At 71.1% G+C, this 57238-nt stretch carries 50 protein-coding genes (1 of these 50 cut by a window edge); 16 read left to right on the top strand and 34 right to left on the bottom strand.

Annotation, left to right across the window (positions count from 1 at the left end):
• A protein-coding gene (locus AC1DWJ_RS16330; RefSeq protein ID WP_477621357.1) for a HAMP domain-containing sensor histidine kinase crosses the window boundary here: on the top strand, positions 1–1115 show its 3' portion. It extends 241 nt beyond the left edge of the window; only the last 1115 of its 1356 coding nucleotides appear in the window; its start codon lies off the left edge, out of view; it ends in the stop codon at positions 1113–1115.
• Positions 1116–1153: 38 nt separating this feature from the next.
• On the opposite strand, the gene AC1DWJ_RS16325 is transcribed toward AC1DWJ_RS16330, so the two are convergent.
• The 4 genes from AC1DWJ_RS16325 to AC1DWJ_RS16310 all read right to left on the bottom strand — a co-directional run bounded on the left by AC1DWJ_RS16325 (position 1154) and on the right by AC1DWJ_RS16310 (position 3713).
• Positions 1154–1723, bottom strand: coding sequence for a GNAT family N-acetyltransferase (locus AC1DWJ_RS16325; RefSeq protein ID WP_477621356.1), 570 nt, complete (start codon positions 1721–1723; stop codon positions 1154–1156).
• Positions 1724–1725: 2 nt separating this feature from the next.
• Positions 1726–2562 (bottom strand): uracil-DNA glycosylase, encoded by an 837-nt coding sequence (locus AC1DWJ_RS16320; protein ID WP_457252682.1) that lies wholly within the window; start codon positions 2560–2562, stop codon positions 1726–1728.
• 18 nt (positions 2563–2580) lie between these two features.
• Positions 2581–3021 (bottom strand): hypothetical protein, encoded by a 441-nt coding sequence (locus AC1DWJ_RS16315; RefSeq protein ID WP_477621355.1) that lies wholly within the window; start codon positions 3019–3021, stop codon positions 2581–2583.
• A gap of 131 nt (positions 3022–3152) precedes the next feature.
• Positions 3153–3713, bottom strand: coding sequence for a GNAT family N-acetyltransferase (locus AC1DWJ_RS16310; protein WP_477621354.1), 561 nt, complete (start codon positions 3711–3713; stop codon positions 3153–3155).
• 79 nt (positions 3714–3792) lie between these two features.
• Here AC1DWJ_RS16310 and pcrA point away from each other — a divergent pair, with 79 nt between their 5' ends.
• Complete coding sequence (gene pcrA / locus AC1DWJ_RS16305) at positions 3793–6252, top strand: DNA helicase PcrA (RefSeq protein ID WP_477621353.1); 2460 nt, start codon at positions 3793–3795, stop codon at positions 6250–6252.
• Positions 6253–6321: 69 nt separating this feature from the next.
• Here the strand turns inward: pcrA and AC1DWJ_RS16300 are convergent, their stop codons facing one another.
• Both AC1DWJ_RS16300 and AC1DWJ_RS16295 read right to left on the bottom strand, forming a co-directional pair.
• A complete protein-coding gene (locus tag AC1DWJ_RS16300; protein WP_477621352.1) occupies positions 6322–7101 on the bottom strand; it encodes a M23 family metallopeptidase in 780 nt (259 codons plus the stop codon).
• A gap of 124 nt (positions 7102–7225) precedes the next feature.
• Entirely contained in the window at positions 7226–8209 is a 984-nt protein-coding gene (locus AC1DWJ_RS16295; protein ID WP_477621351.1) for an alpha/beta fold hydrolase, read from the bottom strand.
• A 123-nt stretch (positions 8210–8332) separates the two neighbouring features.
• Between AC1DWJ_RS16295 and AC1DWJ_RS16290 the strand changes: the two genes are divergently transcribed.
• The gene (locus tag AC1DWJ_RS16290; RefSeq protein WP_457252676.1) at positions 8333–8734 is read left to right on the top strand and encodes a cobalamin B12-binding domain-containing protein; all 402 of its coding nucleotides are present in this window, start codon (positions 8333–8335) and stop codon (positions 8732–8734) included.
• An 83-nt stretch (positions 8735–8817) separates the two neighbouring features.
• On the opposite strand, the gene AC1DWJ_RS16285 is transcribed toward AC1DWJ_RS16290, so the two are convergent.
• Positions 8818–9402, bottom strand: coding sequence for a hypothetical protein (locus tag AC1DWJ_RS16285; protein ID WP_477621350.1), 585 nt, complete (start codon positions 9400–9402; stop codon positions 8818–8820).
• A gap of 153 nt (positions 9403–9555) precedes the next feature.
• Here AC1DWJ_RS16285 and AC1DWJ_RS16280 point away from each other — a divergent pair, with 153 nt between their 5' ends.
• Positions 9556–9927: a helix-turn-helix domain-containing protein gene (locus tag AC1DWJ_RS16280; RefSeq protein ID WP_457252674.1), complete on the top strand. Its 372-nt coding sequence runs from the start codon at positions 9556–9558 to the stop codon at positions 9925–9927.
• Here the strand turns inward: AC1DWJ_RS16280 and AC1DWJ_RS16275 are convergent.
• The 3 genes from AC1DWJ_RS16275 to AC1DWJ_RS16265 form a co-directional block, all read right to left on the bottom strand.
• Positions 9924–10526 (bottom strand): ClpP family protease, encoded by a 603-nt coding sequence (locus tag AC1DWJ_RS16275; RefSeq protein ID WP_457252673.1) that lies wholly within the window; start codon positions 10524–10526, stop codon positions 9924–9926. The genes AC1DWJ_RS16280 and AC1DWJ_RS16275 overlap by 4 nt on opposite strands.
• Positions 10523–11140, bottom strand: coding sequence for a ClpP family protease (locus tag AC1DWJ_RS16270; RefSeq protein WP_457252672.1), 618 nt, complete (start codon positions 11138–11140; stop codon positions 10523–10525). The genes AC1DWJ_RS16275 and AC1DWJ_RS16270 overlap by 4 nt, the downstream gene beginning before the upstream one ends.
• 85 nt (positions 11141–11225) lie before the next feature.
• Entirely contained in the window at positions 11226–13133 is a 1908-nt protein-coding gene (locus tag AC1DWJ_RS16265; RefSeq protein WP_477621349.1) for a CocE/NonD family hydrolase, read from the bottom strand.
• 384 nt (positions 13134–13517) lie between these two features.
• Here AC1DWJ_RS16265 and AC1DWJ_RS16260 point away from each other — a divergent pair, with 384 nt between their 5' ends.
• Positions 13518–15581: a M4 family metallopeptidase gene (locus AC1DWJ_RS16260; RefSeq protein ID WP_477621348.1), complete on the top strand. Its 2064-nt coding sequence runs from the start codon at positions 13518–13520 to the stop codon at positions 15579–15581.
• Positions 15582–15772: 191 nt separating this feature from the next.
• Positions 15773–17323, top strand: coding sequence for a M4 family metallopeptidase (locus tag AC1DWJ_RS16255; protein ID WP_477621347.1), 1551 nt, complete (start codon positions 15773–15775; stop codon positions 17321–17323).
• Positions 17324–17332: 9 nt separating this feature from the next.
• Here AC1DWJ_RS16255 and AC1DWJ_RS16250 read toward each other — a convergent pair whose 3' ends face one another.
• The gene (locus AC1DWJ_RS16250) at positions 17333–17695 is read right to left on the bottom strand and encodes a hypothetical protein (protein ID WP_477621346.1); all 363 of its coding nucleotides are present in this window, start codon (positions 17693–17695) and stop codon (positions 17333–17335) included.
• 225 nt (positions 17696–17920) lie between these two features.
• On the opposite strand from AC1DWJ_RS16250, the gene AC1DWJ_RS16245 reads away from it, so the two are divergent.
• From AC1DWJ_RS16245 to sucD, 4 genes are all read left to right on the top strand, one after another.
• Complete coding sequence (locus AC1DWJ_RS16245) at positions 17921–18892, top strand: threonine dehydratase (protein ID WP_477621345.1); 972 nt, start codon at positions 17921–17923, stop codon at positions 18890–18892.
• 60 nt (positions 18893–18952) lie between these two features.
• Positions 18953–19957: a DUF3048 domain-containing protein gene (locus AC1DWJ_RS16240; protein ID WP_477621344.1), complete on the top strand. Its 1005-nt coding sequence runs from the start codon at positions 18953–18955 to the stop codon at positions 19955–19957.
• Positions 19958–20083: 126 nt separating this feature from the next.
• A complete protein-coding gene (sucC, locus tag AC1DWJ_RS16235) occupies positions 20084–21271 on the top strand; it encodes an ADP-forming succinate--CoA ligase subunit beta (protein WP_457252665.1) in 1188 nt (395 codons plus the stop codon).
• A gap of 19 nt (positions 21272–21290) precedes the next feature.
• Positions 21291–22181 (top strand): succinate--CoA ligase subunit alpha, encoded by an 891-nt coding sequence (gene sucD / locus AC1DWJ_RS16230; RefSeq protein ID WP_477621343.1) that lies wholly within the window; start codon positions 21291–21293, stop codon positions 22179–22181.
• Between the two features lie 78 nt (positions 22182–22259).
• Here the strand turns inward: sucD and AC1DWJ_RS16225 are convergent, their stop codons facing one another.
• Together AC1DWJ_RS16225 and AC1DWJ_RS16220 are read right to left on the bottom strand one after the other, a co-directional pair.
• Positions 22260–23663, bottom strand: coding sequence for a hypothetical protein (locus AC1DWJ_RS16225; protein ID WP_477621342.1), 1404 nt, complete (start codon positions 23661–23663; stop codon positions 22260–22262).
• The gene (locus AC1DWJ_RS16220) at positions 23656–24156 is read right to left on the bottom strand and encodes a SigE family RNA polymerase sigma factor (RefSeq protein WP_457252662.1); all 501 of its coding nucleotides are present in this window, start codon (positions 24154–24156) and stop codon (positions 23656–23658) included. Before AC1DWJ_RS16220 ends, AC1DWJ_RS16225 begins: the two co-directional genes overlap by 8 nt.
• Before the next feature lie 168 nt (positions 24157–24324).
• On the opposite strand from AC1DWJ_RS16220, the gene AC1DWJ_RS16215 reads away from it, so the two are divergent.
• The 4 genes from AC1DWJ_RS16215 (at position 24325) to AC1DWJ_RS16200 (ending at position 28255) form a co-directional block, all read left to right on the top strand.
• Positions 24325–25560 (top strand): cell division protein PerM, encoded by a 1236-nt coding sequence (locus tag AC1DWJ_RS16215; RefSeq protein ID WP_477621341.1) that lies wholly within the window; start codon positions 24325–24327, stop codon positions 25558–25560.
• A 172-nt stretch (positions 25561–25732) separates the two neighbouring features.
• On the top strand, positions 25733–26344 hold the full coding sequence (gene purN / locus AC1DWJ_RS16210; protein WP_457252660.1) for a phosphoribosylglycinamide formyltransferase: 612 nt from the start codon (positions 25733–25735) through the stop codon (positions 26342–26344).
• Complete coding sequence (gene purH / locus AC1DWJ_RS16205) at positions 26341–27984, top strand: bifunctional phosphoribosylaminoimidazolecarboxamide formyltransferase/IMP cyclohydrolase (RefSeq protein WP_477621340.1); 1644 nt, start codon at positions 26341–26343, stop codon at positions 27982–27984. Before purN ends, purH begins: the two co-directional genes overlap by 4 nt.
• Before the next feature lie 97 nt (positions 27985–28081).
• Positions 28082–28255 carry a hypothetical protein gene (locus AC1DWJ_RS16200; RefSeq protein ID WP_477621339.1) on the top strand — a complete coding sequence of 58 codons (174 nt, stop codon included), beginning with the start codon at positions 28082–28084 and terminating at the stop codon, positions 28253–28255.
• A 49-nt stretch (positions 28256–28304) separates the two neighbouring features.
• Here AC1DWJ_RS16200 and bar read toward each other — a convergent pair whose 3' ends face one another.
• The 3 genes from bar to AC1DWJ_RS16185 form a co-directional block, all read right to left on the bottom strand.
• Positions 28305–29447, bottom strand: coding sequence for a barbiturase (gene bar, locus AC1DWJ_RS16195; RefSeq protein ID WP_477621338.1), 1143 nt, complete (start codon positions 29445–29447; stop codon positions 28305–28307).
• Positions 29448–29452: 5 nt separating this feature from the next.
• On the bottom strand, positions 29453–30472 hold the full coding sequence (locus AC1DWJ_RS16190) for a carbamate kinase (RefSeq protein ID WP_457252656.1): 1020 nt from the start codon (positions 30470–30472) through the stop codon (positions 29453–29455).
• Between the two features lie 140 nt (positions 30473–30612).
• Entirely contained in the window at positions 30613–31923 is a 1311-nt protein-coding gene (locus AC1DWJ_RS16185) for a PucR family transcriptional regulator (RefSeq protein WP_477621337.1), read from the bottom strand.
• 84 nt (positions 31924–32007) lie between these two features.
• Here AC1DWJ_RS16185 and AC1DWJ_RS16180 point away from each other — a divergent pair, with 84 nt between their 5' ends.
• On the top strand, positions 32008–33117 hold the full coding sequence (locus AC1DWJ_RS16180; RefSeq protein WP_477621336.1) for a ferredoxin reductase: 1110 nt from the start codon (positions 32008–32010) through the stop codon (positions 33115–33117).
• Positions 33118–33126: 9 nt separating this feature from the next.
• Entirely contained in the window at positions 33127–34431 is a 1305-nt protein-coding gene (locus AC1DWJ_RS16175; protein WP_457252653.1) for a fatty acid desaturase family protein, read from the top strand.
• A 21-nt stretch (positions 34432–34452) separates the two neighbouring features.
• Here AC1DWJ_RS16175 and AC1DWJ_RS16170 read toward each other — a convergent pair whose 3' ends face one another.
• The 18 genes from AC1DWJ_RS16170 to AC1DWJ_RS16085 form a co-directional block, all read right to left on the bottom strand.
• On the bottom strand, positions 34453–34614 hold the full coding sequence (locus AC1DWJ_RS16170; protein ID WP_477621335.1) for a hypothetical protein: 162 nt from the start codon (positions 34612–34614) through the stop codon (positions 34453–34455).
• Complete coding sequence (locus AC1DWJ_RS16165) at positions 34611–35801, bottom strand: CaiB/BaiF CoA transferase family protein (RefSeq protein ID WP_477621334.1); 1191 nt, start codon at positions 35799–35801, stop codon at positions 34611–34613. The genes AC1DWJ_RS16170 and AC1DWJ_RS16165 overlap by 4 nt, the downstream gene beginning before the upstream one ends.
• 72 nt (positions 35802–35873) lie before the next feature.
• Positions 35874–38036 (bottom strand): acyltransferase family protein, encoded by a 2163-nt coding sequence (locus AC1DWJ_RS16160; protein ID WP_477621333.1) that lies wholly within the window; start codon positions 38034–38036, stop codon positions 35874–35876.
• Between the two features lie 196 nt (positions 38037–38232).
• Positions 38233–40161: a hydantoinase B/oxoprolinase family protein gene (locus tag AC1DWJ_RS16155; protein WP_457252650.1), complete on the bottom strand. Its 1929-nt coding sequence runs from the start codon at positions 40159–40161 to the stop codon at positions 38233–38235.
• Complete coding sequence (locus AC1DWJ_RS16150) at positions 40158–42269, bottom strand: hydantoinase/oxoprolinase family protein (RefSeq protein WP_477621332.1); 2112 nt, start codon at positions 42267–42269, stop codon at positions 40158–40160. Before AC1DWJ_RS16150 ends, AC1DWJ_RS16155 begins: the two co-directional genes overlap by 4 nt.
• Before the next feature lie 75 nt (positions 42270–42344).
• Positions 42345–43619: an ABC transporter permease gene (locus AC1DWJ_RS16145; protein WP_477621331.1), complete on the bottom strand. Its 1275-nt coding sequence runs from the start codon at positions 43617–43619 to the stop codon at positions 42345–42347.
• Positions 43616–44377 (bottom strand): ABC transporter ATP-binding protein, encoded by a 762-nt coding sequence (locus AC1DWJ_RS16140; protein WP_457252647.1) that lies wholly within the window; start codon positions 44375–44377, stop codon positions 43616–43618. The genes AC1DWJ_RS16145 and AC1DWJ_RS16140 overlap by 4 nt, the downstream gene beginning before the upstream one ends.
• Positions 44378–44395: 18 nt before the next feature.
• Positions 44396–45250: an efflux RND transporter periplasmic adaptor subunit gene (locus tag AC1DWJ_RS16135; protein ID WP_477621330.1), complete on the bottom strand. Its 855-nt coding sequence runs from the start codon at positions 45248–45250 to the stop codon at positions 44396–44398.
• Between the two features lie 131 nt (positions 45251–45381).
• Positions 45382–45861, bottom strand: coding sequence for a hypothetical protein (locus AC1DWJ_RS16130; protein ID WP_457252645.1), 480 nt, complete (start codon positions 45859–45861; stop codon positions 45382–45384).
• 55 nt (positions 45862–45916) lie between these two features.
• Positions 45917–46315 carry a hypothetical protein gene (locus AC1DWJ_RS16125; RefSeq protein WP_477621329.1) on the bottom strand — a complete coding sequence of 133 codons (399 nt, stop codon included), beginning with the start codon at positions 46313–46315 and terminating at the stop codon, positions 45917–45919.
• A gap of 128 nt (positions 46316–46443) precedes the next feature.
• Positions 46444–47922, bottom strand: a complete 1479-nt coding sequence (locus tag AC1DWJ_RS16120; protein WP_477621328.1) for a serine hydrolase domain-containing protein — start codon at positions 47920–47922, stop codon at positions 46444–46446.
• Positions 47923–48032: 110 nt separating this feature from the next.
• The gene (locus AC1DWJ_RS16115) at positions 48033–48929 is read right to left on the bottom strand and encodes a carbon-nitrogen hydrolase family protein (RefSeq protein ID WP_477621327.1); all 897 of its coding nucleotides are present in this window, start codon (positions 48927–48929) and stop codon (positions 48033–48035) included.
• Positions 48929–49564 (bottom strand): SRPBCC family protein, encoded by a 636-nt coding sequence (locus AC1DWJ_RS16110; protein WP_457252641.1) that lies wholly within the window; start codon positions 49562–49564, stop codon positions 48929–48931. The genes AC1DWJ_RS16115 and AC1DWJ_RS16110 overlap by 1 nt, the downstream gene beginning before the upstream one ends.
• Positions 49561–52035, bottom strand: coding sequence for an aerobic carbon-monoxide dehydrogenase large subunit (gene cutA / locus AC1DWJ_RS16105; RefSeq protein WP_457252640.1), 2475 nt, complete (start codon positions 52033–52035; stop codon positions 49561–49563). The genes AC1DWJ_RS16110 and cutA overlap by 4 nt, the downstream gene beginning before the upstream one ends.
• Positions 52032–52664 (bottom strand): (2Fe-2S)-binding protein, encoded by a 633-nt coding sequence (locus AC1DWJ_RS16100; protein ID WP_477621326.1) that lies wholly within the window; start codon positions 52662–52664, stop codon positions 52032–52034. The genes cutA and AC1DWJ_RS16100 overlap by 4 nt, the downstream gene beginning before the upstream one ends.
• Positions 52661–53611 (bottom strand): FAD binding domain-containing protein, encoded by a 951-nt coding sequence (locus AC1DWJ_RS16095; RefSeq protein WP_477621325.1) that lies wholly within the window; start codon positions 53609–53611, stop codon positions 52661–52663. The genes AC1DWJ_RS16100 and AC1DWJ_RS16095 overlap by 4 nt, the downstream gene beginning before the upstream one ends.
• 115 nt (positions 53612–53726) lie before the next feature.
• The gene (locus AC1DWJ_RS16090) at positions 53727–55205 is read right to left on the bottom strand and encodes a uracil-xanthine permease family protein (protein ID WP_457252637.1); all 1479 of its coding nucleotides are present in this window, start codon (positions 55203–55205) and stop codon (positions 53727–53729) included.
• 257 nt (positions 55206–55462) lie between these two features.
• A complete protein-coding gene (locus AC1DWJ_RS16085) occupies positions 55463–57166 on the bottom strand; it encodes a PucR family transcriptional regulator (RefSeq protein WP_477621324.1) in 1704 nt (567 codons plus the stop codon).
• Positions 57167–57238: the final 72 nt, after the last annotated feature.

The raw sequence follows: 57238 nt of genomic DNA, 5'->3' as shown, positions 1-57238 counted from the left end.
GGGAAGGCCCCGGCGGGCGGCTGGCTGGAGACGCGCTGGCCCGCGCGGCATACACCCAGCTGCCGCAGGCGCAGCGGAGGCTCAGCGGGTCGCACACCCTGCGCATCGACGGCCGGCAGGTGCTCGTGGAGGTGCGGCCGTTGTCCACCGGCGCGACGGTGGTGTTCGCCCAACGGGGCAGCCTCGCCACGGGCCAGAGCCTCCAGCTGCTCAACCGCGTGCTGCTGGCGCTGGTGATCGGGCTGGTGCTCGCGGTCCTGGCGTCGGTCCTCTTCGCACGGCGGCTGGCCGCCCCGCTGCGCAGCACTGCGGCTGCGGCCCACCGCATGGCGTCGGGGGAACGGTCGGTGCGCGTGGTGCCCGAGGGGCCTGCCGAGGTCGCCGAGACCGGGGAGTCGCTGAACGCGCTCGCCGAAGCCCTCGAACACAGCGAACGCCGGCAGCGCGAGTTCCTCCTGTCGGTCTCGCACGAGCTGCGCACGCCGCTGGGGGCGGTCAAGGGGTTCGCCGAGGGACTGCAGGACGGTGTCATCACCGGTGCCGCCGTGCCCGCCGCAGGTCGCACGATCGTGGCCGAGTCGGCCCGGCTGGAGCGGCTCGTGGCCGACCTGCTCGACCTCGCGAGGCTGGGGGCGGACGACTTCCGGTTCGACGCGGTGCCACTCGACCTGCGCGACGTCGTCGACCAGGCCGCCGAGGTGTGGGACGAGCGCTGTCGTCGCGAGGGCGTCCGGTTCGTCCTCGAGCGCCCGACTGGTCCCGTGCCGGTCCGCACCGACCCGGTGCGGGTCCGCCAGGTGATCGACGGGCTGGCCGAGAACGCCCTGCGGGTGACCGAGACCGGGGCGCCGCTGGTGATCGCGCTGCGGACCGAGGGAGACCGCGCCGTGCTCGAGGTGCGCGACGGAGGTCCGGGGCTGACGGCTGACGACATGGCGGTCGCCTTCGAGCGGTCCGCGCTCTACCAGCGCTATCGCGGGGTGCGCCGCGTCGGCACCGGTCTCGGGCTCGCCCTCGTCAAGGCACTCGTCGACGGGCTCGGTGGCACGGTCGCGGTGCAGGAAGCGGCGGCCGAGGGCGGCACCTGCTTCCGGGTCGAGCTGCCGCTCGGGTGAGCCGGTGTCGGCGGGACGGGGTCTCTCGTCCTGACGGGTCAGGCCCCGGTGGTGATCCAGTAGCGCCGCTTGCCGCGCAGCTCCCCCTCGAACTCCCCGCCGTTCGCTTCGATGGTTCGTGCTGACGCCACGTTGTCGAGGTCGCAGGTCACCAGCAACCTCGGTATGCCGCGTGCGGCGGCCAGCGGGATGACCTGCCGCAGCGCGTCGCCGGCGAAACCCCGGCGACGGGCGCTGGGGCGAACGCCGTAGCCGATGTGCCCTCCCACGCTCGCGAGCATCGGGTGGTCGATGCTGTGGCGCAGCGAGATCGCACCGACGAACTCGTCCGGCTGGTGCGGGTCCGCCATCCACCAGTGCGTGGCAGGGGTCCAGCCCGGCGGACGCTGGCCGCTCTCCTCGGCGTCGCCGACCCGGTTGGCGACCAGGCGGGCGAACTCCGCGGAGTCCGCCAAGCCTTCGCGGGTGAAGACCACCCCCGGGAAGTCGCCTTCGGCCGGCCAGTTCACGATGCCGTCGTGCACCTCCTGGCCGGCGGCCCGGAACTCGTCGGCCGCGGCGAGGAAGGACCGGTGGAACCGCACGTGCGGAGTGGCCAGCAGCACCACGCTCAGTCCTGACCCAGCCGCGCGACAGCGGTGTCGAGCATCGCCTCGGTGAGCTTGCCGGTGAAGGTGTTCTGCTGGCTGACGTGGTAGCTGCCGACGAGCCGGACCGTGCGTCCCTCAGGAGTGGTCAGCACGGCCTCCGCTGCATGCCCGAACCGGGGCTTGGGCCGCGGGACGTCCCAGCCGAGCCGTCGCGCGCTGCCGAGGGCTGCGTCCCAGGCGATCGACCCGAGCGCCAGCATCGACCGCAACCGTGGTGCCGCGAGCTCGAGGTCGCGGTCGAGCCAGTGCGCGCAGGTGGCCTTCTCGACGGTCGTGGGCTTGTTGGCGGGTGGCGCGCAGCGGACCGCCGCGATGATCCGCATCCCTCGGAGCGTCAGTCCGTCGCCGCTGGCGATGGACTGCGGCTGGCTGGCGTACCCGGCACGGTGCAACGCGGCATACAGCCAGTCACCCGAGCGGTCGCCGGTGAACATGCGGCCGGTGCGGTTGGTGCCGTTGGCGGCCGGCGCGAGCCCGACCACGAGCACCTCCGCCTCGGGGTCGCCGAAGCCCGGGCCCGGCCTGCCCCAGTAGGGCTGGTCGGCAAAGGCAGCCCGGCGCCCTTGTGTCGCAACGGTTTCGCGCCACTCGACGAGGCGCGGACACGCGCGGCAGACGGTGATCCGTGCATCGAGCTCGGCGGTGTCGGGTGCCGTGCAGGCCAGCGCATCGACCTGAGCGGCGGTGCGGGCCATCGGGGTGGCCGCCGATGCCGGGTCGCCCGGCCAGCCGCTCCCCGGCGGCACGGGCGACTCGAACCGCTCACCGGTGACGGGGTGCGGGTCGACGTCCGACATCAGCGCGGCACGACGGTCTCAGGCGTTCTCGGTCTTGGGCGCGGCGGCGAGGGCGGCGTTGAGCGCGTCGGCCTGACCGCGGAGCATCAGGCCGAAGGTCAGGGCGAGCCCGTCTCCCTCGACCGACCAGATGGTGAGGGTCGACATGACGCCGCGCTTGTAGTCCACGCGGTCGATGTCCTGGCGCGAGATCGCCGCGGTCACGGTGGACGTGGGTCGCATCGCCTTGTTCTTGCCGAGGCACAGGAAGCGGTCGGACGTCAGGACCGCGAAGCCCTCGGACCGGGCGGCGGCGCGGGCGTTGACCCGCTGGTTCAGCTCCCGGGCTGCTCCGGCGATCCGCCCCTGCTCGGCCGGGACCCCCGTGATGATGGCCTGGACGGCGAGCTGGATCTGCTCGCCCTCGCCCAGCGTGCTCCCGATGGCGTCCTCGACTCGTGCGACCTGCTTGTCACGCATGACACTCCCCTTTGACTGCTTCGATTGTGGCGGGTCAGCGGGGCTCGGCCCCGGTGATCCCGGCAGAGGGTATCGGGACAACACCCCGAAAAGGGGCGAAACGCCACGTCCGGACCTCGGTGGGGGCCAGCTCAGGTCGGCACCCAGTAGCGCCGCGTGCCGTTGCGGGAGTCCTCGTACACGCCGCCGTTGGACTCGATGGCCCGACGGGACCCTTCGTTGGACTCGAGGCAGGTCACCAGGACGCGGTCGAGCCCGAGGTCCTGCCGCGCCACGGGGAGGGCCAGCCGCAACGCCGCGGTGGCGTGGCCGCGCCGTCGCGCGGACGGGCGGATGCTGTAGCCGATGTGGCCGCCCTCGCGCAGCAGGAACGGGGTCAGCTCGTGACGCAGGGCCAGCGAGCCGACGTAGTCGTCCTCGTCGTCGACGACCCAGAAGAAGTGGCACGCCGTCCACGCCGACCTGCGGGGTGTGTCCTCGTCGCGGGCTGCGACCCGCTGCGCCACGAACCTGGCGAACTCGGCGGGGTCGGCCAGGCCCGCGCGGGTGAACGCGTAGCCGGCGTATCCCGGCTCGGCCGGCTGCTCGAGGTCGCCATCACCGTCGCGCTGCTCCCCGGACCGGGCCCACTCGTCCGACGCGGCCAGGTAGCCGGCCTGGTAGCGGACGTGGGGGTCGACGAGCCGGGTCATGCCCTGACGCTAGCCCGGGTGCCCACCGCCCTCCACGGGATATGGGGCTGTCGCCCGCGGCACGTAGGCTGGGACCAACATGAGCACGCTCTTCGACGACCTTGCGCCCTTCGACAAGCACCGTCCCTCTGATCCGAGTTCCGGCCCACGGCCGAGCGCTGCGGCGGCTCGCGCGACCGCCGTCGACGACCGTGGGGTGCCCACGTGGGCCCAGGCGGCAGCGGAGGGGCGCGGCCCCGATGACGGCGACTCGCACAGGGCCGACCCGGAGACCCTGCTCGAGGGACTCAACCCGCAGCAGCGCGAGGCGGTCCTGCACGAAGGCGGCCCGCTCCTCATCGTCGCCGGAGCCGGCTCGGGCAAGACCCGCGTCCTCACCAACCGGATCGCCTACCTGCTGGCCGCCCGGGGGGTCCAGCCCGGCCAGGTGCTGGCGATCACCTTCACCAACAAGGCCGCGGCCGAGATGCGCGAGCGCGTCGCCGCCCTCGTGGGGCCGCGGGCCAAGGCGATGTGGGTCATGACGTTCCACTCGGCGTGCGTGCGCATCCTGCGCCGAGAGGCCGCCAAGGTCGGGCTCAAGTCGACCTTCTCGATCTACGACGCCGCCGACAGCCAGCGGCTCATGGCGATGGTCATGCGTGACCTCGACCTCGACCCGAAGCGCTACCCGCCCCGCTCGTTCAGCCACCAGGTCTCCAACCTCAAGAACGAGCTGGTCGACGAGGAGACCTTCGCCTCGCGGGTCGGGGAGGGCACCCACCAGGAGCGGATGCTCGCCGAGGCCTACACCGGCTACCAGCGCCGGCTGCGCCAGGCCAACGCCCTCGACTTCGACGACCTCATCATGACGACGGTCAACATCCTCCAGGCCTTCCCCGACGTCGCCGAGCACTACCGGCGGCGGTTCCGCCACGTACTGGTCGACGAGTACCAGGACACCAACCACGCCCAGTACCAGCTCGTGCGCGAGCTGGTGGGTGGTGCCGCGGGCAGCCCCGGTATGCCGGTCGGCGACGGACCCGTGGTCGAGCCGGCCGAGCTCGTGGTGGTCGGCGACGCCGACCAGTCGATCTATGCCTTCCGTGGCGCGACGATCCGCAACATCGTGGAGTTCGAGGAGGACTACCCGACGGCGCGGACCATCCTGCTCGAGCAGAACTACCGCTCCACCCAGACCATCCTGCAGGCCGCGAACGCGGTCATCGCCAAGAACCCCGAGCGCCGCAAGAAGAACCTCTGGACCGACAGCGGCAACGGCGCGGCGATCATCGGCTACGTCGGCGACAACGAGCACGATGAGGCCGCCTTCGTCGCCAAGACGATCGACGAGCTCGGTGACTCCGCCGGGGTGAAGCCCAAGGACGTCGCGGTGTTCTACCGCACCAACGCCCAGTCGCGCGCGCTCGAAGAGGTCTTCGTGCGGGTCGGCCTGCCCTACAAGGTGGTCGGCGGCACGCGGTTCTACGAGCGCCGTGAGGTCAAGGACGCGCTCGCCTACCTGCGCGTCATCTCCAACCCCACCGACACGGTCAACCTGCGGCGCATCCTCAACACGCCCAAGCGCGGCATCGGCGACCGCGCCGAGGCCTGCGTGGCGGCCCTCGCCGAGCGGGAGCGCATCCCGTTCATCGCGGCCCTCGGTCGACCCGAGGACGCGCCCGGCATCGCCACCCGTTCGGTCGCGGCGATCAAGGGCTTCACCGGGCTGCTCGAGCAGCTGGGCCAGATCCACGCCGACGACGAGCAGGGAGTCGGTGCACTGCTCGAGGCCGTGATCGACAAGTCGGGCTACCTCGCCGAGCTGCGGGCCAGCCACGACCCGCAGGACGAGACCCGCGTCGAGAACCTCGCCGAGCTCGTCGCCGTGGCCCAGGAGTTCGACGAGACGCGCGCCTCCACGGGCGAGGTGGCCTCGCTCGAGGACTTCCTCGAGCAGGTCTCACTCGTGGCCGACGCCGACGAGATCCCCGACTCCGAGGAGGCCGAGGACCTCGGAGTGGTCACCCTGATGACCCTCCACACCGCCAAGGGCCTGGAGTTCCCCGTCGTCTTCCTCACCGGCATGGAGGACGGCACGTTCCCGCACCTGCGCGCGCTGGGCGACCCCAAGGAGCTCGAGGAGGAGCGTCGGCTCGCCTACGTCGGGATCACCCGCGCCCGCGAGCGGCTCCACCTGTCGCGGGCCGCGGTCCGTTCGGCGTGGGGTGCCCCGCAGTACAACCCCGCCAGCCGCTTCCTCGACGAGATCCCGCCCGAGCTGGTCGAGTGGCAGCGGGCCGAGGCGGCCACCACCACGCGCCGCCCCGGACTGCCCGCGGTCGCGACCCTGGCGGCGCGTCCCGGGGTGCGTTCACCCGGCAACCGCCCGCTGATCGCGCTCCACCCGGGCGACAAGGTCACCCACGACAGCTACGGCATGGGCACCGTCGTGAAGACCGAGGGCGAGGGCGACAAGACGCAGGCCCACGTCGACTTCGGTGGCGACACCGGCGTCAAGCGGTTCCTGCTCCGCTACGCCCCGCTCGAGAAGCTCTGACGCGGCATACCGAAAGGCGCCCCGGAGGGCGCCTGGTGTGGAGCGGGTGGGTGTGGTGGTGCGGGTCGGCTACTGCAGGCCGTGGTTGTGCAGCCACGGGGCGGGGTCGATCGCCGCGCCGCCGTCGGGGTGGATCTCGAGGTGCAGGTGGGGCCCGGTCGAGTGGCCGGTGTTGCCGGAGAGCCCGACCAGGTCGCCGGGGGCCAGCTCCTGGCCGACCACGACGTCGATCTGGCTCATGTGGCCGTACACGGAGACCGTGCCGTCCCAGTACTCGATCTCGACCTTGTTGCCGTAGCCGCCCTCGACGCCGGCGAAGATCACCGTGCCGGTCGACATCGACCCGATGCGGGTGCCGACGGGGGTGGCGAAGTCGTTGCCCTCGTGCATGCGGCCCCAGCGCCACCCGAAGCCGGAGGTGAAGGTCGCGCCCTTGATCGGGAGCAGCCACTTCTCGCGGGCCTTGCGGTCGGCCTCGGCCTTCTTGAGCGCTGCGGCCAGCGCACGCTTCTTCGCAACCGTCTTGCGCTCGGCGGTGCGGGCGATGCGGGCCGCCTCCAGGACGCGAGCCTGTGCGGCGGTGGCCTGCACCTCGCGCTGCTGGGACGCCTCGATCCGCTCGTACCGTGCGTTCGCCGCGTCGGTCGCCTTCGCCTTGGCCGTGGCCCCCGTGAGGTCGAAGTACGCCGGTGACGACTCTGCGACGGTTGCCCCCGTGGCCGTCACGACCAGTGCCGCCGCGGCAGCGCTCGGAAGGAGGTAGCCGCTCTTGGCGAAGCGGACACCTCTTCGAGGCGCACGGTGACGGCCCGGGGCGCGGTGACGGCCCGAGTAGGAAGCGTTGCTCACAGAATGAAAACCTTGCGTGCGGGGGGACACGGAAGCACAGAGGTTAGCGTGATCACTTCGTTATCCAAAATCGTTCCGGTGATTTTGCTGCGCGTTTCGCGCCGAAAGGCCCGAACGGCTGACCTCACGGCGTCCGTCGCCGCAGCTCGGTGACGCCCGGCGTCAGGGTGTGGCCCTCGGAGTCGAGGTGGGCCAGCGTGCTGGAGATGCCGTGCACGACGCTGCCGATGATGGGCAGCGACATGTGCCCCACGCCGTGCAGGTCAATGTTGCGGGCCTGGAGGTCAGGGTGGGTGAGCGCGGCGTTGCGTTGCGGGAACACCATCTGGTCGAGGTCGGACCAGTAGACGACGAACCGGGTGCGGCAGTCCGGCACCGGCTGGTCGAGCTCGCGCATCAGCCCGCTGCCGGGCCGCAGCTGACGGGTCAGCTGGTTGTGCCACCCGTATGCCGTGTAGGTGCCCTGGTGGGGCGTGCCCAGCGTCACCAGGGTGTGGACCCGCTCGTCACCACCGAGCCGGGTCACGTAGTAGCGCGCGATCAGCCCACCCATCGAGTGGCCCACGACGTGGATCCGCTCGTAGCCGGTCTCGGCGACGAGGGCCTCGACCTCCTCGGCGAGCTGGGCGGCGGCGACCCGGACGTCCGCCGTGAAGGGCGAGTAGTTCATGCTCGTGACGCGACCGAAGCCGCGTCGGCGCAGGCCCAGGCGCAGCAGCGTGAAGATCGACCGGTTGTCGACCATGCCGTGCACCAGCAGGATCGGGGTGCCCGCGGCCTCGACGTCGGAGATCAGGAGCCCGCGCTGGATGGGCGGCAGGTGCTCGACGCGGAAGCCGAGCTGGCTGTCGCTGCCGTGCCGTCCGATCAGGCCCCACGGGTAGAGCGCGAGGTGCGTGGTCACCCAGGCTGCCTCGACGGCTGCCCCGAGGGCCCCGGTCGGGGTGGCCAGCGCCTTGGCGGCCCCGCCGACGATGTCGCCGGCCAGGACGGTCGCCGTCCGCACCCCGCGAGTGGCTCGGGCGAGCGGGCCCGGGCGTGCCTCGTCACCCGACGGGCGCCGCTTCGCTGCGGCAGGTCGGCGAGGGCGCGGGACGCTCTGCGACATCCCACTGAACCTAGTGGGTGAAACGACCACTTTCGAGCGTTGTGGCCCAACTGACACGCGTGTCCGGGTGGTGTGCGCCACCCGGAGAACCTGACTGACCTCCGGAGTGGCTAGTCTGCGGCCATGACTGACTCTCCTCTGCGCGTCGTCGTGGCCAAGCCCGGACTCGACGGCCATGATCGTGGCGCGAAGGTGGTGGCCCGGGCCCTGCGTGACGCAGGCATGGAGGTCGTCTACACCGGCCTGCACCAGACGCCCGAGCAGATCGTGGAGGCCGCGATCCAGGAGGACGCCGACCTCGTCGGGCTGTCGGTGCTGTCCGGCGCGCACATGACGCTCTTCGCCAAGGTGATGGAGCTGCTGAAGGAGCGGGACGCCACCGACATCGTGGTCTTCGGCGGCGGGATCATCCCCGAGGCCGACATCCCGGAGCTGGAGAAGATCGGGGTGGCCAAGGTCTTCACGCCCGGAGCCACGACCACCGACATCGTCGCATGGGTGCGCGGCGCCGTCCGACCGGAGTAGCTCCGCCCCGCGGGGCGGACCCAGCGCGACGAGGAGAGGGACCGGGCTGCTGCCCGGTCCCTCTCCTCGTCCAGTCGTCGTGGCTACCGCAGGGCTCCGTACTTCCGGACGATCGCGCTGCGCGCCCACTTCTGTCCCAGTCCCCAGGTGTCTCCGGCGAGCACGAGGGCCAGGACCACGACGCTGACAGCGCCGATGACGTGGTCGTCGATGACCGGGTTGTTCTCCAGCGGCAGCGAGGCCGCCCACATCAGCGCGTACATCAGGGCGCCAGCGGCTGCGGCGATCCGCATCCCGATGCCCAGGGTCAGGGCGGCTCCGATTCCGAGCAGGCCGGCCATGAACAGCCAGTCCGCCACGGGTGAGCCGGCCATGCCGTTGAAGAAGCCCTTGAACGGGTTGTCGGCGGGGACGCCGAACTTCAGGAAGCCGGTCGTGGGGCTGCCGCCGTTGATCCAGGCAGCTGGCCCGAAGCGGTCCGCAACACCGGTCTCATCGTTCATCCCGGTGTGGAAGCCCAGGGCGAACAGCTTGTCGACGAAGGCCCACAGGAAGGTGAGGCCGAAGGCGACCCGCAGCACCGCAAGCCCTCGGCGGGCCATGGAGTGGGTCACCACGTCATGCTCTACGAGCACGTCGAGCTGGGGGTGGCGCTGGATCGTGGTCATGGCAGTTGCCTCCTTGAGTGGGCCGGTCGGCCCGGTTGTCTGCACCTCCATGCTCGATCCCGTGTGGTGGCCGTGACAGGGCCCTTGGTCCTGCCGTTATGCCGTCGGCGAACCCGCCTTCCTCCGGTGCCGAGACGCGCCTAGCGTGAGCCCATGAGCACCGCGCCGACCCTGCGACTGGTGTCCCACCCGAGCCCCGACCCGACTCCTGCCGACGCGCGCCATACCGAAGTCCTTCACCCCGAACCCCTGTGGCGTGAGGTCGTGGGCGCGCGACTGCGGCACCTGAGGCGCCGGCGTGGCCTGACCCTGGTCGAGGCCGCTGCCCTCGCCGGGATCTCACCGCAGTACCTCTCCGAGGTCGAGCGCGGCCGCAAGGACCCGTCGTCCGAGGTGCTCGCGGCGATCACCGGCGCCCTCGGCGAGCCGCTCGTCGAGGTCACCCACCTCGCCACGCTCGACCTGCGCCGCCAGCACAGTGGGCTGGCGGCGCCCCCTCCCGGCGAGATCCGGCTCTCGGCCTAGGCCTCGACCGGCGACCGGTAGGACACCAGCCGGTCGACCAGTCCGTACTCCACCGCCGCCTCGGGCGTGAAGATCCGGTCCCGGTCGGTGTCACGGCGCAGCGTCTCCAGCGGTTGCCCGGTGTGGTGGGAGAGCACCCGCTCCGCCTCCGCGCGCAACCTGATCACCTCGTCCGCCTCGAGGATGAGGTCGGGTATGGCGCCCTGGCTGCGGGCCGAGGGCTGGTGCAGCAACACGCGTGCGTGGGGCAGGATGCTGCGCTTTCCCGGGGCTCCGGCGGCGAGCAGGATCGCGGCGGTGGAGCAGGCCTGGCCGATGCAGGTCGTGGCGATCGGCGCCCGGACGAACTCCATCGCGTCGTAGACCGCGAAGGTCGCCGTGAGGGAACCACCGGGGGAGTTGATGTAGAGGTCGATGGGCTGTTCGGCGTCCTCGGACTCGAGGTGCAGGATCTGGGCGATCAGCGCGTTGGACACCCCGTCGTCGATCTCGGTGCCGAGGTAGACGATCCGCTCACTGAGCAGGTGGCTGTAGACGTCCATCACCCGGTCACCCCGGGGATGGGTGCGGATGACGTTCGGGATCGTGTAGGTGCTCATTGCGCGCTCCCGAGTCCGGTGCGGGCGACCCGTCTGGGTCGGATGCTGTCGAGCGAGTCGAGGATGCCGTCGACGAAGCCGTAGTCCAGCGCCTGCTCTGCGGAGTACCAGCGGTCGCGCGCGGAGTCCTCGCGGATCCGCTCGATCGGCTGGCCGGTGTACTCGGCGATCAGCCCGAGCACGGTCTCGACGGTGTGGCGCAGGTCGTCGGCCTGCAGCTCGATGTCGACGGCCGTGCCGCCGATGCCGGCCGACCCCTGGTGCATGAGGATGCGGGAGTGCCGCAGGGCGTAGCGCTTGCCGTGCGTCCCCGCTGTGAGGAGGAACTGGCCGGCGCTGCACGCGAGGCCGAGCGCGAGGGTCGACACGTCGTTGGGGATCAGCCGGATCGCGTCGTGGATCGCGAGCATGGCCGGCACGGAGCCACCGGGGGAGTTGATCCAGAGGCTGATGTCGGCCCGCGGGTCCTCGGCGGACAGCAGGAAGAGCTGCGAGCAGAGGCGGGTGCCGCCGTGGTCGTCGAGCTCGCCGTCGAGGACGATGATGCGCTGCTCGAGCAGCCGGGTGGTGAGGTGGTCGGACGGGGCGAGTGGGGAGCTGGTGGATTCGCGCATGGAGCCACCGTGGGACCGGCGGTCCCACGGTGGCCAGCGCTTGCTGCTGTGAGCAGAACCCCTACGGCACGGACCCCCTGCCCGCCTACGGCACGACCGGAATGCTGAGGGTTGCCGGCGCAGTGGGTGACGCGCGGACGGTGACGGGCTGCACGGCATACGCGTTCTTGTAGGCGGCGTCGGTGCTGGCGAGGACGAGCCGCAGGCGGTGCCCGGCCTCGACCCGGTGCACGATGGCCGGGAGCTCGATGTGCACCGGCTGGGTGACGTCGGCGACGCGCACCGGGCTGATCAGCTTGTGCACCAAGGTGATCGAGCCGTCAGGCGCCACGTCGTACAGCTTCGCGAAGACCTGGAGCTGACCACTGGGACCCGCAGCCTGGGTCAGCGCAACAGTGGGCGACTCGAACCGGACGTCGAGCGTCGGGGCCCCCACGACGGTGAGCGGCTTGGTCAGCGCGGGTGTCGACCAGGCCCCGAACGTGCCGGGGCTGTCGAACGGGACGGTCAGGCCGTCGGGAAGGGCCACCTGCCCCTCGAGCCCGGACACCTCGGTGTAGGACGCGGGCGCTCCCAGTCCGGGGTTGGCCCAGGACGTCGACCCGGGCAGGACCGCCGACCGCGACGAGACGAGCTGGTCGGCTGCGGACAGGTACCAGCTGGCGCGGGTGCCGACGGGGTAGCTGCCGGCGCTGGCGTAGGCCGGGGCAGCGGTGCCGGTGTAGGGGACCCAGTCGCGGAAGTACGAGAAGCCGGGGCCGGTGCCGACCGACGACCCCTTGAGGTAGTGGTCGAACCAGTTCTTGATGCGCAGGCCGAGGTAGGTGTCCTCGATGTGCTCGCCGGTCAGGTCGAGCTCGCCGGGGGCCGCGCCGCTGTTGGCGCCGGTCCCGCCGGAGTGCCCCCACGACTGCCACGCCATCGTCACCGGGACGCCACGAGCCTTGAGCGACCGGTAGGTGGCGGTGGCCTCCTGGAGGTTGAACAACGTGTCGTTCTCGCCCTGGATGAGGAAGGTCGGCACCTTCACCTTGTCGATGTAGTGGGCCACGGACACGCGGTCGGTCAGCGCGGTGGTCGACGCCGTCGGGTAGCCGAGCGTGTCGAGCGTTGCCTTCGCGCGACAGGCCTCCAGCACGAAGTTGGGGCACCCGACGTTGCGGGCCGGGTCGATGGCTGCGCCCTGGAGGCCGTCGAGGATGCCGACGCCGAAGAACAGCCCGGCCCACCCGATCTTCTCCGTGCCGGGGTTGGAGCCCGCGTAGGTGACGCCGCTCGTGAAGCTGGTGTTGTTGGGCGCAAGTGAGTAGCGCAGATCGTTCCAGGTGATCAGGGGGACGAGCGTGTCGACTCGGGGATCCGTTGCGGCAGTGGCGAACTGGATCTGGCCACCGTACGAGCCGCCGATCATCCCCAGGCGCGGGTCGTGCGTCGCGGCGTTGTCGAGGACCGTGAAGTCGACCGCCACCGTCCCGGCTCCACCGGTCTGCCCGCCCACCGTCGAGGAGGTGTATGCCGCGGAGCCGGCTGCGCCGAGGAAGCTCACCAAGGAGGTCGCGGCCACACCGTCGACGCCCGGGTCGTCGAGCGAGATCTTGCACCCGCTGTCGGGGAAACCGAGGCCGGTGTAGGACAGCACCGCGTAGCCGCGCTTGGCGAACGCTGCGCCCAGCCCGGCCTGGTCGGCCTTGCTGCCGCCGAAGCCGTTGGTCGTGAGGATCGCCGGCACCCTGGCGACGCGGCTCGCCGAGTGCGGCTTGTAGAGGTCGGCGTCGATGGTGCAGGTCTGCGGCTGGCCGAGGTCGTTCTTGCCGGCCGGCACCGTGAAGGTCAAGCCGGAGTAGGTGTCCACGCTGTCGAGCGGAGCGGCTGCCGTCAGCCTGGCCGGCGTTGCTGACGCGGCGGACGCCTCGGTGGCGACGAGTGGCAGGGCCAGGGCGGCGACCGCGAGGGCGGCGACGGGCCAGGGCTGGGACGAGGTGCGGCGCGACATCGAGCCTCCACGGTGGCGGGCGGGCCGGGGTGGCGCCGCTGCAGTGGGCTGACAACGACGCGGGAGGCCCTGCGGTTACGGTCGGCGACGGTGTCCGAATGGTGAGTTCTTGGGTCCAGCGGCTGGACGGACAGGAGAGCGCGGCGGCGCGGCGATGACGCGATCTTGGGCAACAGCAGAAGAAAGACCGTTGTGGAACGTGACATTTCGCAGGTTCCCACGCATTTGGTCAAGTCTTCGCAAGAAACATTGACCCGCGCTTCGAGCGACAGGTTAGGTCAGCACGGCGCGAAGCCCACGGCAACCCTGTGCCGCCCCTGGAGGGGGATCCCGCCGCCCCTCGTGCAGGAAACCAAACCTGCGCATGTCCGAGAAGAGGATTTCGTGATCCGACTGTCTACCGGCGCCGCACTGGGCGTCGCAGTCGCCGCGGCCGTGGCCACTCCACTGTCAGCTGCATCAGCCTCCCCCCAGTCCGCGCCGACCCAGGCCTCGACCAGCGTCTCCGCCGCACAGGCGAATGCCGACAAGGACCATGCGGCGCTCGGCCTGTCCAAGGACGAAAAGCTGGTGGTGCGCAACGTCCTCACCGACGCCGACGGCACGCAGCACGTCCGCTACAACCGCACCTTCAAGGGCCTGCGCGTCGTGGGTGGCGACCTCGTCGTCGAGAAGTCCAAGGCGGGAGCGACCAAGGAGGTCCTCTACAACGCCAGTGGCAAGGTCGCTGTCACGTCGACCACTCCGTCGGTGACGAAGGCCAAGGCCCTGTCCGAGGGCAGGTCCGCCGGCAAGCAGACGCAGTCCCCGACCGGCGAGCTGGTCGTCTGGGCCGGTGGCGCGAAGCCCGTCCTCGCATACGACGTGCTGGTGAAGAGCGTGCGGGCCGACCAGGTGCCCTCGCGGCTGCACACCCTCGTCGACGCCACGTCCGGTGCCACGCTCATCAGCTACGACGAGGTGCAGACCGGCACTGGCGACGGCATCTTCTACAACGCCACGCTCGAGACCAAGGCGCACACCGGCGGTGGCTACGAGCTCACTGACACCCATGGCAACAACACTCGCGACGCCCACAACCAGGGCGACCCCAACACCGGAGTCGGCCCGGCCGGTGACCTCTTCCTCGACTCGGACGACATCTGGGGCAACGGCGCCGTCTCGGACCGCGCTTCAGCCGCCGTGGACGCCCACTACGGGGCCACCACGACCTTCAACTACTACAAGAACATCCTGGGCCGCAACGGGATCTGGAACGACGGCCGCGGCGCCCCGTCTCGGGTCCACTTCGCCAACGCGATGGAGAACGCCTTCTGGGACGGCACGCAGATGTCCTACGGCGACGGGGCCGGCAACGCCGCCCCGCTGACCGAGATCGACGTGGCCGGCCACGAGATGTCCCACGGCGTCACCGAGAACACCGCCGGACTCGTCTACAGCGGCGACGCAGGCGGCCTCAACGAAGCGACGTCGGACATCTTCGGCACCGCCGTCGAGTTCTACGCCAACAACCCGAGCGACCCCGGCGACTACAACATCGGTGAGGAGATCGACATCAACGGCAACGGGACGCCGTTGCGCTACATGGACAAGCCCAGCAAGGACGGCGCGTCCAAGGACTGCTGGTCCTCGACCCTCGGTCAGCTCAACCCGCACTACTCCTCGGGACCGCTCAACCACTGGTTCTACCTCGCCTCCGAGGGCAGCGGCGCCAAGACCATCAACGGCGTCAGCTACAACAGCCCGGTCTGCGGCACCGCCGCAGCCGTGACGGGCGCGGGTCGCGCCAACATCGAGAAGGTCTGGTACCGCACGCTCTCGACCAAGCTCACCAGCAACAGCAACTACGCCGCCGCGCGCAACGGGGCGATCAACTCCGCCATCGAGCTCTACGGGGCGACCAGCCAGACCTGCAAGTCGGTCGAGGCGGCCTTCACCGCCATCGCCGTCCCGGCTGGCTCGGCCACCTGTGGCATCACCCCTCCGCCCACCGGCAACCTGCTGCTCAACCCGGGCTTCGAGTCCGGTGCGGTGAGCTGGACCGGCACCGCGGGTCCGATCACCAACAACACCGGCCGCCCGGCTCGTACCGGCAGCTGGAAGGCCTGGCTCGGTGGCAACGGCACGACCTCGACCGAGACGGTGCAGCAGAGCGTGGCGATCCCGTCGACCGTCACCGCCGCGACCCTGTCGTTCTGGCTCCGCACCGACACCGCTGAGTCCGGCAGCACGGCATACGACACGATGAAGGTGCAGATGGTCGACGGCGCGACGACGACCACCCTGGCCACCTACTCCAACGTGGGCACCAACGCGACGTACACGCAGAAGTCGTTCAACGTCACGGCCTACAAGGGCAAGACGATCACGGTGAAGTTCCTCATGAACGAGGACTCCTCCCTGCAGACGTCGTTCGTCGTCGACGACACCGCCCTGGCGACGAGCTAGTCCCCGGCCGAACCGGGCCGGCGCTCCCCCTGAGCGCCGGCCCGGTTCCTTCGCTGCGGCCCCTCAACGGGTGGCGGTGGGTCCGGCACCTCCAGGCCTGCACCCGCCGCCACCACTGCAGGACAGCACCGCCCCGGCGCTGCCTCCCCCGGCGCAGGTCCGCACCATGCACGTCCCACGAAGGAGATCACGTGAAGAAGCTCTCAGCAGGTTTCGCATTCGGCATCGCGGTGGCCACCGCCGTCGCCGCCCCGATCGCCGTGGCCCAAGCCGCTCCGGCTGCCGACGCACACCGGTCGTCGGCCGTGACGGCCGAGCAGTCGAAGGTGGCCGACGCCGCCCGCGCGCTCGGACTGGGGTCCGGCCAGCGGTTGCAGGTCAAGAGCGTGGTGACGGATGCCGATGGCACCAGGCACGTGCGCTACGAACGCACCTTCCAGGGCCTCAAGGTCATCGGTGGCGACCTGGTCGTCGAGCGCAGCCCTGCCGGGTCGACGAAGTCGGTCCGCTGGAACGCCACGAAGGCCATCGAGGTCTCTACGTCGCCGAAGCTCACGGTGGGGCAGGCGCGCACTGCGGCGAAGGCCGACAGCCGTGCAGCGTCGGGCCTGGTCGTCTACGCGGGTGAGACCGGCCCACGCCTGGCCTACGACGTCCTCACCGTGGGGACGAAGGCAGACCAGACCCCCAGCCGGCTGCACACCGTGGTCGACGCGTCGACCGGCTCCACGCTCGACTCGTGGGACGAGGTCGTCGAGGGCACCGGCGACTCGATGTACTCCGGCACCGTGACGATCGGGACGACGCTGTCCTCCGGCAGCTACCAGCTCAAGGACACGGTCGGAAACTTCACCACTGACCTCCTCGGCGCCACCTCGGGCAACGGCACTCTGTTCACGGATGCCGACGACCAGTGGGGCAGTGGCACCATCAGCTCGCGCCAGACCGCCGGGGTCGACGCGCAGTACGGCGCGGAGAAGACCTTCGACTACTACCAGAACGTGCAGGGGCGCAACGGTATCTGGGACACCGGAGTGGGTGCCCGCAGTCGCGTCCACTACGGCAACGCCTACAACAACGCCTTCTGGGACGGCACCCAGATGACCTACGGTGACGGCGCCAACAACGCCAAGCCGCTCACGGCCATCGACGTGGCGGGTCACGAGATGAGCCACGGCGTCACCGAGAACACCGCCGGTCTCGCGTACCGCGGAGACGCCGGTGGGCTCAACGAGGCGACCTCGGACATCTTCGGCACCGCGGTGGAGTTCTACGCCGGCTCGGCCGCCGACCCGGGTGACTACCTGATCGGCGAGAAGATCGACATCCGTGGCAACGGCACCCCGCTGCGCTACATGGACCAGCCGAGCAAGGACGGTGCCTCCAGGGACTGCTGGAGCAGCACCCTGAAGAACCTGGACCCGCACTACTCGTCGGGCCCGCTCAACCACTGGTTCTTCCTCGCCTCCGAGGGCAGTGGAGCCCGCACGGTCGGCGGTGTCACCTACAACAGCCCGACCTGCAACGGCGCGACGATGAACGGTGCCGGACGGCAGAACATCGAAAAGGTCTGGTACCGCACGCTGTCCACCAAGCTCACCTCGCGCAGCGACTACAAGGCCGCTCGCGAAGGGGCCATCACCTCCGCCAAGGAGCTGTATGGCGCCGGGTCGCCGACGTGCGTCGCGGTCAAGAGCGCGTTCGACGCGATCGCGGTGCCGGCGGGTTCGGCCACCTGCTGATCGCGTCCCTCAGGTGCAGAGCTTGCGGTTGGCGGCCGGTCCCGTCACGTCGGCCAGGACCTGGTTGACGACCGGCTCCGCCGTGGCGATGCGGGCGTCGGTGACGGAGAGCAGTCCGGTGCCGGCCCCGAACACCACGGCCATCGAGTCGGACTGGTTGCTGGGTGGCGCAGTCGGCTGGTCGGTGTCGTGAACCTGGAGCGCCGCCTCGTTGAGGAGGGCGAGGCTCGTCTGGTCGAGGTCGCAGCTGACCTGACCCTGCTTGGTCGCGGCCAGCACGTGTCCGTCGGCGTCGATCGAGATGGTGTCGCGGAAGCCGGCGATGCCACCTGTCCGCTGGATGGTGAGCGGGAAGCTGGCCTGCTTCGTCATGGTCGTCGAAGGAGCCTGCGGGATCGAAGGATCCGTTGTGCCGCAAGCCGACAGCGTTCCCACGACGAGAACGGCGAGCAGTGGCGACAGTGAGGGTCTGGACATATCGCCCATCCTGCCGTGCCTGCCGGTCCCGTGCAGATCTGGCACCGTGGGAGGTGGTGGCCCCGTCCCTCGCGGTGACGTCCTCCCCTCCGTCCCACTCACTCAGGCAGACTGCAGGGCATGTCGTTCACGCGTGCCCAGCTCGATGCCGCGACGTCCGTCGTGCGTCGCCACTTCCCGGCCACGCCACAGCTCGAGTGGCCCTTGCTCAGCGAGCAGGTCGGCGCGCAGGTGTGGGTGAAGCACGAGAACCACACGCCCACCGGGGCGTTCAAGGTGCGGGGTGGCCTGGTCTACGCCGACCGGGCCAACCGTGAACGACCCGAGGTCAAGGGCTTCGTGTCCGCCACCCGCGGCAACCACGGACAGTCGCTGGCGTATGCCGGCCGGGCAGCCGGGCTGCGCGTCGTCATCGTCGTGCCGGAGGGCAACAGCCCCGACAAGAACGCCGCGATGCAGGGCTTCGGCGCGGAGCTGGTGGTGCACGGTCGCGACTACCAGGAGGCCCGCGAGCACGCCATGGGTCTGGAGGCCGAGCTCGGGCTGGAGGCCGTGCCGCCGTACCACCCCGACCTGGTCGTCGGCGTCGGCACCTACGCCCTCGAGCTGTTCGACGCGGCCGGGCCGCTCGACACGGTCTACGTGCCGGTCGGGATGGGTTCGGGGATCTGCGGGCTGATCGGGGTGCGCGACCTGCTCGGGTTGTCGACCGAGGTGGTGGGCGTCGTGTCCGACCGGGCGCCCGCCACCGCCCTGTCCTTCGAGGCGGGAGCCGTCGTCACGACGCCCACTGCTGACACGTTCGTCGACGGGGTGGCCTGTCGCGCGCCCGTGCCGGAGGCGGTGGCCGAGATCGTCCGCGGTGCCGCCCGCGTCGTCACGGTCGCGGAGGACGACACCGCCGAGGCGATGCGGGTGCTCCTGCGCACCACCCACCAGCTGCCCGAGCCGGCAGGCGCCGTCGCGCTCGCCGGGCTGCTGTCCGAGCGCGAGCGCCACCGTGGCGGACGCGTCGGTGTGGTCATGAGTGGCGGCAACTGCGACGCCGACCTCCTCGCGTCGGTCCTGGCTGGGCACACTCCGCGCGTCTGATCCGGCGCGTCGGGCGTCGGCACGACGGTTGCCGAGTCGGCGACTCGTATCCTCGAGGCCGTGCCCCGCCACACCGCCACGCCTGTCCTCGCCACCCTGGTCGTGCTCTCCCTCGGCCTCGCGGCCTGTTCGGGAGACAAGCCGTCGGCCGCGCCCACGACGACCGCGACCCCGTCGACCACGACCACCACGGCCGCGCCGACCCCGGCCGGACCCGAGCCCCTCGTCGGCGGCCCGGTGCTCGCCGTCAAGATCGACAACACCCCGGCTGCTCGCCCGCGGATCGGGCTCGATGTCGCCGACGTGGTCTACGTCGAACCGGTCGAGGGTGGTCTCACCCGGTTGCTGGCGGTGTTCAGCCGCACCCAGGCGCCCCAGGTGGGCCCGGTCCGCAGCGGTCGGGAGTCGGATGTCGACCTCGTGGCCAACTACGGGAAGGTCGCACTGGCCTTCTCCGGCTCGTCCAGCTACACCAAGCGCATCCTCGACCGGGGCAAGCAGGTCAACCTCAGCTTCGACCAGAACGGTCGCGGCTACCACCGCGACCACTCCAGGCCGGCCCCCTACAACGTGATCGGCAACCCCAAGGAGCTGCTCGCCAGGGCGGGCGGCAGCGTCAAGCCCGCCGACATCGGGTTCCGCTACGGACCTGCCCCCACCGGCGGCAAGGCGGCCACCTCGGTCGCCGCCCGGTGGCCGTCGTCGCGGGTCACGCTCACCTGGAACGCCACGCGCAAGCAGTACCTCGTCACCACCGATGGCCGTCCCGACGTCAGCCCGAGCGGTCGGCAGTACGGCGCGGGCACCGTCGTGGTCCAGTACGTCGCGACCCACAAGTCCGGGAACCGCGACGTGAACGGCCAGCCCACCCCGGTCGTGGACGTGGTCGGCAGCGGCAAGACGGTCGTCCTCCGCGACGGCAGGTCGTGGCAGGGCCGGTGGTCCCGCAAGGGGGTCACCGCCCCCACCAGCTTCACCGTCGGCGCGCAGCCCCTGACGTTCAACCCCAAGGGCCCGGTGTGGGTCCTCCTCGTCGCGCCCGGACAGAGCCTCACCGTCCGCTGACCCGCACCGCTGGTGGTGAGATTGGTCCCATTGGGCCCACGGGCCCGCACCCGAGGGGGCCGCACGCTCCTGACAGGGCTAGTCTCGGCGTCGAACCAAACCCATCCGTAGACGAGGACGTCAGACGTGGATCTGTTCGAATACCAGGCCCGAGACATGTTCGAGAAGCACGGCGTGCCCGTGCTCGCCGGCGCCATCGCGACCACCCCGGAGCAGGCCCGCGCGGCCGCCGAGGAGATCGGTCCCAAGAGTGGCGGCGTGACCGTCGTGAAGGCCCAGGTCAAGACCGGTGGCCGAGGCAAGGCCGGCGGCGTGAAGGTCGCCAAGACCGCTGACGAGGCGCAGCAGCACGCCGAGGCGATCCTCGGCATGGACATCAAGGGCCACACCGTGGGCACCGTGATGATCGCCCAGGGCGCGCAGATCGCCGAGGAGTACTACTTCTCGGTGCTGCTCGACCGGGCGAACCGCACCTACCTCGCGATGTGCAGCAAGGAGGGCGGGATGGAGATCGAGCAGCTCGCCGTCGAGCGCCCCGAGGCCCTCGCCCGCATCGAGGTCGACCCCAACGTCGGCATCGACGAGGCCAAGGCGCAGGAGATCGTGTCCGCGGCCGGCTTCGACGACGAGACCGGCGCCAAGATCGTGCCGGTCCTGCAGTCCCTGTGGACCGTCTACCGCGACGAGGACGCCACACTGGTGGAGGTCAACCCGCTGGTCAAGACCGAGGCCGGCGACATCGTCGCGCTGGACGGCAAGGTGACGCTCGACGAGAACGCCGGCTTCCGCCACCCCGACCACGAGGCGCTCGAGGACAAGGCCGCGGCCGACCCGCTCGAGGCCGCCGCCAAGGAGAAGGACCTCAACTACGTCAAGCTCGACGGCTCCGTCGGCATCATCGGCAACGGCGCGGGGCTGGTCATGTCCACGCTCGACGTCGTCGCCTACGCCGGTGAGGAGTTCCCGGGCCAGCCGAAGCCGGCCAACTTCCTCGACATCGGCGGTGGCGCCTCGGCCGAGGTCATGAGCAACGGCCTGCACATCATCCTCGGTGACGAGCAGGTGAAGTCGGTGTTCGTGAACGTGTTCGGCGGCATCACCGCCTGTGACGCGGTCGCCAACGGCATCGTCGGCGCGCTCAACAACCTCGGCGACGAGGCCACGAAGCCGCTCGTCGTCCGGCTGGACGGCAACAACGTGGAGGAGGGCCGGCGCATCCTCGCCGAGGCCAACCACCCGCTGGTGACCATCGAAGAGACCATGGACGGCGCGGCCCGCAAGGCCGCCGAGCTGGCTTCGGCCGCGACGAACTGACCGAAGGAACGGCATACCAATGGCTATTTTTCTCGACGAGAACTCCAAGGTCATCGTCCAGGGCATGACCGGCTCCGAGGGCATGAAGCACACGCAGCGCATGCTCACGTCCGGCACCGCCATCGTCGGTGGCGTGAACCCGCGCAAGGCGGGCACCACGGTCGACTTCGACGGCGGCGTCTCCGTGCCGGTCTACGGCACGGTGGCCGAGGCCATCGAGGCGACCGGCGCCAACGTGTCGGTCATCTTCGTGCCGCCGGCGTTCGCGAAGTCCGCCGTGGTCGAGGCGATCGACGCCCAGATCGCGCTCGCGGTCGTCATCACCGAGGGCATCGCGGTCAAGGACTCCGCTGAGTTCTTCAACTACAGCAAGGGCAAGGCCACCCGCATCGTCGGGCCGAACTGCCCCGGCCTGATCAGCCCCGGGAAGTCGAACGCCGGCATCATCCCCGCCAACATCGCGGGCGCCGGTCGGATCGGCCTGGTCTCCAAGTCGGGCACCCTGACCTACCAGATGATGTACGAGCTGCGGGACTTCGGCTTCTCCTCCGCCGTCGGCATCGGTGGCGACCCGATCATCGGAACCACCCACATCGACTGCCTCGAGGCGTTCGAGAAGGACCCGGACACCGACGCGATCGTCATGATCGGTGAGATCGGTGGCGACGCCGAGGAGCGCGCCGCGGCCTACATCAAGGACCACGTGACCAAGCCGGTCGTCGGCTACGTCGCGGGCTTCACCGCTCCCGAGGGCAAGACCATGGGCCACGCCGGCGCCATCGTGTCCGGCTCCGCGGGCACGGCCGCCGCCAAGCAGGAGGCCCTCGAGGCCGCGGGCGTCAAGGTCGGCAAGACGCCGTCCGCGACCGCCGACCTGATGCGCGAGGTCATGCGGGGCCTGCAGAAGTAGCTGCTGCCGCAACGCAGTTCACGACGGCCGTCACCCAGAGGGTGGCGGCCGTCGTGACGCCCCTCGGTATGCCGCGGGCTACTTCTGGCGGGCCAGGGCAAGCAGCCGGTCGAGCTCGGCGAAGCCTTGGTCGGGGCTCTTCGCAGCCGTGATGACCACCGTGCTGACGGCTCCTGGAGTGCGCTGCGCCGTGACCCCGACCCACTCCGAGAGGGTGGGGGACCCGTCGTTGAAGACCGTGTCGAGGCGGAACGTCCCGTCCGTGGGTCCTGCCGTGGACCGCACGGTGTAGTTGGCTCCATCGCAGCCCTTGGCGTACAGCGTCTTGGCCTCCGACAGCCGGGCGCTGACGTAGGCCTTCCGGACCGCGGCGTCGGTGGCGTCGTCGAGCTGGACCCGCTGGCGGCCGAGGTAGCCGGCCGTAGCGGTGCCGGTGCGGACCGACACCACGCCGACCTGACCACCGATGCCGGACTGTTGCTCGTCGGTCTCGCAGCTGACCACCGCGGTCGACCCCTCGAGCGCGCCCGGACCGGCATTCGTCGTCACCCCACCGGTCAGCGCGTCCGAGGCCCACTGCGAGGCGGCGACGAAGAGGGTGGACGACGGCACCGGGTCGGGCCCGGTGACGGTCATCTTCTCGTTGATCGCCTTCGGCCCGCTCGACGTCGAAGGGGGCGTGGACGGGGTCGCGCTCGTGCCGTAACGGGCCAACCGCTCCTTCGCGACCTCCGCCAGGGCGGTCGCCTGGGCGACGGTGAACTGCGACGTCGTCGGGGCGGGGTCGGTGATCTGGAGGACCGCGACGTCGTGCGGCCCCTGGATGACCATCAGCCAGCCGGTGCCGGCGTCGCCCGCCGTGTAGGAGTAGAGCGCCCCGGCGCTCGTGTCATCGAGGGCTTTGACCCGGAAGCCGGGCCCGGCCTGGCAGTCGGAGATGTCGTTGGCGACGCCAGCGGCCGCGGTCTCGGGGTCGGTGCCCTTGCCCAGGGAGAACCGCACCTGTCCGCCGGACGGGCCACCGGCGTCGAGGGTGATGCCTTCCTGCTGCACCTTGGTGCCGGGCTCGGCATCGAGGCACTCCACCGCCTCGAACGGCTTGACCGGGGTGAGGCGCGCGTCGCCCTTGAGGTCGAGGGTCGTGGTCCACTCCTGCAGCAGGGGCAGTGCACCCGGCTGGTCGAGCGAGGACGTCGTGGTGGGCGATGGCGCGGCGGTCGTGGTGCTGCTGCGGTCGGCCGGGATGGGCTTGAGCACGGGATCGCCCCCGAGCTGCGTGTAGCCCACGGTGCCGGCCACGACGACCGCCGCAGCAGCCGCCGCACCTATCGTGAGAAACCTGCGGCGACGACGCGCCATACCCCTGGCCTTGACGAAGCGGACGTCGGCCAGGGGAGTGGCCTCGACGTCGGCGCGCAGCGACGACAGGGCAGCGCGAAGGCGAGCGTCCTCCGCTGCGGTCCATTCGTCGTGCTCAGCCATGGGGGTTCTCCTGGTGCTGCAGGGCCTGCGCGAGCTGCGCCCGGCCCCGGTGCAGGCGCGCCTTGACGGTGCCTGCCGGGGTGTTGGTCTCGTGGGCGATCTGCTCGATGCTCAGGTCGCCGATGTAGTGCATGGTCACGGCCTCGCGGACCGGCTCGGGCAGGGTGCGCAACGCTGCGACCACCGCCACCCGGTCCTCCGTCGGTGGGCCCGTCGTGTCGTGGGCGCCGTGCCGTTCGTAGGCGCGGTCCTGGCTGGTCTTCCTGCGCCAGCCCGAGATCGCGACCCGTCGGGCCACCGTGCGGACCCAGGCGAGCGGGTCGTCATGGGTGCGCACGCTGGACCACTGCTGCCACGCCCGCGCGTAGGCCTCCTGGGTCGAGTCCTGCGCGACGGTGAGGTCACCGGTGAACGCGTACACCAGGTGGACGACGCGGCGGGAGGTGTCGCGGTAGAACGCGTCGAACTCCGCCTCAGCGGACTGCGCGTCCATCCTCACCTCCTGCGTCGGCGCTGTCGCGCCCGTCGGAACCACCATGGCCATCACACCGCAGCAGACGCGCTCGCGCGAGGTTGGGTTGCGGCGCGTTCGGACATTTCTCGGCTGCCCTCGGCGTTGCACGCCGGCTCAGGCTGGGGTGTCGGCGACGATGGGGCAGCGATGACTGTGATGGAAATGCTGAGGGCGGGCACCTCGTCGACCGGTGACGGGCCGGGCTCCGCCGTGCACCGGCGAGCACTGGTGGCCGGGGCCCTGGCCGCTGCCGGGTCGGCCACCGTGTTCGTGCTGCCGGCCCTGCTCGTGTGGGTCGCCGCCTCCGAGAGCACGGTCTCCTGGACCAGCTCCCTGGGCATCGGGGCCAGCCTGTGGCTGCTGGCCGGCGGCGCGCACCTCACCGTCGGCGCCACCCACATCACGGTCGTCCCGCTGCTGGCCTTCGCGCTGAGCGTGGCCATCGGAGCGTGGTCCGCCACGCGCGCCGCGCGCGAGGCCGCCGACGCGCGCACCATCCGCCTCGCCCGCAACACCCTCCACCGCCCCCTCGCCGCCGACCTCCTCGCCTGGGCCCTCGGGTATGCCGCGTGCGCGCTCCTGTGGGTCGCGGTCGCCTTCCTCGCCGGTCCCCACCCGGTGGTCTGGACCCTTGTGCTCCCTGTGCTGGTGGTGCCGGCGGCCTCGGCCACGCTGGCCCTGGCCCGGCTGCTCAAGGGCCGGCCCGAGCTCGCCGGCCCGGCCCTGCGCCGCCCGGCCTGGCTGCCGGAGTCGGTGCGGCGGGCGCTGCGACCCGGGCTCGAGGGTGCCACGGTCCTCGTCGGCGCCGGCATCGTGATCTGCCTGGTGCTGCTCGCGGTCCGGTTCGGCGACGTGCGTCACCTGCAGGGCGAGCTGGCGCCCGGAGTGGTCGGGGGAGTGGCGCTGACCCTCGCCCAGGTGTCCGTGCTGCCCAACCTCGCGCTGTGGGCGGTGTCGTTCGTCGCCGGCACCGGCTTCTCTGCGGTGGAGGGGGCCTCGGCCACCTGGACCGGCAGCCGCACCTCGCTGCTGCCGATGGTGCCGGCGTTCGGGGCGCTGCCGCAGCCGGGGGCGTTCCCCGGCCTCCTGCCGCTCATCGTGCTGCTGCCCGTGGCGGTCGGGGCCCTCGTGGGCTGGCGCTCGCTGCGCGCCGTGGCCCGGCTGTCGACCGTGCGCACCAAGCTCACGGTCGTCGGCACCGCCGTCGTGGTTGCAGCCGGGGCGATCGGCCTCCTGGACGTGCTCGGTGGAGGCTCGCTCGGGATGGCCCGACTGAAGGACATCGGCGCTCCGGCCGGGGCGATGACGCTCGCCCTGCTCGTCGAGCTCGGGCTCGGAGCCGCGCTGGTGCTGGCCTGGGACCGCTGGAAGCTGCGTCGCTGATCCCTCGATTTCTCCACCCGTGTGTCGCTACCTCATGCAAAAGGCGAGTTAGCGCCGCACGAGACCGGCGCTAACTCGCCTTTTGCATGAGAAGGCGACGGGAGTCGGGGTTCTGGGGCACCTGGTGGACGCGGCTGCCGCCACGTGACGGCGGCTCGGTATCGTCTCCCGGGTGACTGCCCCTGAGCCGACCGGGATCGTCGTGCTCGTCTCCGGATCGGGCACCAACCTCCAAGCTCTCATCGACGCCACCGCAGACCCGGCCTACGGCGTGCGGATCCTCGCCGTCGGTGGCGACCGCGCCGGCATCGCAGGACTCCACCGCGCAGCGGCGGCCGGCATCACCGTGTTCGTCTGCCGGGTCGAGGACTTCGACACCCGGGCGGAGTGGGACGCCGCCCTGGCGGAGCGGATCGGCGACCACCGGCCCGCCTTCGTGGTCTCCGCGGGGTTCATGAAGCTCCTCGGGGCCGAGGTCCTCCGGCGATGGACCGTCCTCAACACCCACCCTGCCCTTCTGCCGTCCTTCCCCGGCGCCCATGCAGTCCGTGACGCCCTCGCGGCCGGCGCGCACCAGACCGGCTGCACCGTGCACGTCGTCGACGCGGGCATCGACACCGGGCCGGTCCTGGCCCAGGCCACCGTCGACGTCGAGGCCGACGACACCGAGGACACGCTCCACGAGCGCATCAAAGCTGTCGAGCACCCGCTGCTCGTCGAGATCGTGGGCCGCGCGGCCCGCGAAGGAATCACCGTTTCCGATGGGAAGGCCACCATTCCGTGACCGAGCAGTCTGCCTCCGCACCCACTCCCGAGACCGTGGACCAGGCCGGCCGTCGGCCGATCCGCAGGGCGCTGGTCTCGGTCTACGACAAGACGGGGCTCGAGGAGCTGGCGCGTGGCCTCCACGACGCCGGGGTCGCCCTGGTGTCGACGGGTGGGTCCGCCGCCCTCATCGACGGCCTGGGGCTGCCGGTCACCAAGGTCGAGGACCTCACCGGGTTCCCCGAGTGCCTGGAGGGCCGGGTCAAGACGCTGCACCCGCGGGTCCACGCCGGGATCCTCGCCGACACCCGCAAGGCCGACCACGTCGCCCAGCTGGCCGACCTCGGCGTCGAGCCGTTCGAGCTCGTCGTCGTGAACCTGTACCCGTTCCGCGAGACGGTGGCCTCCGGCGCCGGCCCCGACGAGGTCATCGAGCAGATCGACATCGGCGGACCGTCCATGGTGCGGGCGGCGGCCAAGAACCACCCGAGCGTTGCGGTCGTCACCGACACCGCGGCATACCCGGCAGTGCTCGCAGCCGTCGCCGACGGAGGGTTCACGCTCACCGAGCGCAAGCGGCTGGCAGCGCAGGCCTTCGTGCACACCGCTGACTACGACAACGCGGTCGCGAACTGGATGGGCAACGTCTACACCGACACCAGTGACGGCACCGGCTTCCCGGCCTGGACCGGTGCGACCTTCCAGCGCGCCAACGTGCTCCGCTACGGCGAGAACCCGCACCAGCCGGCCGCCCTCTACACGCACTGGCGTCCGGGCGTCGCCTCCGCGGAGCAGCTCCACGGCAAGGACATGTCCTACAACAACTACATCGACACCGACGCCGCGGTGCGTGCCGCGTACGACCACGGCGACCAGCCGACCGTGGCGATCATCAAGCACGCCAACCCCTGCGGCATCGCCGTGGGCGCCACCGTGGAGCAGGCGTATGCCGCGGCTCATGCGTGTGACCCCGTGTCCGCCTACGGCGGCATCATCGCCACCAACAGGCCGGTGACCAAGGCCATGGCGCTCGCTGCCAACGAGACCTTCAGTGAGGTCATCGCCGCCCCCTCGTTCGATGTCGACGCGCTGGAGGTGTTGCGGGAGAAGAAGAACCGTCGCCTGCTCCAGCTCCCCGCCGACCTGGCGGCACACCGCGACCCCATCGAGACGCGACCGATCAGCGGGGGCCTGCTCGTGCAGGTGCCCGACCGGATCGACGCCGTGGTCGAGGGCGAGACCCCGGGAGGGGACGACGCGTCCCGCTGGCGGCTGGTCGCCGGTGCGGCTGCGGACGGGTCGACGCTCGCCGACCTGCAGTTCGCGTGGCGGGCGGTGCGCGCGGTGAAGTCCAACGCCATCCTGCTCGCCAGTGGCGGCGGTTCGGTGGGCATCGGCATGGGACAGGTCAACCGGGTCGACTCCTGCCACCTGGCGGTCTCACGGGCCAACGCCGACGGCGCCGACCGGGCCAAGGGTGCGGTCGCGGCGTCCGACGCGTTCTTCCCGTTCGCCGACGGCCTGCAGGTGCTGCTCGACGCGGGAGTGCGAGCCGTGGTCGCGCCTGGTGGGTCCGTGCGGGACGAAGAGGTGGTGGCCGCGGCCGAGGCGGCCGGCATCACGATGTACTTCACCGGTACCCGCCACTTCTCCCACTGACTCGCTCGCCCCACCGAGTGGGGATTCCGCGGGCGTCCGGCGTGTGGGACCGTTGGCCTCATCCGGACCTGGTCCGGCTGGCAGAGGGGAGTCAGCGATGTTCTGGATCATCGTCGGAGCAGTGGTGTTCGTCGTGCTGGTGCTGGCCTGGGTGGTGGACCGCAAGTGGGACGGCATCGATCCCACGCCGCGGCATACGCGGGGCAGGGCACAGGCCGAGTCGGACCAGGCCTGGACCGCCTACCAGTCAGGCAGCGGCGACAGCTTCTAGGCCGACACCGCCTGACTCGGCGACTGCCACCACGTCGGGGCAGACGCAGTCAGTCGGGAGTCGGGGCGCGGTAGCCGGTCGGCTCGCCGGACCCGAGGTCGACGATGGCCGCGACCGGGCCGCCGCCGTCGGGGCCCTGGTGGGCTGCCGACACCGAGACGAACACGGCCGGGTCGCCGGTCACGGAGGCGGTGACGCCGCCGACGGCGGACTTGATCTGGCGGTGCCAGTGCACGTCCGAGTCGTCGAGCATGGCGTTGCGGCGCCCACGGACCTCGCCGGTCTGGCTGACCTCGCACTTGAGGAAGACGTTGACGAGCCGGCCCTGCAGGTCTGACGAGTGCGGGCGCTCGGGCAGGTCGAGCCCGGCGTCCTTGATGGCCGACCACACCCCGTCGGCGTCGAGGGCGTCCCGCATGACCGAGTGGCCGATGCGGTAGCGGCCGCCGATTCCCTTGGTGTTGCCGACCACCACGACCTGCGCCCGGTCGAGCTCGACACCGGAGGAGCAGGAGGCCACCGCCGAGAACAGCGACCGGTTGTTCATCACGTCGGCGTCGGTCGGCATCTCGATCTCGCCGAGGGCGACGGCGATCCCGAGACCGGTCGTCCCGTTGGACAGGTCCATCGACTCGTGGGTGTGGTGGGTCCAGACCGACTTGCCGCGCGACTCCGCGTCGCGGATGGTGTGGATGGTCAGCAGTGGGGTCTTGGTCTGCACGTAGTGCACGTCAGCCGGGTCGGTGATGGCCGCGCGCTCCATGGCGACCCGCACGGCGTCGGCGACCTTGCTGATCATCCCGGTGTAGCCGATCTCCTCGGGCAGGATCGGCTCGCTCATCGCGAACCCGACCGTCAGCCTCAGCTCGTCGGACTGCTCGGCCTGGTCGGCGGGCACCGTCGCGAAGATCGTGGCGTGCGGGCTGATGATCCCGTCGGTGCCACCGGACCACACGATCGGCACCTGCTTCACCTGGTCGGCCGGCGCCCCCTTGGCGACCAGGACCTCGCGGAAGGCGCGGTCGGCGATGATCCGCGTGTAGTCGTTGACGCCACCGTTGCCCTCGGTCTTGCCGATGATGGCGACCACCCGGCTGGCGTCCATCACGCCGTCGTCGATGAGCTTGGCCAGCTCGCTCGCGTCGGACACGCTGTGGATCGGGACCTTGCGGACCTCGATGGGCTCGGGCATGGCGGTCACCTCTCTGTTGGTCTGACAGCTGGTGGTGAGTCGTCGGTTGATGTGACGACCTCTTGTTCGGCGTCGAGTTCGGTTGGTACTGAAGGGTTTCCGATCACCGTGCCGACGTCGCCATGGAGGGCCTCAGCGATGCGGTCGAGTGCGGTGATCACGCTGCGGCGGCCGCCGTGGCGGACGAACCGCATGGCGGCCTCGACCTTCGGGCCCATCGAGCCCGACGCGAACTGGCCGTCCGCGGCATACGCCTCCATGTCGGCGAGCCGCACCCGTCCGACGGGTTGCGCGCCGGGGGTGCCGTAGTCGAGGACGGCGTTCTCGACATCGGTGGCGATGATGAGCACGTCGGCGCCGATGGCGCTGGCGAGCACTGCTGCGGTGAGGTCCTTGTCGATCACGGCCTCGACGCCGTGCACGGTGCCGTCGGCTTCGCGCACCACGGGTATGCCGCCGCCACCGGCTGCGACGACGACGTAGCCCGCGCCGAGCAGGGTGCGGAGCGTGTGGGTCTCGAGCACCTCGAGCGGCTCGGGGGAGGCGACCACGCGGCGCCAGCCCTGGTGGCCGCGGTCCTCCCAGGTCTCGCCGTGCTCGATCAGGGGGCGCGCGTAGTCGTGGGCGAGGAACCGCCCGATCGGCTTGGTGGGCTTGGCGAAGCCCGGGTCGTCTGCTGCCACGAGCGTGCGCGTGACGATGGCGGCGACCCGCTGGTCCACCCCCTGGGCCGCGAGGGCGGCCTCGAGCGTGTCGAGGATCGTGAACCCGATGGTTCCCTGCGTCTGGGCGCCGCACCAGTCGAGGGGGACCGGCGGGACGACGTGGGCCGCGAGCTCGTTCTTGACGAGCAGGTTGCCGACCTGGGGACCGTTGCCGTGGGTGAGGACCACCTCGTGCCCGGCCGCGATGACGGTGGCGACGTGCTCCATCGCCTGCGCGATGGCCTCCCGCTGGGCCTGCGGGGTGGCGCTGCCGTCGGGACCGGTCATGGCGTTGCCGCCGAGCGCGATCAGGACCCGCATGCCACCTCCGTTCGTCGTCCGTGCGGCGAGCCTAGGGATGCCCGGCGCCGCGTGACGTTGTCAGGACCTGCCCAATGGCGTGGGTCGACTTGGCACATCTGCGACAGCGGACCGGGGGGCCTGGGTGCGGCATCGGCCGGTCAGGTCGAGGCCGTGGCCGGCACGGGGGTCTGGGCGACCCCCAGCGCGATGACGAGGTCGGCGACCCGGCGCGGGTCGTCGAGGGCGTCGCCGAACAGCTCACGCAGCTGGCCGACGCGGTAGCGGACGGTCTGCGGGTGGACGAACAGCGCCTCGGCGACGGGCTCGCGGCGGCCGCGGTGCAGCAGCCAGAGCCGCAGGGTCTCCTCGAGCCGCTCGCGGCTGGCCGGCGTGGAGTCGTCGAGCGGAGCGAGGGCCTGGGCGCGGAGGTCGGCGAGCGCGATGGGGTCGGCGCTCAGCACGATCTCGGCCAGGTGGGCGTCGGTGTCGTATGCCGTCCGCTCCCCGGTGCGCGTCGCCCGCCCTCGCAGGGCTCGCTGGTGGGACGTGGCCGCCTCGCGCCAGGGGCGGGTCGGTCCGAGCACCACGTCGTGGCCCTCGAGGGCCTGGACCAGGCGGCGCCGGGCCGTCGGGGTCAGCCGGGGGACGATGAGTGCCGCGACGTCGTCGCGGGCGTCGACACCGGGCACGTCCTCGGTGAGGACGAGCGATCGCCCGTCGACCAGCGACCGGATGTGGTGCAGCTCGGAGTCGGGCGCCAGGAGCACGGTCACCGACCTGGGCAGGTCCCAGCCGGCGCGTTCGGCCCGGCGCGTGACCAGCTCGTCGGAGGCGCCGCGGAGCATCTCGAGGGCGAGCCGCTCGACCTGGCGCTGCTGGACCCGCTCGGCGGTGGCGAGCTCGTCGGCATGGCCGGCCACGCTGGCTGCGGAGAGCTCGTCGATGTAGGCGAAGACCAGCTCGGCGAAGCGCGCCAGCAGCTCGGCGCTCATGCCGGCCCGGACGCTCTCCTCCGACAGGCCTCGCCACGAGACGCGGGCCCCGATCCGGTAGGCCGACAGCAGGGCGTCCATGCTGCGGCCGCTCCGGGCCTCGCCGCGACCGAGGTTGTAGGACGCCTCCCGGGCCGGGCCGAGCGGCGAGCTGGGGTCGTCGGCGCGGGCCGCGATCGACAGGAACGTGCCGAGGGCGACCTGCACGGCTGTCTCGATGTTGCCCACGAGGTAGTCGCGGGCGCTCGCGTAGCTCGGCACCTCCTCGATGATCGCCTCGACCGCGTGGCTCGCCACGGCGGGCAGGGCACCCTTGAGGCGGGCGAGCACCTCCGGTGACATGGTGAGACCGGCAGCGCGCTCGGTGGCGGAGGTGGCCGGGGTGCTCGGTGGGGCGGCAGTGACCGAGGTGGCTGCTGCGGCGGCGGTGGCCGCTGCGTCGGGCGAAGGGGACTTGAGGGGCGGTTCGGTGCTCATGTTGTTCCTAGCGAACAAAACACTGACGAAAACTCACTCTGATGGGTCAGGAAATTAGCCTACCTGTTCGCTCATAGTAGAACCATGACCGCAGTTCTCCCACTTCGCACGACGTCCGGGTCCACGAGACCCCTGCCGTCCCTGCGTACGGTCCTCCGTCGAGTCGCCGAAGCAGTCGCCACCCCCGTGCTGCCCGACGACTACCTCGACCTCATCGCGCCGATGCGGGCCGGCGCCGACCTGCGTGGCCGGGTCGTCTCGGTGACGCCCGAGACCCGCGACGCCGCCACCGTGCACATCCGGCCCGGCCGGTCCTGGGCCGGGCACGTGCCCGGCCAGTACATCCGCATCGGCGTCGACGTCGACGGTGTCCGCAACTGGCGCGCCTACTCGTTGACCTCCCCGGTCGCGTCGCCCGACGGGCTGATCTCGATCACCGTCAAGGCGATCCCGGACGGCAAGGTCAGCAACCACGTCGTGCGGACGCTGCAGCCCGGCACCCTGATCCACCTCGACCAGGCGACCGGTGAGTTCGTCCTCCCGGCGCTCCGTCCGGCGCGGGCCCTGTTCGTCACCGCCGGCTCGGGTGTCACGCCCGTGATGGGCATGCTGCGCAACCACCTCGACGAGCTGCAGGACGTCGTCGTCATCCACTCCGCGCCCACCGAGGCCGACGTCATCTTCGCCGCCGAGCTGCGCGAGTGGGCCGACGCCGGACGCATCCGCCTCGTCGAGCGGCACACCGACACCGAGGGCATGGTCGGCACAGACTCCCTCGACGAGCTCGTGCCCGACTGGCGCTTCCGCGAGACCTGGGCCTGTGGGCCCACCGGCATGCTCGACGCCTTCGAGGCGGCCTGGGCCGACGCCGAGATCACCGACCGACTCCACACCGAGCGCTTCCGCCCGGTCATCATCGCCGAAGGCGAGGGTGGCACCGTCACCTTCGGCGGCCAGCGCATCACCGTCGATGCCGACGGCTCGACCCCGATCCTCGATGCCGGCGAAGCCGCCGGTGTCCTGATGCCCTCCGGCTGCCGGATGGGCATCTGCTTCGGCTGTGTCGTGCCCCTGAAGGAAGGTGCCGTGCGCGACCTGCGCAACGGCGACCTGACCATTGCCGCCAAGGGCGACGGCATCCGCATCCAGACGTGTGTGTCGGCTGCTGCCGGCCACTGCGAGATCGACCTCTAAGGAGACCTCATGACTGCCACCGCAGAGACCTATGACCTCACCATCGACGGCTCGGCCGCCTCGACGCCCAAGGCTCCCGGCACCCCGTCCCCGCGCTCCACGAACAGCCGCCTGTCGACCGCCATCGCCGAGCGCCGCCACGTGCCCAAGCGCTCCGGCAAGGCCGACCCCACCGCGCACCTGACCGCCGAGGACGTCGAGGCGCTCGCCATGGAGCTCGACGCGCTGCGCCAGGAAGTCCTGGAGTCGCGCGGAGCCAGCGACGCGGCATACATCCGCAAGGTGATCGACGTGCAGCGCAAGATCGAGCTGGCCTCGCGCGCCGTGCTGCTCTTCTCGATCTTCCCGCCGGCCTGGATCGTCGGCACCGCCGGCCTGTCCGTCGCCAAGATCCTCGACAACATGGAGGTCGGCCACAACATCCTCCACGGCCAGTGGGACTGGATGCGCGACCCCAAGATCCACTCGACGACCTGGGAGTGGGACAGCGCCACCCCGGCAGCCCTGTGGAAGCACAGCCACAACGAGCTGCACCACACGTTCACCAACGTGATCGGCAAGGACAACGACCTCGGCTACGGCATCATGCGCGTCGACGAGGACCAGCGCTGGACGCCGGCCTACCTCGGCCAGCCGATCTACAACTTCCTCAACATGTGCTTCTTCCAGTACGGCATCGCCGCCTACGACCTCGAGATCGGCAAGCAGCTCGCCGGCCGGGGTGACAAGGAGGAGTTCAAGCGCAACGGGAAGATGGTGCTGCGCAAGGTCGGCCGCCAGGCGCGCAAGGACTACCTCATCCACCCGCTGCTCTCGGGCCCGTCGTTCTTCCACACCATCGCGGCCAATGCGACGGCGAACTTCGTCCGCAACGTCTGGACGCACTCGATCATCATGTGCGGCCACTTCCCGACCGGGGTCGAGACGTTCGCCCGCGCGTCCATCGAGGGCGAGACCCGGGGCGAGTGGTACCTGCGCCAGATGCTCGGCTCGGCCAACATCTCGGGCAGCAAGGCCCTGCACATCATGTCGGGCAACCTGAGCCACCAGATCGAGCACCACCTCTTCCCCGACCTGCCGAGCAACCGCTACGGCGAGCTGGCGCCCAAGGTGCAGGAGATCTGCGAGCGCTACGGCCTGACCTACACGACGGGGCCGCTGCCCAAGCAGGTCGCGTCCGCGTGGAGCCAGGTCATCTCGCTGGCCCTCCCGAACCCCGAGCCCGGCCGCAACCGCCTCGGCATCGCCGCGGAGGCGATCGGCAAGCAGGTGCGCCGCAAGCTGCGCAACCGCAAGCCCCTGCGGGCAGTCTGACCTTCACCCGCACCGGGTGGTTCAGGACAGGACGCGGTGCAGCACGAGCTCGTCGCGCAGGGGTATGCCGTGCTGTCCGGTCGCCCAGCCGCGCCTGCTGGCGGCCCCCGACCTGAGCGTCGAGGAGTTCCTCGACGACCGCGAGGTCCCTGGTCCCAACGGACGCAGCACGGGGCCGGTCACGACCAGCCCGCCTGCCCGCCTGCGCCCTCGTCGAGCCAGGCCCGGATGCTCGCGCCGTGCTGGTCGAGTGTCGGTGGCGCGTCGTGCTCGCTGCGCCCACCGGCATACGGGTTGTCGTCGAAGCGGATCGGTGGGCCGGGCAGCTCGATGTGGCCGAGCACGGGGTGGTCGACGTCGAGCACCAGGCCCTGCGAACGGGTCTGGTCCCAGTCGTAGACGCGGTCGATGGTGCGGACCTCGCCCGCCGGGATGCCCAGCGAGGCGAGGCGGGGGAGCAGCTCGGCGAGGGGATGGGTGGCGAAGGCGGCGTTGAGGGCTGCCGTCACCTGGTCGCGGTTGACGGTGCGCTCGCGGTTGGTGGCCATGCCAGGGGTGTCCGGGTCGAGGTCGAACGCCTCGGCGAGCTTGCGCCACAGCGACTCGCTGCCGCAGGCCACCTGGATGTCGCCGTCCTGGCAGTGGAACAGGCCGTACGGCGACAGCGACGGGTGGTGGTTGCCCTGCGCCCGACCGACGTGGCCGGCCACCGTGTAGGCGGTGCCTTGGAACGCGTGGGCGCCGACGAGGGCGGCCAGCAGGCTGGTCCGCACCACGCGGCCGACGCCGGTGGTGTGGCGCTCGTGGAGGGCGGTCACCACGCCGTACGCGCCGTACATGCCCGCCAGCAGGTCGCCGATCGGCACCCCGACGCGTTGCGGGGTGTCGGCGTCGGGACCGGTCACCGACATCAGCCCGGACTCGCCCTGGGCGATCTGGTCGTAGCCGGCTCGTCCGCCCTGCGGCCCGTCGTGGCCGAACCCGCTGATGCTCAGCAGCACGAGTCTCGGGTTGAGCTCGTGCAGCCGCTCCGCCGAGAACCCCAGCCGGTCGAGGACGCCCGGGCGGAAGTTCTCGACGAGCACGTCGCCGCGTTGCACGAGCTTGGTGAGGACGTCGCGGCCGTCGTCCGACTTGAGGTCGAGGGTGATCGACTCCTTGTTCCGGTTGGCCGCGAGGAAGTAGGTGGAGATGGGCTCGTCGTCGGGTCCGACGAACGGCGGCCCCCAGCCACGGGTGTCGTCGCCAGTGCCCGGCGACTCGACCTTGATGACGCGAGCGCCCATGTCTCCCAACATCATTGCCGCGTGCGGCCCAGCCAGGGCTCGCGACAGGTCGATGACGACGACGTCTTCCAGTGGTGCGGTCACCGCCTCATCCTGTCAGGGCGCCGACCCCTCGTGGGAGAGGCCGTCCGCAGCACGGTGGCAGGCCTGCCCGGGTCAGCTGCCGCGGTCGGCGCCCTTGATCGCAGCCTGGAGGGGTCCTCGGATGTACGGCGCGAGCGTTCGCACCATCGTCTGGGTGAGGTGGTGGCGGTCGTAGTACGTGATCACCCCGCCGACCACCCCGTAGCACGTCGCCTCGTCACAGAGCTTGTCGGTCAGGTCCACGACCGAGACATGAGGGCTGTCCATGCTCTCCGCGGCTGCGGCCAGCGGGTCCTGGGGGACCCAGGACGCCCTGCTGCCGCTGCACTTCCTGAGGTCGGTCGGGTGGGTCGCCACGCAATCCGGCACGGGACCGACGCCTGGGGGCGCCCGCGGGGTGTCACGGATCACCAGCACCTGGACCCCGGCAGCGTCCCAACGCCGGAGCTCGTCCAGGTGTCCCTTCCGGGCCAGGGGAAAGCGCTGGGGGTAGTCGTCCTGAGCAGCCTCCGGCGCCCGCGTCTGGATGGCGGAGGTCACGACGACGTCGAAGGACCCGTCCGTCGTGGCCTTCATGACCTTCTCGCCCCAGGCAAGGCAACCGGTCCCCCAGGACCAGGGGTCGTAGTGGAGGCGGGCCGTCGTGACGTTGCAGCCGTCGGCCACGAAGGAGGTGACTCTGAAGTGCTCGGTGCCCATCAGCTCCTGCAGGGCGGTGAACCACATCCCGGCGTGCGAGTTGCCGACCAGCGCGACCGAGATCTCGGCGTTCGGGTCACCGTAGGTGCACCTGCGCACGGTGTCGAAGGGTGGTTCCACGAAGCACGAGCGGTCATAGAGGGCGGAACGGTCCTGCTGTGCCTGAGCCGGAGCCGGGATCGGGTCCTTGCCCCGGTCAGGGCACCTCGTCGGCCCCAACGCCAGCGTGCCCGCCCCCAGGCACGGCCCCGCTGCCCGCAGCTCGGCGGCAGCCTGGGCGCGTTGGTCGGCGACCCGGCGGTCCATGACCTGTGTCACGGCGGTGCTGCCGAGCAGCATCACCAGCATCCCGACCAGCGCGAACCGGAACGGCGCGCGGCCCACCCAGGTGATCCCAGGACGGCGGAAGCGGTCCTCGATGGTCACCTTGGTCAACCACGCCAACCCGATGCTCGCCACGAGGACGGCGACCTTGTCCAGCCGGCCGAGGGACCCGGAGACGAAGGGTAGGAGCACGATCAGCGGCCAGTGCCAGAGGTAGATCGAGTACGAGATGTCACCGATGAACGGCAGCGGCTGCAGGCTGAGCAGCCGGTCGGCCGCGCCCCGCCGACCCCAGCACCCGGCCGCGAGCACGAGGACGGCACCCCCGACCGGGAGGGCGGCCTTCCATCCGGGGAACGGCGTGCTGTCGGAGAACGTCACGGAGGCGACGACGATGGCCAGCAGCCCGAGAAGCCCGAGCACGGGCCAGAGGGCGCGTCGAGCCTCCCACCGCACCGACGACGCAGCAGCGACCGCGAGCAGGCCTCCTGCGGCCAGCTCCCAGAGGCGCACGGGGGTGGAGAAGTAGGCGACGGACGGGTTGGTCGACGTCTCGTACACGGAGAACGCGAAGGACGAGGCGGCAGCCCCCGTCACGGCGAACGCGACCGTGCGGCCCACTGCCCAGCCCCTGGCCCGCGCCAGCCTGGTGACCAGCAGGAGCATGATCGGCCAGACGAGGTAGAACTGCTCCTCGACCGACAGCGACCAGTAGTGCTGCACGGGCGTGGGTTGGTTCTCGGCCTTCAGGTAGCTCGTCGAGTCGGCCGCGAGCCGCCAGTTCTCGACGTAGAGCCCGGAGGCCAGGACGTGCTTGGCCGTCTCGAGCCATCGACCGTCGGGCGCGAGGACCACGGTGGCGACGAGCGTGCACCCCAGGACCACCAGCGCAGCGGGGAGCAGGCGTCGGATCCGTCGCCCCCAGAACTCGACGAGGTCGCGACCGGCCTCCAGTCGCGACTGGAGCAGGTGGCTCGTGATCAGGAACCCGGAGATGACGAAGAACACGTCGACGCCGACGTACCCGCCGGTGAGCCTGGAGGGGGAGAGGTGGTACGCCACCACCACGAGGACCGCGACCGCGCGCAGGCCCTGGATGTCCAGACGCTGCCCACCGGACCGTGCCGCGCGCCCCGTCGGGGGTGGCGTCGGCCGGCTCACGCGGGAGAGCTGGCTCCCGATGACCTCGGGTGCCGGCTGGCTTCGCAGCACGTGCGTCCTCCCTGCGCCTCGGGGCCGAGGGACTGTCCTGCCCGGCCGGTGTCCCTCCTGGCCTGCCGCCGGGGACAGGGCGCGACGGCCCCGGGGCGACAGGTTACCTGCCCGGGCCACTTTGACCGCATTCCGCAGCGGGGCCGGTCCTGGCCGGCAGGCGCCCCTGTCACGAAGCCACCCTCGGGGCAGCCGACTACAGCCAGTCGACGTCGGCGGCGGCCTTGCCGTCGGCGAGCCGAGCGTAACCGGGGCCGCGGTCGAAGAACGGCGCCGACTCGGGCCGGGCGTCGCGCAGCTGCTGGCGCAGCGCGTCGCTCGCGTCCGTGTCGATGACGGGTTCGTCCTTGCTGCCCGACGCGACCACCCCGTATGCCGTGCGCGCACCCTCGAAGGACACCTTGCCCCAGCGCAGGTCGCGTTCGACGTCCTCGTAGGGGCGCTCGAGCGGGTCGCCCCAGCCACCGCCTCCGGTGGTGCGGATCCGGATCACCTGACCGGCCTTGACCGGCTCGGCGTCGGCCAGGGCGTCGACCTCGCGCTCGTCGGGACCACCGACGTCGATCGTGACGCTGAACGAGCTGCCGGCCTTGCCACCCTTGACGCCCCAGCACGCGAGGATCGAGCGGTCGGCGATCGACATGAAGTGGGCGTCCTTGAGCATGCGGATCTGCTTCTCGTAGCCCAGCCCGCCGCGGTAGCGCCCCGCACCGCCGGAGTCGACGGCGAGCCCGAGGCGCTCGACGATGAACGGGAACCGGCTCTCGGTGAACTCGGTCGGCAGGTTGCGCGAGTCCGGCACGACATGGATGGTGTCCTCGCCGTCGGCGTAGTAGCGGCCGCCCGAACCGCCGCCCAGCACCTCGCGCATGAGGTAGTCGTTGCCGTCGCGGTCCTTGCCGTAGACCCCGGTGTAGCGGATGGTCTCCTGGTCGGCGGGCATCTTGCCGTCGACGGCCTTGGCGACCACGCCGGCCAGCACCCCGAGCAGCCTCAGGATGACGAAGGTCCGGGCGTTCGTCGGGGCCGGGAAGATCGGCGTGAGCAGGGTGCCCTTGTCGGGGAAGCGCATCTCGATCAGCGGCACGACGCCTTCGTTGACGTCGAGCTCGGCCATTCGCTCCGGGCTGTCCGCCAGGTTGCGCAGGATCGGGGCCAGCCACTTCTTGAGGAAGTTGCCCCCGACGTAGTCGCCGCAGTGGTTGATCGGGCCCTTGGCCTGCGGCGCGGTGCCGGTGAAGTCGATGACCAGCCGCGGGCCGCCGTCGCCGGGGCCGGGGCCGCCGGTGGGTTCCTTGGTCAGGGTGATCCGCTGGGTGTGCAGCCGTGGGTCGTCGACGCCGTCGTGCTCGGCGTAGTCCTCCCAGACGTAGGTGCCGTCGGGGATCTTCGACAGGATCTCGCGCCGGTAGGTCTCGGTCGTCTGGTCGAGGATCGTGTCGAAGGTCGCCTCGATGGTGTCGCGGCCATAGCGCTCGAACAGCTCGGACAGCCGTCGGGCGCCCATCAGGCAGGCCGAGCACTCGGCGTCGAGGTCGGCCGCCAGCGAGTCGGGCATCCGGCTGTTGCGGGTCATGATCCGCAACGCCGCCTTGTTGGGCACTCCCTTGTCCCACAGCTTGATCGGCGGGACCGCGAGGCCCTCCTCGAAGACGCTGGAGGCGTTGCTCGGCATCGACCCGGGCACGGCTCCGCCGATGTCGTCGTGGTGGCCGAAGGCCTGGACGAAGGCCACCACCTCGCCACCGCTGAACACCGGCACCGTCACACACAGGTCGGGGAGGTGCCCGATCCCGCCCTCGGACTCGTAGACGTCGTTGTGGAAGAAGACATCGCCCTCGGCCATCTCGGACAGGGGGAAGTCGCGGGCGATCGGGTGGACGAGCGCGCTGTAGGACCGGCCGGTCAGCTTGCGCAGCTGCCGGTCGTGGATGCCCGCCCGGAAGTCGTGCGCGTCGCGGATCATCGGCGAGCGGCTGGTGCGGGCGATGGCCGTCTCGACCTCCATCTCCACGCTCGCCAAGGTGCCTTGGACGATCTCCACGAGGATCGGGTCGACCTCGGTGCCCAGCGGGGTCAGCCGGTTGCCGTGCTCGTACGCCGTGGGCAGGCCAGCGGTGTTCATCGGGCACCCTCCTTGGTGATGACCAGGTTGCCGATCGAGTCCACCGTGACGGTGAAGCCGGGGTGGACCGGCACGGTCGAGCCGAACTCCTCGACGATGGCGGGCCCGTCGAACGTGTCTCCCGCTCGCAGATCGGGACGCCAGAACACCGGTGTGTCCCGGTAACCCTCGTCCGCGTCGAAGCAGACCGCCCGCCGGCTGCGTTGGTTCGGAAGATCCGCCGGGTCCTGACCAGGCGGATCTTCCGAAGAAACGGCGCGGGTCTCGAGCTCACGCAGCTCCGGTCGGGTGATCGGACCGATCCCGGTGACGCGCAGGTTCACCCACTCGACCTGCTGGCTCGGGTCGGCCGAGAAGTCGTACCCGTAGAGGGCGCGGTGCGCCTCGTGGAACGACTCGGCGACGTGCGCGGCATACGCCTCGTCGACGGGGCCGTCGGGGGCGGTGACGCGCACCTCGAAGGCCTGTCCGAAGTAGCGCAGGTCGACGGTGCGCGTGTAGCGGTGGGCGTCGCGGGGGAAGCCTTCGCCGTCAAGGGCTTTCGCGGCCCGGTCGGTCAGGTGGTCGAAGGTCTTCTGGACGGCCGCGTGGTCGAGCGCCGTGTGCTTGGCGACCATGGTCTGGACGTAGTCGTTCTTGACGTCGACGGTGAGCAGCCCGAAGGCGCTGACGTTGCCGGGGTTCTGCGGGACGACCACCCCGGCCAGGTCGAGGATGTCGACGAGCCGGCAGGCGAGCAGCGAACCGGACCCACCGAACGTGGTGAGCATGAAGTCGCGGACGTCGAGGCCGCGCTTCACCGAGACCTGCCGCAGCGCGTTGGCCTGGTTCCAGGCCGAGATCTCGAGGATGCCGGTCGCGCAGCGGGTGGGGTCGATGCCCAGCCGCGCCGCCAGCGCGTCGATGCCGGTGCGGGCGGCCTCGACGTCGAGCGGGATCTCGCCGCCGAGCAGGTGGGGAGGGATCCGTCCGAGCACGACATGGGCGTCGGTGATGGTCGGCTCGGTGCCGCCCTTGGCGTAGCAGAGCGGACCCGGGTCGGCACCGGCCGAGTGGGGCCCGACCTTGAGGGTGCCCTCGGGGGAGACCCACGCGACCGAGCCGCCGCCCGCGCCGACCGTGACGACGTCGATCATCGGGATCTTGCTGGGGTAGGCGCCGACCGTGCCCTCGGTGGTCAGGGTCGGCTCGCCGTCGAGCACCACCGAGACGTCGGTCGAGGTACCGCCGCCGTCGCAGGTGAGGACCTTGGGGAAGCCGGCCCGCTTCGCGATGAGCCCCGCCCCGAGCGCGCCGGCCGCCGGGCCTGACAACACCGTGGTGATCGGCTGGTTGACGACCTCGTCGGCGGACAGCACGCCGCCGTTGGACTTCATGATCGAGAAGGCGGCGTCGGGGGCGATCTGCGCCAGCCGCTGCTGGATGTTGGTGACGTAGCGGCTGACGTTCGGCTTCACGGCGGCGTCGACGAGGGTGGTCATCGAGCGCTCGTACTCGCGGTACTCGCGGAGCACCTCGCTGCTGATCGACACGATCGCCTCGGGGTGCTCGCGCCGCAGCACCTCACGCATGGCCAGCTCGTGGGAGTCATCGGCGTACGAGTGCAGGAAGCAGACGCCGAGCGTGGTGATGCCGTGGTCGCGGAACCAGTGCGCCGCGGCGACGGCCGACGCCTCGTCGAACGGGCGGATCTCGTTGCCCTGGAAGTCCATCCGTCCGCCGACGGTCCTGACCGCGTCGGCGGGCACGATGCGCGGGGGCTTGACCCAGAAGTAGGAGTTGCCGTAGCCGTCGGGGACGGCCTGGCGGGCGATCTCGAGCATGAACTCGTAGCCCTCGCTGGTGACGAACCCCAGCCGCTCGACCTTGCCCTCGAGGAGCTTGTTCGTGGCGACGGTGGTGCCGTGCGCGACGGCGGTGACGTCCCGGCCGGTGGCCCCCATCAGGTCGAGGACCTTGGTCACGCCGTTGATGAACCCGTCAGCGGGGTTGCTCGGCGTCGACGGTGTCTTCGTCGTGACGAGCTCCCCGGTGCCCTCCTCGAACGCGACGACGTCGGTGAACGTGCCTCCGGTGTCGATCCCGATCCTGATCCGTCGCTGCGCCATGCGTGAGATTCAACCGGTCGCGCGGCTGCCTCGCCTTGGCACAAGTTGCCAACAGCCCTCGTCAGGCCTGTGTCGTCAGTGGGCCCGCACCAGTCGGTAGGCGCGCAGGGCCGGGAGGAGCCCGGTGAGGAGGCCGACCAGCACGGTCACCGTCCCGGTGCGGAGGTAGACCCCCAGGGGTGGCTGGAACTGCGGCAGCTCGACCGCGTCGATGTGGTTGAGCAGGTCGGGGTCGAGGCGAGCCAGCGCCAGGCCCGCCGCCATCGAGAGGATGCCGACGACGACGGCGACGACGAGCCCTTCGAGCAGGGCGGCCGCGAAGAGGGTCGACCGCGTGGCTCCCAGTGTGCGCAGGGTCACCAGCTCCGGTGTGCGCACCTCCACCATCGCCGTGGCCACGACGGCGACCGCGATGGCGCCGAGGCCGAGCGCCACCCACGCGAACAAGGCTCCCTGCTCGCGTTGTTGGCGCAGGACTGGCGTGAGCACGTCGTGCGAGTCGACCCGATAGCCCGCGGCCAGGCTCAGCCCGGCGGTGCGAGCGATGGTCGCGGCGATGCTGGCGACATCGCCGCACTCGGGAGACGCGCAGCGCCAGTAGAGCGAGGCGCTCTCGGGTGCCGCACCGATCAGGTGCAGGAGGCTGCGACTGGCCAGCACGTCGTTGACCAGGGCCTTGTTCCGCTCAGCCGGCCCGCGGTGCGCCGGGATGTCGGGCACGGCGAGCGGGCTCTGCGCCCAGCCGTCGGCACCGACCCCGGACCCCGATGTCGAGGAGTCCCCGGCGCTCGACGAGTCCTCTGCTCCGGGATCGGGCGGTGGGGCGCCTGCGACCGTCACCGTGACCAGCGTCGTGGTGGCCACCCCCAACCGGTCCGCCGTCTGCCCGCTGATCACCAGTCGCGGCAGCGCGGTCGGCCCCTTCACCTCGGCGAAGCTCGTCGACCCCGCCGTCGTGGCGCTGATCTCGGCCCACGGTCCGTGGAAGGAGGTGAGCGAGGCGGCCGTCTCCGGCCCCCCGACCGGTGCCGCGGTGGAGGTCAGCCGGGCGCTCAGGTTGGCCTGCAGCACCACCACGGCCCCGGGGTGCGCGACGGTCTCGCTGTCGAGGGTCGCGTCCATCGTCTGCAGCTGGGCCAACGACGGCGGAGTCTCGAGGTCGGCCCGAAAGGTCTGCTCGTAGCCGAAGACCGCTGCACCATAGGTCGTCACCGCCTCCTCACTCGCCGCAGCCGCGAGCGACGTGAACAGCTGGGTGCCGATGGCGCCGAGCAGGATCACGCCCTTGACGAGGTTGCGACGCCAGTTGCCCCTGACCTCCTGCCTGGCCAACGTGATGGCGCGCCTCATGCGGTGGAGCCCACGACGAAGCCCTCGGTAGCGCCCACCTCGTCGTCCTCGAGCAGGGGCACCAGCTGTCCGGCGTGCAGGCGAAGCTGCCGATCGCAGGCCCTGGCGACCACTGGGTCATGGGTGACGACCACCAGGGCTGCCGCGCTGACGGCCACCGCATCGCGCAGGATCTCGAGCACCGCAGCGGCGGTGGTGTCGTCGAGGGCGCCGGTGGGCTCGTCGGCCAGGATCAGCGACGGACGCTTGACCAGGGCCCTCGCCAGGGCCACTCGTTGCTGCTCCCCGCCAGACAGGGTGCGCGGACTGGCCCGGAGGCGGTGCGACAGGCCCACCAGCTCGAGGGCGCGATGCGCCTCCCGACGCCGCGTCCCGGCCGGCAGGCCGGCGATGGCCGCTGCCGTCTCGACGTTCCCCGTCGCCGTGAGGTGGGGGAGCAGCCGGAACTCCTGGAAGACGAACCCGATGTGCCGCGCCCGCAAGGCGGAGCAGGCCCGGTCGGACAGTCCTGCGACATCGGAGCCCAGGAGTCGGTAGCTGCCCGCGTCGAACGGCTGGAACAAGCCGAGGGCTCGCAGCAGCGTGCTCTTGCCCACCCCCGACCGACCCATCACTGCGACGGTCGTCCACGGCGCCACCTGCAGGGACGCGTCGGACAAGAGCTCGGTCACGCCGCCACCGCGGGCGCGGAACGACTTGGACAGGCCTGCGGCGTCGATGACCAGCCCACCGTGGCTGTCGCCCGCGAGCGTCGTCATTGCACCGTCATGGCGTCGTCATGGCGTCGTGAGGAAGTCGGAGGCCAGGGGGAAGCGCAGCACTCGGGCCGCGGCCGGCAAGCCCGTCACCTCGACCCGACTCCCGTCGTGCTGGCCGAGCTCGACTCGCGTCACCTCGGTGCGACCGCCGTCGACCACGATCACCTGGCCCGCGCCCGTCGTGCCCTGGACCGCCGTCATCGGCAGGGTGGGGACGTCCGTGCGCCGACTCACGACGAAGGCCGTGGAGGTGCTCAGCCCTTCCACCACGGTGATGTCATCGGGCACGGCGAGGACGAGGACCACTGACCCGTCGGCGGCGTGGTAGGTGCGGCGTTCGAACCGCACGGTGAACCCGGCCGGCCCGCCCAGGACCCGGGTCTTGGCGGTCCGCGGTGGTCGCATCAGGTCGTACAGCGCGGCCGGGTCGGTGACCGTGGCCAGGATGACATAGCCGGGCGGCCGGATCCGGAGGATCTCGGCTCCGTCGGCGACCTCTGCGCCGGTCAAGGCCGTGATGGTGCCAGCGACCGAGGCCCGCACGACGTGCCACTCGACGAGACACGCGGGGGTCGGGGCTGCGGGGTCGATGCCCGTCGTGGCCCCGGACTGCGCGCCGGCGGTCGAGTCGCTGCTCACCTCGGGCGTGGTCGGTGAGGGCGGCGCGCAGGTGCGGATGGCACCCACCCGCGCTCCCTTGCTCACCACACTGCCCTTGCGTATGCCGCGTGCCTGCGTGAAGGTGCCCGTCCAGGACGAGCGCACCGTCCATTCCGGACGGCGCTCGACCACGCCCGGGACCTCACGGGCCCGGTAGAGGTCGGCCTTCTCGACGCCGACCGTCTCGGGCGGGCTCGTCGAGGCCCGCGCCACAGCCGTCTCCTCCACCGACGAGCGGTCTGACGCCGAGCACGCAGCGGACCCAGCGACCGCCAGGCACAGGGTGAGGCGTGCGACCACCAGCCGCAGTCGCGACGGTGGCATCGGTCCGCGTGATCCCGACGCTAGCTGGAGTCGTCGTCGCACTTGTTGGCCGTGACGAACTTCTGGGTCTTGTCAATGTTGCCCAGGACCAGCTCGTCGGCCATCGCCTGGGAGAACGCTTCCCCGCCTGGCATGAGCTTCTGCGACTGCAGGAGGCCCTTGCGGACCTCGGCCGTGTCCTTGGACGCCTTGACCGTGTCGATGGCGGTCAACGCCCACGCGCAGAGGTTGTCGAACCCGACGTCACCTTGGGCGACGGTGTCATCGAGGACGAGCTGGCCGGCATTGGGCGCGATCGCCTCCCACATCTCTTCCGGGGTGACGTCCCGGCCTGGCGGCCACACCACCTGGTCGTGGTACTTGCGCAGCAACGGAACGAACTGCTCACGCTTGTCGGCGGAGGCAGACTGCGGAGCCGTGGCGTCGGCGCTCTGCTTCTGCTCGATCGTCAGGGCGGGCTCATCCGTGCTGCTGCACGCGCCCAGGGACGCGAGTGCCAACAGTGCTGTCGCCGCACGCAGGGCCACGCCCGTGCCGCGCCCGGTCCTGCCGTGGTCACGCAAAGTTGTAGTTCCAGTACTGCGTGGACGAGAAGGTCCCGGTGGTCGAGTAGCCGCGGTACTGGACGCGCACGCAACTGCCTTCGAGGAAGTTGGTGCCCAGCACGCGCCGCCCCTCCGCAACGGTGATGTCGTACTTGGTGGCGCCGGTGCCGCCGCTGATGCTGCAGCTGGCCCACCGCGCGTCGATGCCGATGCCGGAGATGACATCCAGCCCGAAGTCGTCGTTGTCATGCTGCTGGTAGTAGTAGGTCCCACCGAGCTTCCACTCGATGATCGACCCGGTCGACGAGGTCGAGGTCTTGGTGTCGGCGCTTGCGTTCGCCGTCGTCGCGACGGCCAGGCCGATCGAGACCAGCGTGGCGATCGCGGCCCGACGGATTGATGTCCGCATTGTTCCCCCTCTGTGTTCAGGTCCCCATGTTCATGGTCAGTTCTATAGGGATATGAACGACAGTGTCAAGGAAATGTGCACGTGTTTGGCCGTGGCTGGGTGCGCTCGAGATGGCTTGCCTCCGGATGTCAGTCCTGACGAGGCAGGGCTGACCCGCGCACGGCCAGGTCCAGTGGGTCCGCGCCGTACAGCGGCACCTCACGCCAGCCGAGGTGCACGGTCCCGTCGGTCCGCGTCCGCAGGCGCAGGGTGTGTGGCGTCTCGATCAGGCGCACGTCCGCGCTGAAGCAGCCCTCCGCATCCCAGCCGCCAGCGGCCATCACCGGCAGCTCGACGCCGCCCACGGCGAAGGTCGAGAACACCCACTCCCCGTCGCCCACGGCCAGGCGCACCTGGGTGTCGTGGCAGTCCAGGACCACCTCGTATGCCGCGCCGCCGGGCGCGAGGCTCAGCGCGGCATACGCCTCGGGCAGGGTGCTGTCGTCGGCACGCACCCACCGCGCGGCCTCGGGTCCGGGGCCGGACGAGGTCGGGGTCGGCACGGCCAGCATGTCGAGCCGCTCCTCGAGGGCGGCGTCGGCGAGCTCGTCGCCGACCTCGTCCACGCCCCCGACCGCTGGCAGCAGGTGGTCCCAGACCAGGTCGAGGACGGCCTGCATGTCGATCGTCTCGCTGGTGATCGCGATGGCGATGTCCTGCTCGGGCAGCACGATGGCGTACTGCCCGTAGGCGCCGTCGCCGCGGTAGCCGTGCCGGGCCATCCAGAACGAGCAGCCATAGCCCTCGCGCCAGTCGGGGTTGGGGTCGGCCTCCCGGTTGGGCAGCCCCGTCGACGTCGTCGCGGTGTCGACCCACTCGGGCGACAGCAGCGCCGACCCGGCCCACCGGCCGCGGTCGAGGTGGAGCTGGGCGAGACCGAGGATCGCGTCGGTGCCGATGTGGATGCCGGAGAAGCCGAGCTCGCGGCCCGTGGCAGTGCGGTGCCACACCACGTCCGCCCCACCGGAGGGGTCCACCAGGGGGAGGACCCGCTCGCGCAGGAGGGCGAGCACCGACGAGCCGGTCGCCCCGCGGACCGCACCTGCGGCGAGGTAGGTCGCGATCTGGTTGTAGGCCCACGCGGTGCCGGGCTCGTGCTCCTGTGGCGTGGCCAGGATCGCGGCCAACACCGGGTCGACGTGGTCGTCGTCGCCAGTGGCCTCGTGGGCCGCGCGGAGGACCTCGGGACCCCACCCCTCCGCGTCGTGACCGGTCGCCATCGTCAGGCAGTGACCGAGGGTGAGCCGTCGGTAGCGGTCCGGGACCTCCACCCCGTCCGGCAGGTCGCCAGGAGGCAGGAGGTCGAGGACCGGCTGGTCGAGGGAGAGCCGACCCTCGTCGACCATGAGCCCGACCGCCGTGGCGGTGAACGACTTGCTCAGCGAGTAGACGAGCTGGACGCGCTCAGGGGCGTAGGGGGCCCACCACCCGCGGGCGATCACGTGGCCGTGCCGGGCGACCAGAAGGCTGTGCGGGTCGTGGCCGCCCGACTCGAGGGCGTCGACGAGGGCGAGGATGCCGAGGGCATCGACACCCTGGGCGGAGGGCGTGCTGGTCGGCAGGGGCATCGGGCCAGTCTGGTCGGCGGAGGGCATTCGTGCCAGCAGCGCCACGGAGGTGCGCCAGGGGCGGGCGGGGACGTCGAACCGGGCCGCCCACGCCACCGATCGCCCGCGCGTCAGTGGGGAAAGGACGTCTCCGCCGGGCGCTCGAGCTCGTCGCGGTGGCCGCGGATCAGGTCGAGGTTGCGGTCGCGCAGGTGGTCGAACCCCTGCCCGATGTTGGAGCCGGGGGTGAGCGAGGACAGGGCAGTGGCCGGGTCGAGCACGGCCGAGACCCACCCCTCGTGAGAGGAGGCCTTCGCCGCGATGTGCGCGTTGGGCGTGACGATGTGGGAGTTGCCGAAGTAGAGCACCCCAGCAGGGTCGGTGCCCGTGGCGTTGGCCCCGACGATGAAGACGTGGTTGTCGTAGGCGCGCGCCCGCGAGGTCAGCTCCCAGATGTCGGCCGACCGCAGCAGCGCGCTCGGGCGGCAGATCACCTCGGCCCCCTGCACCGCCTGGATGCGGGAGAGCTCGGGGTAGTCACCGTCGAAGCAGATGATCATGCCGATCCGACCGAGGTCGGTGTCGCAGACCGTGACCGTGCTGCCGGGGGTCACCCAGCCGCCGCCGTCGACGTGCTCGGTGCAGAACGGGTGGGTCTTGCGGTAGACGCCGAGCACCTCGCCGTCGCGCCCGATCAGCACCGACGAGTTGTAGATGACGCCCCGCTCTGGGCCACGCTCGTAGGTGCCCAGCACGGCATACACACCAAGGTCTTTCGCGACCTGTTGCACCGGCTCGGTGACGGGTCCGGGGATCTCGGACACGAGGTCCCACAGCTCCTCGACCGGACAGTCGGGGGTGAACCCCGTCGTGGCCGACTCGGGCAGCACGACCAGCTCGGCACCGGTCGCATCGACGCAGCGCCGGGTGAAGTCGACGCACTTGTCGAGGTTCTTGCGCACCGACTCCGGCGACAAGGGTCCCGGCATCGGTGCGAGCTGGATGGCAGCCGCGGTGAATGCGCGCATCATCGTCCTCCGATCGCCCATCCCACGATAACCCCGGCCAAGGCGACCAAGCCCCCGGTGGCCACTCCCCAGGCGTACGGCTTGCCACCGAAGGCGGCCGTGGACGTGCCGACCCCCTGGATGGGCCGCGCGCCGCCGGGCACCTCCTCGACATGGACCCCGGGGCTGACCGCCTTGGTCTTCTTCTCCTTGCGCACGCCGGCGATGTCGTCGTCGACGGCCTCGAAGAACTGGCCGGCCATCTTCCGGGTCACGCCCGAGAGCATCCGCTGGCCGACGCCGCCGATCATGCCCCCGACCGCCGCGTCCGCGTCGTAGGACAGGTCGGTGCCCCCGGCCGCGGACGGGGCCAGGTGGACGACGACGTCGGCGTCGACGGTGCCGGGTCCGCCCGCTCCCTGCGCCTTCATCGTGAACCGCTCGGGGTGCTGTGGGTCGAGCAGGGCGACCTTGCCGTCGTAGGTGCCCTTGATCGCGGCGACCCCGGCGGTCACGGTCATGGCGTACTCGTCGGGCCCGACCTCGGTGAGCGACTCACAGCCGGGCAGGCAGCGGGCGAGCACCTCGGGGTCGTGGAAGGCGTCCCACACCTGCTGCGGTGTCGCCTTGAGGGCGGCGGTGCCGGAGATCTTCATGGTGCCTCCTGGGCGGGCGGTGCAGGCGCGGGGTCGGACGACGTGGTCGGGGCAGGTGCAGGGGTATGCCGCGAGCTCGCCAGCGAGGGGATCTCGCCACGGGCGTGGCGCTGGCGCAGCTCCCACAGCTCGACCGGCGAGATCGGCATCGAGGTGATCGCGAACCCCTCGGCGTCGGAGATCGCCGACGCGATGACCGCGGTGACCGGGATGCACCCTGCCTCGCCGGCGCCCTTGATCCCCAACGGGTTCAGCGGCGACGGCGTCTCGAGGTGGTCGGTCTCGATGTGCGGGATCTCCGAGGCGTAGGGCATCAGGAAGTCCATGAAGCTGGCGTTGAGCAGCTGGCCCGAGTCGTCGTACGCCATCCGCTCGTAGAGCGCACCGCCCACGCCCTGGGCCACGCCTCCGTGCACCTGGCCCTCGACGATCATCGGGTTGATCATCGTGCCGCAGTCGTGGATGACGCAGTAGCGCAGGATCTTCACCTCCGCGGTGACCGGGTCGGTCTCGACGATCGCCGCGTGCATGCCGTTGGCGAAGGTGGCCTGGGTGGGGGAGTAGAAGTCCTTGCCCTCCAGCCCGGGCTCGTCGTCGTCGGCGACCGGCGGCTTGGAGTGGTCGGCGGTGCCGGCGAACTGCGTGGCCGCCTTGGCTGCCTCGTCGAACGCGTAGCGCAGCGGGTTGGACATCACCGACACGGTGCCGAGCGACATGTGGGTGTCGGGGGCGCCCTTCACCCGGATGTCACCGTCGACGATCTCGAGGTCCTCGGCCGACACCTCGAGCGCGTCGGCCGCGATCCGGAGGGCCTTGGCCCGCACGTTGCGGGCGGCGAGGGCGATCGCGTTGCCGCTCATTACCGCCGCGCGCGAGGCGAACGTGCCCACGGCGTAAGGCATGCGGCGGGTGTCGCCCGTCGTGACGAAGACGTCGTCGATCGGCACCCCGAGCTCCTGCGCCACGATCTGCGCGAACGACGTCTCGTGGCCCTGCCCCTGCGAGGTGAGACCGGTCGACACGTTGACCCGGCCGCTGGTCTCGATCTGGATGTGGCCGCCCTCGTAGGGTCCGACGCCGGTGCCCTCGACGTAGCACCCGATGCCGAGGCCGACCCTGCGGCCGTCCGCCTCGGCCTGCTCGCGGTAGGCCGCGAAGTCGTCCCAGCCGACCAGCGCCTTGAGCTTGGCGAGGCTGGCCGGGAAGTCACCGGAGTCATACTTCAGCGGGCGGCCGTCCTGGAAGAGCAGCCCGTGGTCGTAGGGCATCTCGCTCGGGAGGATGAAGTTCCGCGAGCGGACCTCGGCCCGGTCGAGGCCGAGCCGGTCGGCGATGGCGTCCATGGTGCGCTCCATGGCGAAGCACCCCTGCGGCCGTCCGGCACCGCGGTAGGGCGTCACGAGAACGGTGTTGGTGTAGAGCGACCAGAACTCGCAGCGGTAGGCGCCGGGCTTGTAGGGCCCGAGCAGCTGGGTCGACGTGATGATCGGGACGATGATGCCGTAGGGCGTGTAGGCGCCGTTGTCGTGCCAGAACTTCACGTCGAGCCCGAGCACCCGCCCGTCGTCGTCGAAGCCGACCCGGATCTGCTGGAGCTGGCCGCGCTCGTGGGCGCTGGAGATGAAGTGCTCGCGCCGGTCCTCGGTCCACTTCACCTCTCGGTCGAGAAGCCTTGCGGCCCAAGGGATCAGGACCTCCTCCGGCCAGGGGTGGTTGATCTTCACGCCGAAGCCACCACCCACGTCGGGCGCGATGCACTCGACCTTCGCCAGCGGCAGGTCGAGCTTGGCTGCGACGGCCGCGCGGACACCGGTCGAGGTCTGGGTCGAGGAGAAGATGCGCAGCTCGCCCTTGTCGGAGTCCCACCGCGCCAGCACCCCCTTGCCCTCCATCGGCATGCAGGCGCTGCGCTCGATGTCGAGGTCGAGCTCGAGGGTGTGCGGTGCTGCGGCAATGGCGGCGTCGACGTCACCGACCTCCTGGAGCATCCGGCAGGCGACGTTGCCCGGCACGTCGTCGTGGACCAGGGCCGCGCCGTCCCGGGCGTTCGCGATGCCCACGACCGGGGTGAGCAGCTCGTAGTCGACCCGGATCCGCTGGCAGATGTCCTCGGCGACGTAGCGGTCGCGCGCGACGACCATGACGATGGCCTCGCCCACGTAGTTGACCTCGTCGCGGGCGAGCGCGAACTGCGTGCGGCCGTGGGTGAGGGTCGGGTGGGGGATCAGCAGTGGCAGTGGCTCGCCCACCCGACCGGGAAGGTCCTCGTGGGTCCAGATGCCGACCAGCCCGTCGACGTCGAGCGCGTCGGTGACGTCGATGTCGACGATGCGCGCGTGGGCGTGCGGGCTGCGCACGAACGCCGCCGCGAGGGCGCTGTGGCCGAGGTCGTCGAGGTAGCGCCCGCCGCCGGTCACCAGACGTGGGTCCTCGCGACGGGTGATCGGTGCCCCGAACATCTGGCTGGTCACGGCGCCTCGCCCCCGTCGGCGACGGTATGCCGCGTGGCCGGCGCCGCGGCATACCCGCCCCCGTCGGCGACGGTATGCCGCGTGGCCGGCGCCGCGGCATACCCGTCGCCTGCGCGCTCGGCGCGGAGCTCGGCGGCCCGGAGGACCGACTTCACGATGTTCTGGTAGCCGGTGCAGCGGCAGAGGTTGCCCGAGATCGCCTCGCGGGCCTCGTCGGCGGTGGGGTGCGGGTGGTCCTCGAGGTAGGCCGTGATGGTCGTGAGGAAGCCCGGGGTGCAGAACCCGCACTGGAGGCCGTGACACTCGATGAAGGCCTGCTGGACCGGTCCCATCGAGTCGATCGCCCCGAGGCCCTCGACCGTGGTGACCTCGTGTGCCTGGGCCGTCACGGCGAACATCAGGCACGACCGCATCGGCTGTCCGTCGACGAGCACGGTGCAGGCACCGCACACCCCGTGCTCGCAGCCCACGTGGGTGCCGGTCAGCCGCAGGTCGTGGCGCAGGAAGTCGGACAGCAGCCGACGCGCCGGGGCCTTGGCGTGCCGCGGCACGCCGTTGACCACGACGGTGAGGTCGAGGAGCTCCTCGGCTCCGCCATCGGTCAGGGAATCGGCGATGCGCTCGGTCATGCGACACCTCCCGGAGCAGACCCATGCAAAAGGCGAGTTAGCGCCGCGTCGTGCGGCGCTAACTCGCCTTTTGCATGGGATAGCGACGCGACGGAGCGGGCCGCAGCGGACGCCAGGCTGAGCCGGGCCAGCTCGGCCGCCAGCATGGCGCGGTATGCCGCGGTCGCGTGGATGTCGCCGTCTGGCTCGATCGCGCCGTCGACGAGGTCGGCAGCCGCGGACCAGTCGACGGCGCCGGGCTCCTGGCCGGCGAAGACGGGGGTGACGTCGAGGGTCCGGGGCACATCCGTGACGGACACGAACGAGAGCCGGGCGTCGGCGACGACTCCGTCCTCGACGCGCACGACCGCCGCGACCCCGGCCATGGCGTAGTCGCCGTGCCGACGGGCCCGCTCCATGAACGCCGTGCCCGTGCCGTCCGCGAAGCGACGGAACCGCACACCCACCACCAGCTCGTCGGCGGCCAGGGAGGTCTCGAGCGCGCCCTCGAAGAAGTCGGCCACCGCGATCTCGCGGGAGCCGCGGACAGACACTGCCTCGACGACGCCGTCGGTCAGGGCCAGCACGGCCGGCATCTCCCCGGCGGCGTCGGCATGCGCGATCGAGCCGACGGTGGTGCCGCGGTTGCGGATGACGGGGTGGGCGACGTTGACGAGAGCCTGGCGCAGCAGCGGCAACGCGGCATACGCCTCGTCGTGGTGCTCGAGCTGCGCGTGGCGCACGAGCGCACCGATCCGCACCTCGGTGTCGGTGACGACCACGTCGGCGAGTCCGGTGACCTGGTTGATGTCGACGAGGTGGGCTGGCGAGGCGAGTCGCATGTTGAGGATCGGGATCAGGCTCTGACCGCCCGCGAGCACCTTGCCGTCGTGGCCGACCTGCCCCAGCACCTCGACCGCCTCGGCGACGGAGCGTGGTGCGTGGTGCACGAAGGGGGCTGGCTTCACGGACTGATCCTGCCGTCTGGAGTCAATGGGGGCTAGAGCCGGGGCCGACCCGCCGGGGGAATGGTGCGGGCCCCCGACCTCGATCGGGGGCCCGCACCCTGGGTCGGATCGCCGATCAGCGGCGGTCGTCACCCTGGTAGAGGTCGTCGATCCCGTCACTGTCGCCGTAGGTGTCCGTGCCTCCGACGGTGAGCACCGTCCCGCCGGGTCCGCCCGCGGCGGCACGCTCGCGCAGCTCGCGCGGGGCGAGGGCCTTGGCGAGGTGGTAGCCGCCGACGGCGACGATGGTGCCGAGGGCGATGCCGGTGAGGGAGAAGTTGTCGGTGATCTTCAGCTTCACGTCGCCGACGCCCATGATGATGCCGGCCGCGATCGGCACGAGGTTGATCGGGTTGCCGAAGTCGACGCCGTTCTCCTTCCAGATCTTGGCGCCGAGCAGGCCGATCATGCCGTAGAGGACGACCGTGATCCCGCCGAGCACGCCGCCCGGCACCGACGCCACGAGCGCGCCGAACTTGGGCGAGAAGCCGAAGAGGATCGCCACGACCGCCGCCACGTAGTACGCGGCCGTCGAGTAGACGCGGGTCGCCGCCATGACGCCGATGTTCTCGGCGTAGGTGGTGGTGGGGGAGCCGCCGACCGCCGAGGCGAGGACGGTGCCCACGCCGTCGGCCGCGATGGCTCGACCCATCACCGGGTCGAGGTCGTGGCCGGTCATCTCGGCCACCGCCTTGACGTGGCCGGTGTTCTCGGCGATCAACGCGATCACGGCGGGGAGCACCAGCAGGATGGCCGCCATCGAGAAGCTCGGCGTGTGCCAGCCCACGACCTCCTTGCCGTCGGCCGCGATCGTGGTCTGGGACGGGAAGCCGAACAGCGCCGCGTCCTTGACGCCCGCGAAGTTCGTGCGGAAGTGGCTGGTCGCCTCGGTGGCGCCACCCAGCACGGACGTGATCTCACCGGCGGTCTTGTCGAGGACCCACGAGAGGGCCGTGCCGAAGATCAGCGCGAGGAAGATCGCGATGCGCGAGATGAAGCCCCTGAAGGCCACGGCGCAGACGATGGTGAAGACCATCACCGCGAACGCCACCCACTGGTCCTGGGGCCAGTAGATGTTGGCCACGACCGGGGCGAGGTTGAAGCCGATCAGCATGACGACCGCGCCGGTGACCACCGGCGGCAGCACCGTGTGCAGCACGCCGGAGCCCAGCACGTGGATCAGCAGACCGACGAGCGCGAGCACCAGGCCGGCGACCAGGATCGCCCCGGTGACCTCCTTGGAGTCGCCACCCTGCGCGCGGATCGCGGTGACGCCGCCGACGAACGAGGCAGAGGTGCCCAGGTAGCTCGGCACCTTGCCCTGCACGATGAGCAGGAACGCGATCGTCGCGATGCCGCTCATCATGATCGCGAGCTGGGGGTTGAGCCCCATGATCAGCGGGAAGACGAACGTCGCCCCGAACATCGCGACGACGTGCTGCGCGCCCAGCCCGACGGTCTTGCCCCACCCGAGGCGCTCATCCGGGGCGACGACGTCGTCCGGTCCGGAGAGGTTGCCGTCTCCGTGCAGTTTCCAACCCAGGCCCAGTGACATGCGGACTCCTTCTCCACGGCGTGGCCACCCAGCCGGCGTGGCCCACGGTCCCTTCCGGGATAGGCGAAAACTAGCGGCCCCACCGCCCGCTGCATTGGGCAATTGTTGCTATCGGGGGCCGCGCGCCTTTCGGCAGAGTATGCGGAGTGGCGCGCTCGCATTCCGCGCCGGGCAGGAGTGCAATGGGCTGTGCCGCGTCCCTCCCGCCAGAGGGCGCGGCACCCTGATGCCCCCGCGGCATACCGGCGGTTGTGCGGTCAGATGCCGCGCATCTGGTGCACCTTGAGCGCGAGGGCGAGCTTGAGCCGCAGCTGCGGGTCGGTCGTGAAGGGGCCGAGCATCTTCTCCAGCTTCACGATGCGGTAGCGCAGCGTGTTGTAGTGGAAGAACAGCTGGCGCGCGGTCTCGGCGACGTTCATGTTGGTGTCGATGAGGATCGACAGGGTCCGGCGCAGGTCGGCGTTCTCGGCGGAGTCGTCGGTGGACAGCGGCCCGAGCGCCTCGTCCACGAACCGGCGCAGGTCAGCGCTGTCGGGGATCAGGGCGAGCAGCCGGAACACCCCGAGGCCGTCGAAGTGCGTGACGGCGGAGTCGCCGTGCAGCTGGCGTCCGACGCTGACCGCCGAGAGGGCCTCCTCGTAGGCCTGGGGCAGGTCGGCCACGGACTCGACGGGACGTGAGACGCCGGTCGAGAAGGTGCGCCGACCGCCGCCGCCGATGCCGCTGATCACGCGCACGATCTCGGTGACGGTGCGCATGATCGACTCCGTGTCGGCCCCTTGGGGCACCCCGCAGAGGGCGACCACCTCCTGGCTGAACCCCATCACCGGCGCGCGCGGGTCGCGGACGGCCAGGGCCTGGTTCCACGCGCGGGCGAAGCGCTCCTGCAGGACCCCCACCTCCTCGGGCGAGCGGGAGGAGTGCGCGTCGTCCTCGTCGGTCTCCGCCACCACGACCACGAGGCGGCGGTCGATGTCCCACCCGAGCGAGGCCGCGTGCGCGACCGCCTCGGCAGGCGCGCCGGCCCGACCGGCCAGGGCGTCGCGCAGGAACTCCGCGCGGTACTTGCTCTCCACCGCCGAGACGGCCTGCTCCTTGGTGATGGCAAGTGCCGCGACGGTGGCGGCGCGCTCGAGGAGGTGGACGTCGTCGGCGGTGAGCGACCGGTCTCCCACGAACGCCGCCAGCAGGCCGTGGTTGAGGTTGCCGGCCACGATCCGCACCATCGCCCGCCGCGCCTCGGTGCCGTGGCTCGGGCGGATGCCCACCGGCTCGTGCTCGGTGATCAGCCGGCCGGTGCGGTCGAAGCAGTCAAGCGCCAGGGCGGCACCGAGATCGGCATCGCTCCCGGCCTGCGCGATCACGCGGCCGTCGCTGCTGGTCACCATCGCGGCACCCCCGAGGAACCCGGCCAGCCGTTGGCACAGGTCCTCGAGACCGCCCCCGGCCAGCACGACACCGACGAGGATCTGGTGGGCCTCCTCGACGCGCTGGAGGATGCCCGACTGCTGGTCGAGGACCGCCCCGAGGACCTCGGTGACGATGCGTTCGGCCCGGACCGTGGGCGGAGCCAGCACGAGCGGGACCCCGACCGCGGTCGCGCGGGCCCGCCACCGACGGACCTGCTCCACGGTGCCCCCGGCGATGGCCAGGGCCGCCGCGCCGTCGAGGGCGCTCTGTTCGATGGGGTCCTGGCCGGCCGCCTCCCAGGCCTCGACGGTCTCGGCGTCGCTGCAGACGAGGTGGTGCCGGGGGGTGGGGGTCGCGCCGAGCAGGGATGCCCGAAGGACGCCGCGGAGCAGCTGGTCGGCCCCGCGCACGAGCTCGGTGCCGGCCAGCGAGGGCAGGGTCAGGAGGCCCACGAGGCTGACGCCGCCCACGAGGTCGCGGCTGGGGGCAGGGGCACCGGCCGATGGCAACTCCGCGTCAACCAGGCCGCCATCCTTGGCAACATTCACCATGAGGTGACTGTAATGGCACTCGATAGCGTCGCTGCGTCACTCCGGCGAATCGGGACCGGACGAGCAAGGCAA

The sequence above is a fragment of the Pedococcus sp. P2_D7 genome (assembly GCF_056404295.1).
The sequence above is the reverse complement of the archived record's forward strand: the minus strand, read 5'-3'. Positions and strand labels throughout refer to the sequence as shown.

Bases quoted from the DNA above. Each gene is read 5' to 3' on its own strand.
- AC1DWJ_RS16320 (WP_457252682.1), bottom strand. From the start codon at position 2,562: ATGTCGGACGTCGACCCGCACCCCGTCACCGGTGAGCGGTTCGAGTCG.
- AC1DWJ_RS16315 (WP_477621355.1), bottom strand. From the start codon at position 3,021: ATGCGTGACAAGCAGGTCGCACGAGTCGAGGACGCCATCGGGAGCACG.
- AC1DWJ_RS16310 (WP_477621354.1), bottom strand. From the start codon at position 3,713: ATGACCCGGCTCGTCGACCCCCACGTCCGCTACCAGGCCGGCTACCTG.
- pcrA (WP_477621353.1), top strand. From the start codon at position 3,793: ATGAGCACGCTCTTCGACGACCTTGCGCCCTTCGACAAGCACCGTCCC.
- AC1DWJ_RS16295 (WP_477621351.1), bottom strand. From the start codon at position 8,209: ATGTCGCAGAGCGTCCCGCGCCCTCGCCGACCTGCCGCAGCGAAGCGG.
- AC1DWJ_RS16290 (WP_457252676.1), top strand. From the start codon at position 8,333: ATGACTGACTCTCCTCTGCGCGTCGTCGTGGCCAAGCCCGGACTCGAC.
- AC1DWJ_RS16285 (WP_477621350.1), bottom strand. From the start codon at position 9,402: ATGACCACGATCCAGCGCCACCCCCAGCTCGACGTGCTCGTAGAGCAT.
- AC1DWJ_RS16280 (WP_457252674.1), top strand. From the start codon at position 9,556: ATGAGCACCGCGCCGACCCTGCGACTGGTGTCCCACCCGAGCCCCGAC.
- AC1DWJ_RS16275 (WP_457252673.1), bottom strand. From the start codon at position 10,526: ATGAGCACCTACACGATCCCGAACGTCATCCGCACCCATCCCCGGGGT.
- AC1DWJ_RS16270 (WP_457252672.1), bottom strand. From the start codon at position 11,140: ATGCGCGAATCCACCAGCTCCCCACTCGCCCCGTCCGACCACCTCACC.
- AC1DWJ_RS16265 (WP_477621349.1), bottom strand. From the start codon at position 13,133: ATGTCGCGCCGCACCTCGTCCCAGCCCTGGCCCGTCGCCGCCCTCGCG.
- AC1DWJ_RS16250 (WP_477621346.1), bottom strand. From the start codon at position 17,695: ATGACGAAGCAGGCCAGCTTCCCGCTCACCATCCAGCGGACAGGTGGC.
- AC1DWJ_RS16245 (WP_477621345.1), top strand. From the start codon at position 17,921: ATGTCGTTCACGCGTGCCCAGCTCGATGCCGCGACGTCCGTCGTGCGT.
- sucD (WP_477621343.1), top strand. From the start codon at position 21,291: ATGGCTATTTTTCTCGACGAGAACTCCAAGGTCATCGTCCAGGGCATG.
- AC1DWJ_RS16225 (WP_477621342.1), bottom strand. From the start codon at position 23,663: ATGGCTGAGCACGACGAATGGACCGCAGCGGAGGACGCTCGCCTTCGC.
- AC1DWJ_RS16220 (WP_457252662.1), bottom strand. From the start codon at position 24,156: ATGGACGCGCAGTCCGCTGAGGCGGAGTTCGACGCGTTCTACCGCGAC.
- AC1DWJ_RS16215 (WP_477621341.1), top strand. From the start codon at position 24,325: ATGACTGTGATGGAAATGCTGAGGGCGGGCACCTCGTCGACCGGTGAC.
- AC1DWJ_RS16200 (WP_477621339.1), top strand. From the start codon at position 28,082: ATGTTCTGGATCATCGTCGGAGCAGTGGTGTTCGTCGTGCTGGTGCTG.
- bar (WP_477621338.1), bottom strand. From the start codon at position 29,447: ATGCCCGAGCCCATCGAGGTCCGCAAGGTCCCGATCCACAGCGTGTCC.
- AC1DWJ_RS16190 (WP_457252656.1), bottom strand. From the start codon at position 30,472: ATGCGGGTCCTGATCGCGCTCGGCGGCAACGCCATGACCGGTCCCGAC.
- AC1DWJ_RS16185 (WP_477621337.1), bottom strand. From the start codon at position 31,923: ATGAGCACCGAACCGCCCCTCAAGTCCCCTTCGCCCGACGCAGCGGCC.
- AC1DWJ_RS16180 (WP_477621336.1), top strand. From the start codon at position 32,008: ATGACCGCAGTTCTCCCACTTCGCACGACGTCCGGGTCCACGAGACCC.
- AC1DWJ_RS16175 (WP_457252653.1), top strand. From the start codon at position 33,127: ATGACTGCCACCGCAGAGACCTATGACCTCACCATCGACGGCTCGGCC.
- AC1DWJ_RS16155 (WP_457252650.1), bottom strand. From the start codon at position 40,161: ATGAACACCGCTGGCCTGCCCACGGCGTACGAGCACGGCAACCGGCTG.
- AC1DWJ_RS16150 (WP_477621332.1), bottom strand. From the start codon at position 42,269: ATGGCGCAGCGACGGATCAGGATCGGGATCGACACCGGAGGCACGTTC.
- AC1DWJ_RS16145 (WP_477621331.1), bottom strand. From the start codon at position 43,619: ATGAGGCGCGCCATCACGTTGGCCAGGCAGGAGGTCAGGGGCAACTGG.
- AC1DWJ_RS16140 (WP_457252647.1), bottom strand. From the start codon at position 44,377: ATGACGACGCTCGCGGGCGACAGCCACGGTGGGCTGGTCATCGACGCC.
- AC1DWJ_RS16125 (WP_477621329.1), bottom strand. From the start codon at position 46,315: ATGCGGACATCAATCCGTCGGGCCGCGATCGCCACGCTGGTCTCGATC.
- AC1DWJ_RS16120 (WP_477621328.1), bottom strand. From the start codon at position 47,922: ATGCCCCTGCCGACCAGCACGCCCTCCGCCCAGGGTGTCGATGCCCTC.
- AC1DWJ_RS16115 (WP_477621327.1), bottom strand. From the start codon at position 48,929: ATGCGCGCATTCACCGCGGCTGCCATCCAGCTCGCACCGATGCCGGGA.
- AC1DWJ_RS16110 (WP_457252641.1), bottom strand. From the start codon at position 49,564: ATGAAGATCTCCGGCACCGCCGCCCTCAAGGCGACACCGCAGCAGGTG.
- AC1DWJ_RS16100 (WP_477621326.1), bottom strand. From the start codon at position 52,664: ATGACCGAGCGCATCGCCGATTCCCTGACCGATGGCGGAGCCGAGGAG.
- AC1DWJ_RS16090 (WP_457252637.1), bottom strand. From the start codon at position 55,205: ATGTCACTGGGCCTGGGTTGGAAACTGCACGGAGACGGCAACCTCTCC.
- AC1DWJ_RS16085 (WP_477621324.1), bottom strand. From the start codon at position 57,166: ATGGTGAATGTTGCCAAGGATGGCGGCCTGGTTGACGCGGAGTTGCCA.